The organism is Hellea balneolensis DSM 19091, from assembly GCF_000428525.1.
Classification (GTDB): domain Bacteria; phylum Pseudomonadota; class Alphaproteobacteria; order Caulobacterales; family Maricaulaceae; genus Hellea; species Hellea balneolensis.
In genome coordinates, this window is the sequence record NZ_AUAC01000003.1 from 569,757 (window position 1) to 627,427 (window position 57,671).

A 57,671-nucleotide genomic window follows, 5' to 3' on the forward strand; every position below is an offset into this window, starting at 1 on the left:
ATGTGCTGGGACTGGATCTTGCCAGATAAGTTCTTCACTTGGAACTTCATCACCAAGGTAACAGGCAATAGGGCCCATATCGCGGTGAGTGAGTTTAAACCATGCACGTGCATAGGCATCTGCAAATTCTTCAGGGTTATCCAAGAAGTTCTGGGACACCTTATTATAGGCAGGGTCCATCTTCATAGCCATATCGGCTGTGGTCATCATGAGCGGTTGCGTCTTGGAAGAATCGTGAGCCATAGGTGCTTCGGGGGCGTCTTGACCTGCTTTCGGGGCCCATTGGACGTGACCAGCCGGGCTTTTAACTTTTTCCCACTCATAGCCTAACAAAACTTGGAAATATTCCATGTTCCATTCATCCGGTGTAGGAGTCCAAGCACCTTCAAAGCCAGCCGTTGTCGTGTCATCGCCATGGCCTGTGCCGTGGCTATTGAGCCAACCAAAGCCTTGAGTTTCCATTTTGCCGCCTTCAGGTTCAACGCCCACATGATCTTCTAAGCCAGCACCGTGGCCTTTACCAAATGTGTGGCCGCCAGCCACGAGAGCGACTGTTTCATAGTCATCCATGGCCATGCGTTTAAATGTAACGCGAATATCATGGGCCGCTGCGAGAGGATCCGGAACCGCGTCTGGGCCTTCAGGGTTGACGTAAATCAAGCCCATCATTACCGCGCCAAGAGGTGTATCGAGCTTATTGGCATCTGCATCGCTACTCTTATAATCACGCTGACCTTTGTAACGGCTATTTGGATTGCCTGAGGTTGCGAGCCATTCTGTTTCAGGACCCCAATAGATATCTTCTTCAGGCTCATAAATATCGGCGCGACCACCGCCAAAACCAAATGTCTTAAAACCACAAGATTCCATTGCGACATTACCTGCAAGAATCATGAGGTCAGCCCAAGAGAGTTTATTGCCATATTTAGCTTTGATGGGCCAAAGAAGGCGGCGTGCTTTGTCGAGGTTGCCGTTGTCTGGCCAGCTATTAAGAGGAGCGAAACGCTGCGATCCCGATGTCGCGCCGCCACGGCCATCATATGTGCGGTATGTGCCCGCGCTGTGCCACGCCATGCGCACGAAGAGGCCTGCATATGTTCCGTAATCTGCTGGCCACCAGTCTTGGCTGTCTGTCATAAGATCAGTTAGGTCTGCTTTGACCGCTTTAAGGTCGAGGCTTTTAAAGGCCGTCGGATAGTCAAAATTAGCATCCATTGGATTCACATTGGAGGAATTCTGGTTGAGAGTTTTCAGGTTAAGCTGATTGGGCCACCATTTCAGATTTGCTGAGCTGCCTTTGCTTGCGCCGTGCATAACGGGGCACTTGCCGACAGGCGTCGCATTTTCTTCGTTAATGTCATAAGGTTGGTCACCCATAGGTCTCTCCATTTTTGTTAAGCTTGGTGTAGTTTGCTAAAACGTAGTCTTTTTAAAGCGCTATTGCTAATTGGAATTACCAAAAAGTTTAATAGGTCATGTCTATCACTTTGTTAAATGATTGCGTGATTGACTATGGGTGCGTATCACATGAATAATTAGTGTGGATATCAAAACTACCTGCGCTTTTGATATCCGCTACTTTTTGAAGGCTTGAAAGGTTTTTGTCTAGCGGGTTGGGCGTTACTTTTTTCGGGCTTCCCGTAATCACGGCGCAACCGTTGCCCCATGCGCGTCAGCATTTCATAATTGATCGTGCCTATTTCAGAGGCTTCATTTTCAAGCTGATCTCCGCGGAAGACCACCACGCCGCCAACCTCTTTATGCATATGCACATCGGTAATATCGACCATAGTGATATCCATAGAAACGCGCCCGACAACTGGGACAGCTTCGTCATGCAATGTGGCATAGCCTTTATTGGATGCCAGCACGGGGATGCCATCAGCATAGCCCGCACCCAGCACAGCAATCTGCATATCGCGCGGAGCGGTGTAGCTCGCATTATAACCAATGCTCTCACCCTTATTAATATTGCGAATTTGCAGGATAGGCGCGAGGAGGGTGACGACGGTGCGGATGTCTTCTTGTTCAGGCGTGTTGGTGGCGTAACCGCCATAAAGTCCGATGCCGGGGCGTACCATTTGGAAATGATAGGGCTTACCCAGATAAGTCCCCGCCGTATTGGCAAGGCTGAGCGGAGTCATAGGAAGCTGCGCGGCTGCGCGTTTAAATTTTGCGAGTTGCTGCGCGTTCAGCGGATGATCTTTATCTGGCGCGCAAGCGAGATGGCTCATGACCCATTCGGGATTCAGCGCACTCCAAAGTTTCTTATCGCGCGCAAATTCTTTAAACTCTTCTTCGTCAAAGCCAAGGCGGTTCATGCCAGTGTCGATGTGAATAGCAGTATAAGGCGGCTCATTCACACTATTGCTGACTTGCGCCCAAAATTGAGCTTGTTCTAGTGAGTTAATCACGGGCTTGAGCTTCGCGCCGAGCAACACACCTTTATCGCGCGGCGAGGGGCCGTTTAGAACATAAATCGCAGAATTAGGCCCAACGCTATCGCGTAGTATTTTACCTTCGCCAGCGGTAGCCACAAAGAAGATACGACATCCAGCCCCATAAAGCGCACGTCCAACTTGGGTCGCGCCAAGGCCATAAGCATCCGCCTTGACCGAGGCGCCAATCTTGGCATTGCCCACGCGCTTCTTGATCGTTTCGTAATTATAACGAAGATTATCGAGGTTCACGCGCATGGTGGGGCGTGTGGAGTAGGAGGGTTGCATTTAAAAACTTTCTTTCGTCATACCGTCGCAATGCGAAGCATTGCCCGGTACCCATGCCTGAGTCTGTCCACAAATGCTATCTCGGAATAATATGATAATCTTAAGGCATGGGTTCCGCCACGACTACGTCGTGAGACGGAATGACAGAATTTAAATTATTTAATGCCCACCCTCAAACCTATCATCTTGCGCCAAGTTACCAAATTTCGTGAGGTCAGGGTTAAAGGAGAGCTTGACAGTACCGATGGGGCCGTGGCGTTGCTTGCCGATAATGACTTCGGCTTTGCCGTGAAGCTGTTCCATATCCTCTTGCCATTTCAAATGCTCTTCTGTGCCTTCGCTAGGTTCTGACCGGGCGACATAATATTCTTCCCGGAAGACAAACATCACCACATCAGCGTCTTGTTCAATCGAGCCTGATTCGCGTAGGTCAGACAGTTGCGGGCGTTTATCATCGCGCTGTTCGACTTGCCGCGAGAGCTGGGCCAGGGCGAGGACAGGTATGTCGAGTTCCTTGGCGAGAGCTTTCAGGCCCTGCGTAATCATGGAGACTTCTTGCACACGATTGGTACTGGAATTCATACCTGCGCCGCCTGTGAGGAGCTGGAGATAGTCAACCACAATCATATCAAGCCCGACCATTCGCTTAAGGCGTCGCGCCCGCGCAGAGAGCGCGCCGATAGAAATGCCGCCCGTATCATCAATATGGAGCGGGATGCGGTTAATCTCATCGGCGCTGTCGCGAATATGCTCATATTGTTCCGCCGTGATATCGCCGCGGCGGATTTTGTGGGACGGGACTTGGGAATGTTCTGCGAGCAAACGCGTAGCAAGCTGTTCTGAGCTCATCTCAAGAGAGAAGAAGCCGACCACGCCGCCTTCGACGGTTTTCTCAATACCGTTATCATCTTTTTCGCGTTTGAATTTTTTGGCGATGTTAAAAGCGATATTGGTCGCGAGCGAGGTCTTACCCATGGACGGGCGGCCCGCGAGGATAATGAGGTCAGAGCGGTGCATCCCGCCGAGTTGCCTGTCGAGGTCAATCAGGCCCGTTGATGTGCCGGAGAGGTGTCCGTCTCGAGAAAATGCGGCAGACGCCATTTCGATCGATTTGATGAGGGCGTTTTCAAAACTGACAAAGCCTGATTGAGTCCCGCCAATTTCAGCTAAATTATAAAGCTGACTCTCTGCTGATGTGATTTGATTTTGAGCATCTTGTTCGCTGTCAGGATCCGTGGCTTCGCCTTTAATGCCGTCTGCAAGGCGGATAAGTTCTCGGCGCATCGCCATGTCTAAAATTAGTTTAGCATATTCAGGCGCGGTTGACCCAGGAGGTGCATTATCAAGTAACAGCGCGAGATATTCGACACCACCAATATCCACCAATGTTTCGTCTTGCGAGAAGCGGTTCTTAAGGACAATCGCATCGGCTAAGTTGCCGCGCTCAATAAGTATGGCGATTGAATCGAATATACGAACGTGGACGGGATTATAGAAGTGCTTGGCCTGCACGATACCTGAAATGCGGTGGTAAACCTCATTATCATAAAGCAATGCGCCAATAAGAGCTTGCTCTGCCTCTTGGCTTTGCGGGGTCGAGTCGAGTTCGGACGAAATACCCGCATCGTTATCTTGAATTAATGCCATAAATTAGCTCTAAGGCAAAGGCAGCGAAAGTGATAGCCGCGAATTCATATATTTCCCAAAATCTCTGAACTTACCCACGCTATTCACACAGTGTGGATAGGATAATTTGGCAGACGCGCGGGTGGGGGGAGCTCCGCGCGTCTGCCGGCCCAAGCCGAAACTAAGTTAGAGGAGAGTTCGACTTCGTATTACTAGGCTTAAACCTCGGATAGTGATTTTACGAGGTCACCAACATTATCAGCAAGTTCGCCAATATTGAACTCGACATTTTCTGCTGTGGCAGCGCCCAAGACTTCACCGGTAAAGGCATTGACAAGCAGAGCTTTGGCTTTCGCTTTCTGCCAGCTGTCACAGCCATCCTTAACCGAAAGTCCCGTCTCGCGCAGAGCCTTGCCGCCAAAGCTGGCCCATGTCGCATCGGGTCCAACGCCATAAATGAGAACATAAGGGTAGCCTTCGGAAGCCGCCGTGATGCGGACTTCGTCAATTTTGTTATCTGTGTCTTGTCCGGGATAGGCAATTTCAGGGATGTATTTGATGTAGTCGCCAGCATTCATCAGCTCGATATCCGCACTCATGCGCTTATCTAGCATCTCCCAGTCAACCTCTTCGCCGTAAGGCGTCGGGATAAGGCGGCCACCATCCAAGCGGGCGACGGCAATTTTAGCAGAGGCTTCAATGATGGGGCTGTTATAGGTTGTTTCAGAGAGCGTTGGTCCGTCAAATAATTCCACAGCCGCTCCGGGCGCAAGAAGAGGATTTGTGACCTCCAATGCTGAAGCGCTATTGGCGAAGCCAGTAATTAAGGTGGCTATCGCCGCTGTTTTGAAAAGTGTTTTTGTTTTAAGTTTGGTCATGGTCAGCCCTCCTTGAGCCTGTTTTAAGTGTTGATGACCTTTATTTGCCGCGCGATAAGGGCGAGGTTTTGCTAGCTCTGTGATAATTTCGGGGCAATGTTTTGGTAATGTGGCACAAAAAAGCCGAAAGCGACCAATTAAGGCAACTTCCGGTCATGATGCTGAACGCCGCATAAATAAGATTAGAAAGTCAGAATATCGCCGATACCTTGGACATGTGCCCCTAGGCCATCTTTGGGGCTCCAGCTTCGGTCCATGCCGAGGAAGGAATTGGGGTCCAATTCCATAAGACCAATCAGAACTTCAGCTACAATACGTGCGCCGACAGGGCCGAGACCCTCGCCGGGCTCGAAGTTTCCGGCTGTGGTTTCGCGTCCGATCTGTGCAGCCTCGCTTAGCATATAATACCAAAGCGGGGTTTTTCCGCCGAGCGCGCCGCCGGAGTCCGTATCAGCCGCTGTAGAAACAGTTTGAATGTCAGCAGGATCTATATCCATAAATTCGGCCATAACCTCACCGGACGGCATAAGGAAACTTTGACTACGCAGAAGGTTGCGCGTTGCAAGTGAGGCTTCATCGCCCGCTGCAACAAAAGGAAGGTCAAGCAAAATGGGGGCGAGTTGTGTATCTAGCCTTTCAGCCTTTTGGACGTTTCTATTTTGCGAGGTCTCAAATATTTCATGCATGTCCACGACGGCATCCATATCTGATAAGGCTGTAAAACCTCTGCCAAGCTTATTGCCAAATAAAGACAGAGACGATTTGTTTTTCTGAACCTGGATTTTCTGCGGGGCCATAGAATGACCAAAACGATATCCTGCAATAGAGAATTCAACAGGAATATAAGGTTGATTACTTCCGACGCAGTAAAACTTGCGTCCGCGGCTTAGAATATCCCAAACAACAGCGCCGCCGCACATTTTTTGAAGAAAGTCATGAATAATAGCCCAGTGATAGTGACGGATCACAAGTTTACGGGTTTCTTCAAACAGCTCTCCGCCATGATATTTTGGTGATAAAACGTCAGCAACCTTATTATGGAAGCGTATCATGCCGAGCTGGATTTGCGAGATAATGCGGTTCTCATCATTGCGAGGGTCGCCAATGACGGCGGTGCCACGCGGTGAGCGCACAAGGTCTTCCTGTTCAAGTGCTGTAGCGCCGCTAATGTCAGCTCCGGTCAACAGCTTAACACCGCCAAATGTGCCGCCTTGGTCATAAAGAAATGGAGAGGCTTCGGGACCGTCGCCATATATACAGTCCAAATCTAAATTGGGGGTGCGCAGATTGGGTGTCTCAAATGCGGAGTTTATGCGGCTGAAAGAAGATGACGTATCTAGAGTGATATCATGATCGATAAACTGCCCAAAGAAAACATGGCCTACGGGAACTGTTTGTGTGCGAGTCCCGCTTGTTCCAGCATTCATGGGGCCGTCTTTTGCGCCTAAGGCGCGAAGAATATCGGGATCCGTATAAAGCGGGGGGAGCGACGTAAATAATCGTCCGAAATTTCCTGCGATAAGGTTTTGATCTTCTGAAAAATTGCAGAAATGAGGGAGGCCATTAAAAGCCATCATACCGTGGTGTGACATATCTTGCTCCATAGTGGGGTTGAGGGAGCTTAAAGCTTACTGAATATTCTTGGCCGGACTCGTGATGCGGGTCACAGTGTCAGGAAATCATTTTTGTTGGATAAAATTATCCGCCTTATTCTAGCCTCGTTAAATGCTCAGAAAGTCAGGATGTTCAAGCATATATGTTCAATTTTAATTCTGTCGTCTTTTATATTCGGTTTAACCTCTGCAGGAGAGATAGACGAAACCCAACGCAGTCGCTATGCAGAAGCAAAATATGCGAAGCCGCTCGATAAAGCGCTTCGGAAAAAAGGACTTGCGCTAGGTAATGCTGTGTTTCTGCGCATTACGAAGACGCAATCAAAAAGAGATGAGGCCGGACAGCTCGAAGCCTTCGTTGAAAATAAGGACGGCGACTTTGTTTTCCTCAAGGCTTGGGATATTTGTGCTTATTCTGGAGAACTAGGTCCAAAGCTCAAGCAAGGGGACAAGCAATCCCCTGAAGGCTTTTACTTTGTGAAGCCGGGACAGATGAATCCCTATTCGAGTTATCATCTTAGTTTTAACCTTGGTTATCCAAATGCCTATGATCGCGGGCATGGGCGAACAGGAAATTACCTTATGGTGCATGGCGATTGCGTATCAATTGGCAGTTATGCCATGACGAATGATGGCATTGAAGAAATCTACACATTAATGGGCGCGGCTCTCAAAGGCGGGCAGCCTTTTGTGAGGGTTCACGTCTTTCCTTTCCCGATGACAGAAGGAAATTTGAAATTTTACAAAGACAATACGAATATCACCTTTTGGAAGAACCTAAAAACAGGCTGGGATTGGTTTGAAGAGAAGGGCCGTCCGCCAAATGTAAATGTCTCTGAAAAGCGCTATGTTTTCAGCGAGGCGCGGTAACACTTCATTAACGCAATAATCCTTGGCTTTATCTAAATGTTCGCCTACTGTTCTCATTATGGACTCTATTAGGATCATAGGGCTAGACCCTTCGCTTGTGGCTTGTGGCTGGGGCGTGGTCGAGGCGCAGGGGCTAAAAATTCGGCATGTCGCGCATGGCGTGATTAGGCCGAACCCAAAGGCTGAGCTGCATTTGCGTCTGCGCGAGCTCTTTGAAACGATTACGGATGTGATTCAGCTACATGACCCGTCAGAAGCGGCTGTTGAAGAGGCCTTTATGAAGAACAACGCGGCGAGTGCGATTAAGCTCGGACATGCAAGGGCGGCTTGCCTGCTCGCAGGTAGCATGGCGGGGCTCGGCGTCGGTGAATATTCCCCGCGCTCGGTCAAAAAATCCGTTGTCGGGACGGGCACGGCGGATAAAGCCCAGGTCGCCCATATGATGAATGTCCTTATGCCGGGCTGCAGCGTGAAAGCTGGCGATGCGGCGGATGCGCTTGCCATTGCCATATGCCATGCTCACCGCGTGAAGGCTGCCGGTGCATTGTTTCGGAGAGTTTCATGATTGGAATGCTAACAGGCACTTGCCTGATGGCGGGGACGGGCGAGGCGATTATTGACGTTGGCGGCGTTGGGTACCTCTTGCAATGCGGTTCTCGGACTTTGGGTAATCTCGGCGTGGGCGAGACGGTCTGTCTCCATGTTGAAACCCATGTGCGCGAACAAGCTATTACGCTTTATGGGTTTCATAGCGAGGAAGAGCGCGCTTGGTTTGTGCGTCTGCAATCCGTGCAGGGCGTGGGGCCGAAAGCGGCGCTGGCGATTTTAGATATTATGACGCCGGGGCAAATCCTGTCTGCGGCAAGCCTTGAAGATAAAACGGCTTTTGCGCGCGCCAAAGGTATTGGCCCAAAGTCTGCGGGACGTATTGCGATTGAGCTGTCGGGAAAACCTGCACCAGCTGGACGCGGCTTTCAGCCAGTCTTCACAAAACCCAGCGGCGGCACACCGTCCGAGGCAGAGCGTAATGAAGGCCTTTCCGATATGCGTCTGCGTAATGATGCGGTGTCTGCGCTTGAGAATTTGGGCATTGGTCAATCCGATGCCTTGCGAGCCGTGGCCTCGGCCTATAACACGTTCACGGATGATCCGCCGCTTGATGATTTGATTAAGGTGGCGCTTAAGGAATTGAGTCAGTAATTGGACGAGAGTGACCGCATAATCGGCGCAGACAGCCAAGTCGGGGATGGGCGTGACCGTGCGCTTCGTCCTTTGTCCTTTGACGATTTTGTTGGGCAAAAAGGCGCGATTAAGAATCTGAAAGTCTATGTCGAGGCGGCGCGGCGGCGCGAAGAGCCTTTGGATCATCTTTTGCTGTCCGGTCCGCCGGGATTGGGTAAGACAACACTGAGTCAGATTGTGGCGCGGGAGCTTGGCGTGAATTTTCGGTCCACCTCTGGCCCTGTGATTTCTAAGGCGGGGGATTTGGCGGCGCTCCTGACCAATTTGGAGCCGCGTGATGTGCTGTTCATTGATGAAATTCACCGTCTTAATCCTGTGGTCGAGGAAGTGCTTTACCCCGCCATGGAAGACTTTGAACTCGACCTGATTATCGGGGAGGGGCCAGCGGCCCGCTCTATCAAGATTGATCTCGCGCCTTTCACATTAATCGGCGCGACGACGCGGGCAGGGCTACTGGCCACGCCGCTGAGGGATCGTTTTGGTATTCCCGTACGGCTCGAATTTTATGATACCGAAGAGCTCACCAAGATTGTCCTGCGCGGGGCGGGTAAGCTCGATATGGATATGACGGCGGATGGGGGGCGCGAGATTGCGCGCCGCGCGCGCGGAACGCCGAGGGTAGCGGGACGTCTCCTCCGCCGCGTCCGTGACCTAGCCGAAGATAATGGTCATGCGACAGTTGATAAAATCGCCGCCGATGCGGCGCTAATACGCTTGGGCGTTGATGATATCGGGCTGGATAAGCAGGATATGCATTATCTCCATGCGCTGTGCGAAATGTTTGGCGGTGGCCCTGTTGGGGCGGATACACTCGCGGCGGCATTATCCGAAGCTCGCGACGCCCTCGAAGATGTCATCGAGCCCTACCTCATTCAGCAAGGCTTTCTACAGCGCACCCCAAGAGGCCGCGTCGCCACAGCGAGAGCCTTTGCGCATTTAGGGTTAGCTGCGCCAGTTAAGCCTATCGCGCCGCAACTCTTTGGGGATGGTACGGATGGATAGTCAAGAACCAACAATGGGCGAGTTTCAGGGGCGGGAGCATCACTATCCGTTGCGCGTGTTCTATGAAGATACGGATTTTACGGGTATCGTCTATTACGCAAACTACCTCCGTTTTTTTGAGCGCGCGCGGAGTAGTTTCTTTCGTCTCGTTGGCTTTAATCACGCCGACCTCTGGGACGCCGAAGACCCGCTCGCCTTCGCTATTCGTAAAATAGAACTCGACTATAAAAAACCCGCCCGCGTGGATGATCACCTCACTATGGTCACGACCTATGACAAAATGAAAGGCGCAAGGCTCTGGGTCTCTCAAGCCTGTTATCGCGGCGACGAGTTGTTAGTAACAGCGGTGAGTGAAGCTGCTTGTATCACGCCAGAGGGCAGGCCGAAGAGGGCACCTAAGTGGATGATTGAGAAGCTTGAGCCTTATTTGCTAGGTTTATAAACTTGCATTTAACTCAAATTGACATCCTAAATAGCTCATTTTAGGCTATGAAAATGATATTTAATTTTTTGAAACTTTTTCTTTTGATATCGTTGCTATTGATTGCGGCATGTTCTGAAAAAGTCGAAGCTCCACCAGAAGTCACAGCTTACATAACTAACGCTGAATATGTTTTAGACGCTATAAAAACCAATAAAACATCTGCTGTAGCCTTTCAGGTCAAGCCTATTCGTTCAACTGCTTGTGAGCACATGTATATCGAGTTTGGCCAAAAGAATGCTGAGGGGCAATGGGGTACAACTAATGTTGCTTTTCCAGGAAAAGATCGCCGTAATAATTTTGGTCAAGACAAACTGAGTGACCAGATTCATTTCGTAGAAGTTGATGGAGAGGGTGAGTTTGGGATAGTTGCTCTTGGCTGCAAACCTTATGGTAAAGATATGAAAACCTACAGAGGGCTCATGGCTGAGTTCAAAGTGGATTACGGCCGTTTGAATTATATTGGTGAAATTGCCTTACTCCCTGCCGGAACTGACTTTGCAACAGTTTATTTAGTCAATCGATCAGAGTTTGCGAAAGAACAAATCAGAGTTGAATTGGTGGAGCTTGAGCCATTTTTTCAAGAAAATATTTCGGAAACATATGTGCCTCAATTGTCAAAGGAACAACAAGCCGCTCTCGATGCCATGGATGCCAGAGAAAAGGCAATGAAGCCATTATTCGATTTGCGTAATCAGGCTGCTGATCAGGCCAATCTCGCGATTCGTGAGTGGAATAACCACTTAACTAAATATGGGGGCCGCGACAATAAAAATGAAACTGCTGAATCTAAACGAAGGTCTGTTGAAATTTTCAAGAGAAAGGAGGCTTTAGAGGAAAGAGTTAAATTGCATGATAAATTTATAGATGAGGGTAGAAGCTTAGATTATGTTCGGCGATATATAGCATTGTTAAATGACTATGAGGCAAAGAAGTTTGCGCGTGACAATAAGACGAATGGTGATGATTTTGAAGGTATGAGAGCTGCTGCCGATGCTCATGATGCACTTCTAAAGTTTAAAAGAAGCAATCCATAATCAATGACCCAAATCACTCACACACCCTTTGTTCCATGGACACAGCGTCCCACCGCTGACGTACGCCGCGCGTCCCAAGCGCAATATATGCACGGCATGACGGAAATTTTGGCCGCTGAAGGACCAATGCAGGCGCTGTCTTTATTCCAGATTTACGGCAAAGCGAGCGGCGTCATGAAACTGGCTGCGCCTGTGCGGAAACTCTGTGAGCGGGCTTTGCTGGCAGGAGAAAAGGCGGGCGAGCTTGTCATTGAGCGCGAGGACGACAGCGAAGTTGAAGGCCTGGAAGATAGCGTGTGCTGGATTGTGCGCTTGCCTGATACGCCGCGCGTCATTGTACGCGATCTTGGCAATCGCGGCTTCGCCGATATTCCGATGAGTGAGCTTGCCGCGCTAGTTCTTGAAATCCGCACGCAGGACGAATTTATGGGCCGCGAGGATATTTACCGCGCCGTGCTCGACCATTACGGCCTGCAAAAACTCACAGCACTGGTGCGCCGCCGCCTCGACAAAGTGCTTGAGATTTATTTCTAATGACACGCGACACACTTTTCCTTCTCGCTCCGGGCTTCTTTGATAATGAGCGGCGAGAATATTGTCCTGAATGTGCAGAAATTTCGGGTCTCTTGAGCTATTATCCCGCGATTAAGGATAGCCTAGATATTGTTTATCAGCCCATCGCCAAGCCGCGTGCAGACATTGTCGCTTTGTTAGGTGATAAAAATCAAAACTGTCCGACCTTGGTATTATCGCAGGGCAGTCCGTCTTTTGAGAATTGCGGTATCATGCAAAAAAACGGGCACTGTTTTATCAACAATGCCCGTGATATCGGCCGTTATTATTCACAGCGATTTGGTACGGCGGTTCCGCGCGGCACTGGGCCGATTTAACCTTCGGCGTCTTCAGATATCGTTTCTCCAATACCAGGGCCAGTTTCGCCAATTTCGATCGCGTCTTTATCGCAAATATCGAGGACTTCGCGGCCTTCTGTATCGACATAAATAATTTGTGCAGGTTTAACGACAATGGTGCGTTTCACCTTGTTTTCAATCGGTTCATAGGGCGGGTTATCGATCATTGTAATCGCATATTGGACCTTCGTTTCTGCGGGAATAGTAACTTTCGTAAGTACGGAAACAGGGGCGCAGGTTTGAATAGGTTCAGGCGGTATCACGACAACAGGCTCTGGAACGGGCTCTGGAACGGTCGTACAGGCTGCGAGGCTCGTCATAAGGGCAGCGCTTAATAGCAAAGTAATGCGTGTCATAATATCTCCAATTTCTGTAATCATATCACACAGTGCGACTGAATTGTGGCTGAACATGTGAATTCTTGTGACAATTATCCTAATTTTGCCTTGTTTAAGGGTATGGTTAAGACTTTGTTTCTATTCTTGAGAAGGTTACAGCCTCTTAATTAGCCCTTTTGCTACGAATGCCCTTAAATCCATGCATGATAAAGGTTACCTTCGCGTGAAAAGCGAATCAGCCAAATGGAAGTGAATATGTTTTTAATCGAATTAGTCCTGCAATCTGCAAATTTGGAGCCGATTGCAAATGGCGATTTCTCCTTTTGGTCACTTTTCAGCCGCGCTGATTGGGTCGTAAAGGGGGTTATGATTATCCTTGTTGTGGCGTCTTTTTGGTCTTGGGGCATCGCCGTGGATAAAGCGATTACAATGTTCTTGTTAAAGCGCCGCGCTACAGCATTTGAAGACACATTTTGGTCTGGAAAGACCTTGGATGAACTTTCTACAGGACTAGCGGGCGACACGCGTGATCCCATGGCCCGTGTGTTTGCGGCTGCCATGCGTGAATATGAAGAGAGCAAGACAATGCCGCGAACAGATGCGGTCAGCGTTTCCTCTCAACAGCGAATTGACAGCGTTATGAATCTTGTTGTGAATCGCGAAATGGCCAAGGCCGAACGGGGCATGTCTGTTTTGGCCACAGTCGGCTCTGCATCAGTCTTTATCGGCCTATTCGGAACTGTTTGGGGGATTATGAATGCCTTCCGCGCCATTGCAGCCTCACAGAACACAAGCCTGACTGTTGTGGCCCCGGGTATTGCTGAGGCTTTATTTGCGACGGCGCTGGGCTTGATCGCGGCTATTCCAGCCGTGATTTTCTATAATAAATATTCAACAGACCTTGATAAATATTCGGGTCGCCTTGAAGGCTATGCCGACGAACTCTCAGCCATCCTATCCCGTAAAATTAGTAAGGGCGGGTAGCTGCGATGGGAATGACAACAGGTATGGGCGGAGGCCGAAGAGGCGGACGCCGCCGCTCGCGCCGAAGAGGCGGCTTGAATACTGAAATAAACGTCGCGCCATTGGTTGACGTTATGTTGGTGCTTTTGATTGTATTTATGATTGCCGCGCCATTGCTCTCTGTTGGCGTGCCTGTGGAGCTTCCAAAGACGGATGCAAAAGCACTACCGTCGCAGCAAGAACCAATTACTATTACTGTCGATTTTGAGGGCGGCGTTTTTATTCAAGATGAAGAGATTTCTTTAGACGAACTCGCAACGCGCCTGATTGCCGTGTCCACGAATGGCTATGAAGAGCGTATCTATCTGCGCGGTGACCGCGACACGGATTACGGAGAAGTGATGAAAGTTATGGCGCGGATTAACACAGCGGGCTTTACCAACATCGGCCTCGTCACGGACCCGATATCGCAATAGATGAAACTCGGCCTTCCTATATCCTTTGTCTTGCATGGGGCGGCTATATTTGGCGGTATGTTTGTTTACAGCGGGGCTGTGAAGCCTTTGCCCGAAACGCGTATCATTCCCATTGAGATTGTGAGTGTTTCTGAGACCACGAATATTCGCGCCGCAATAAGAACACCAAAGCCCGAAAAAATAACGCCGCCTGATATGGAGCCTATGACCCTGGAAACTCCAATGGAAAATGCTCCCGAGGAAGCCGACGCAAAAGAGGCTCCGAAAGAGGCCGAGCAACCAACTGAAAGTGTTAAAGAGGCTGAAGTCAAAATTCCGGATGAAGATGCTATCCCGCGTCCGGATAAAGTCATTGAAGACGTCTCCGAAGAGCCGGAATTACCGGCATTTGATTTGGATAAGCTTTCTTCGATGATTGACCGCTCGCGCGAAACGGCGCCTGAGAAAAATCAGCAAAAAGTGCTGCAATCCGAATCGAATAATTATGTCTTCGCTGAAAACTCACGTGCAAGCTCTGGCGCGGGGACAGAAATGACAATCAATGAAATGGATGCTTTGCAATCGGCCATGTATAAGTGTTGGCGTATGCCGGCCGACGCCAAAAATCCTGAAAAACTTGTGGTGCGGTTGTCTGTAAAAATATTACCGGATGGTTTTGTACAAGACGTCAAAATTATCGACAGTGCGCGTCAACGCCGGAATGATCCCGGAAACCCCTTTTGGGATGTGGCTGAGCAACGTGCGGTCAGGGCTGTCTCTCAATGCGGGCCCTATGATTTTCTACCTGCTGAAAAATATAGCCAGTGGAAAGATATGACCCTAAACTTCAGGCCAAATGTTTAATTAGGCACATAAAGGAATTGAAATTTTGAAACGTTTTATACTCTTATTTTGCGTCGTATTTCTCACAGCCTTGTGTGTGGTTAGCAGTGCTCAGGCGCAGCTCGAAATTGATATAACGAAGGGAAATATTGATCCTACACCAATTGCGGTGCCTAGCTTTCTAGGCACAGATACAGAAATGCGCGAATTGGGACAGGATATCGCAAAGGTCATACGCGCGGATTTGGAGCGCTCAGGACTTTTTAAATCTCTGGACCCTGCCAGTTTTTTGGAAACGCAAACCAATATTGACTATCAGCCAACATTTGCGGATTGGCGCGTTATAAAGGCTGAGGCTTTGGCCTCAGGCCGCGTTGTCAGAGAGACAGATACAAAGATAAGGGTTGAATTTCGCCTTTGGGATATCTTTGCCGGCAACCAACTTGCAGGGCTTAGGTTTTCGGCGACGCAAGACAACTGGCGCCGAACAGCTCATAAGGCGGCGGATGCTATTTACAAAGCTCTGACGGGTGAAGAAGGCTATTTTGACAGCCGTATCGTTTTTATTGATGAAAAGGGCCCCAAAACAGACCGTAAAAAACGCCTCGCGATAATGGATCAAGATGGCCATGCCCCTCAATATTTGCTGGCTGGGTCTGATCTCGTTGTTACGCCGCGCTTCTCGCCATCGGCTCAAAAAATCACATTTATGAGTTATGAGAATGTTATTCCGCAAGTCTATCTGCTCGATATTGAAACCGGACGCCGTGAACTCTTGGGCAATTTCCCGGGTATGACATTTGCGCCGCGTTTCTCGCCTGATGGAAATACGCTGATTATGTCGATGATGAGCAAAAGTAACAGTGATCTCTATGCTATGGATTTGCGGACACGCTCAACATCCCGCCTGACGAATGATCCATCGATTGATGTCTCCGGCAGTTTCTCGCCTGACGGCCGTAAAATTGTTTTCAACTCGGATCGCGGCGGCTCCCCTCAGCTTTACACAATGAATGCGAATGGCACGAATAAGAAACGCATAAGCTTTGGCAAAGGGCGTTACTCTGCGCCTGTCTGGTCGCCGCGCGGTGACAAAATTGCTTATGTCAAAAGCCTGGACGGCAAATTTACAATTGGAGTCATGAATCCAGACGGCTCGGGCGAACGGCAGCTTACTGAGAGTTACATGGATGAGGGGCCGACATGGTCCCCTAATGGCCGCGTTATAATCTTCTCTCGCGAAACCAAAGGCAGGAATGGGTCGAACTCAATTTGGTCCGTCGATTTAACGGGTCAGAACTTGCGCAAAGTAAATACACCTGGAAAGTCGTCAGACCCAGCTTGGTCTCCCTTATTGCCTTAATCTAGGGCTTAAGAGTCTTTTAGGGTGTGTTTTTGCCCTACATTGCTAGAATTTAAAGCTATTGCCATTCAATTGCCTTGATTGAGATGAAATCACACGGTTTACTTGGGAAATAAAAGAGCCGAGTGAATTGAGGACAAAAACTATGACGATTAAACCCATTGCCATCTCCCTAGCTGTGTTAGCGCTGAGTGCTTGCGCGACAAAACCGAAGATAGAGCCTGTTCAAGAACGGCCAGTTGTCGAGGCGCCTCCGCAGATATTTGAGGACACTAAACCAACGCCTGCGCCTGTTGTTCAGCTTCCGCCTGTTGATCAAGGCCCAGTCTTTGACCCCAATGCACCTGTGCCGGGATCTATAGCAGATTTTGCCTATCAAGTCGGCGGTGAGCCGCGTATCTATTTTGGCTATGATCGCTATGATCTGACAAATGAAGCCCGCGAAGCCCTTCGCCGTCAAGCGCAATGGCTTCAGGCTTATGGGCAAGTTAATGCAATTATCGAGGGCAATGCGGATGAGCGCGGAACACGCGAATATAATCTGGCTTTAGGCGCTCGCCGCGCTGATACGGTCAAAGCCTTTTTGGTGAGCCAAGGCGTAAGTCCTTCGCGACTCACGACTGTATCCTACGGTAAAGAACGTCCAATTGACGGCGCTTCTAATGAGGCGGGTTGGGCCAGAAACCGAAATGGCCATACGAATATTACGACTGGAACAATTGGCTAAGCTCTATTCGGGCGTTAATGTTTCTGTAATAACTTTAACTGCCTTTTAATCACACTGGCCTTATTTGGGCTCTATAGTCGGGTCATAATATGATCCGACTTTTTGATTTCATGAGGATAATATGATGCGCACATTATTTGCAGCACTCTTACTTTCGACATCACTGCTAGCAACGCCTGTCATGGCGCAAAGCAAAAAAGAATTAGCAGCTGTCGATGCGCAGCTTGCACAGCGCCTTTCAACGCTTGAGTCTCGCATGTTGACCGGAGACCCAGCGGCTGAGCGCCTTATGCAAAAAATGGATGCCTTGGAAACATCGATGCGCACCCTACGCGGTGAAGTCGAACAGCTTCGCTTTGAACGGGACAGTTTATTGCAACAAGTAGAGGCCATGGCGGGTGATACAGCGATGACGCAGGATCTGATTAATCGCATGAAAATTCACCTCGATGCCGTTGATTTGGTCGCGAGTGAACACAGGGGATCTCCTGTGCAAAGCGGTTCTTTCGAACCCCGTACTTATGGAAGTGATAATATGGCTGGTTCCACACTTCCGCCTTTGATGGATACAGAAAGTTATTCTTCGCAACCCGTTTACCCGGGCGGAGAGACTCTGTCTCAAATTCCAAGCGCGCCCGTATTCAAAGAGCAAACAATTGGTGTTCAAGAGCGTTATAACGATGTTTCTGAGCTGTCCAAAGTCGGTCAAACCAAATTAGCCGAAGGTGATTTCTCAGGCGCGCAAACAGCCTTTAAGCAATATCTTGAATTTAATCCCAATGCGGCAGATGCGGGAGAGGTGAATTTTTGGCTCGGTGAAAGCTATTACGTCCGCGGAGGTTATGCTGATGCGGCGGATGCCTATATTACATCTATGCGCAAAGCTCCTAAAGGACCTAAAGCGCCGGACGCGATGGTTCGCTTGGCGGCGACCCTTGGTAAGCTCGGGAATAAAGCTGAAGCCTGCCAGACATTAGCGACATTTCCAGCGCAATTCCCAAATGCCTCTGCCAGCGCAAAAGAAAAGGCGAGAATCGAAGCTGCTCGAACAGGATGCTAGGATGTTTTTGAAACATAAGCTGGGTTAGGTGAGCCCGTAATCCAAGATGTCACTTACATCGCAATTATACCGAAAAATAGACGACCTTATCCCGAAGGGTGAGGCTTTTGCGATTGCTTCTTCGGGCGGTGGCGATAGCACGGCCCTTGTTCACGCTTTAAGAGAACACCCTCAAGCCAATTTTGTCTATATTGTCGATCATAACCTCCGAGCAGGGTCTTGCATAGAAGCTAAAGATGCTAAGGCTTTTGCGAAAGAGTGTGGATATAAGGCCAAGGTTTTGACATGGTCCCATGACAGGCCCCAGAGCGGTCTTCAAGAGAAAGCGCGATGTGCCCGCTATGCGCTTATGGGCGCTCAATGCCGGACAGATGGAATTAAATATTTGCTGACCGCGCACCATAAAGATGATCAGGCAGAAACACTTCTCATGCGCTATGAGCGCAAAACAGATTGGCGCGGCGCGGCGGGTATGGCTGAATTCACTTATGCGCCGATCTGGCCTGAACTTGCCATGGTCAATATAGTTAGGCCTTTGCTTGAAAGGAGTCGCGCAGATCTTCGGGGCTATAACCGTGAACATAAGCTGTCATGGGCAGAAGATCCATCAAATCAGAACCGAGATTTCGCGCGTATTCGGGCCAGAGATGAATTGACCGAAAACACTGAACTCAAGTGTGAGCTTTTGAATACAGCTGAAAACATGAAAAAGGCTCTCAATAAAGAGAGGGAGATTTTGCGGCAAGATGCTAATAAGCTAAAGGTCGATGAAATGGGGCTTATCCATCTAAGCTCAAAACCATTGCCCGAACTTATGTTTCAGTGCCTGAGGGCAGCCAGCGGCTTAGGACAGCATATTGATAGAGCTAAACTAAAAAGACTGCTCAAAATGATGGGAAACAGCTCTTTTAAATCAGCAACGCTTTGCGGGGCCATGATTGCAAAAGAAAAATCCAGGTTCATTATCTGTCGTGACCCAGTCGCTGTAACAGGACGCCGCGATGGAGGGCAGGGCGTAAGCGCGGGACCTATGCCGTTGTCAAAACATTACAGCATTTGGGATGGCCGTTGGGCCGTCAAATCAACTCTGCCAAATATTTCAATTGCCGCGCAATACAGTTTGGATAATCCACGCGATAGCCGCGGGCCCGCTCATAAAATCACGCAGCCAATCCTAAGGCGGAAGTCAGATACGCAGGACGAATTTGAGATATTCGAATCAATGAATCTCCAAGGTGTCGACACTACATGCCTCGTGCAAACACGCTTAGATGCCGCACTTTGTCTTAAAACGCCTTGAAACTGTCCTGCGTATGTAAAATACACCTAGTCGATGCCTTTATTTTGGCTCAAGACTACCTATGTGTTATGGACATAAAGACCGATAAATTCAGCAGGTGATATGCAATGAATATGAACATGAAAAATTTAGCTGTTTGGGCGCTCATTATCACGATGTTCTTGGTGATGGTCCAAGTATCTTCAACCTCAATGAATGCAGCCTCTGCGCCTAATGAATATACCTTTACCGAGTTAGAAGAGGTTGTGGCGAGCGGGCAAATTGCTGAAGCTGAAATCAATGAAGCCGAAGGATTGATAACGGGTACCACAACGGATGAGAAGCCGTTTAAAGCTAATACATCACGAATTGATGATCGTGCGGGCGCTCTGTTTGATGAATATAACGTGCCTTATGAATACTCCGAAGTAAAAGGGACGAGCACTTGGGCGACGGTTCTGATTAATATTCTCCCGCTCTTGCTCATTGTCGGTATTTCCATCTTGATCTTCCGCTCCATACAGGGCGGTGGCCGCGGCGGCGCAATGAGCTTTGGTAAGTCTCGCGCAAAAATGCTGACTGAGAACACGAAACGCGTTACATTTGCAGACGTTGCTGGCGTAGAGTCAGCCAAAGAAGATCTCAAAGAAGTTGTCGAGTTTCTAGAAGACCCAAGCCGTTTCACGCGTCTGGGCGCCAAAATTCCGACAGGGGCTCTATTGATTGGCCCTCCCGGTACAGGTAAAACGCTTTTGGCACGCGCTGTCGCCGGTGAAGCGGGTGTTCCGTTCTTTACAATTTCAGGCTCCGACTTCGTCGAAATGTTTGTTGGCGTGGGCGCATCTCGTGTGCGCGATATGTTCGCCGATGCGCGTAAGAATGCGCCGTGTATTATTTTCATTGACGAGATTGATGCGGTGGGTCGTCACCGCGGCGTCGGGACATCGGGAGGTCACGAAGAACGAGAGCAAACTCTCAACCAACTCCTCGTCGAGATGGACGGCTTTGAAGGTGATGAGGGCATTATCATTATCGCGGCGACGAACCGCCCTGATGTGCTTGATAAAGCATTGCTACGTCCAGGCCGTTTTGACCGTCAAATTGAAGTGCCTTATCCTGATATCCAAGGCCGCGAGAAAATTCTCGAAGTCCATATGAAGGGCAAGCCAATTGCCGCTGAACTGGACGTAAAATATATTGCGCGCGGCACCCCCGGTTTCTCTGGTGCAGATTTGATGAATCTTGTAAATGAGGCCGCTCTTCTCTCTGCCCGCCGTAACAAACTTAAAATCACAATGCGTGAATTTGAGGATGCGCGTGATAAAGTTATGATGGGTGCCGAGCGACGTAGCCTTGCTATGTCTGACGAAGAAAAAGAAATGACTGCCTATCACGAAGCGGGTCATGCTATCGTTGGATTGAACATGCCAGGATCATTGCCTATCCATAAAGCGACGATTATTCCGCGGGGCCGTGCTTTGGGTATGGTTCAATATATGCCAGAACGTGATCAAATTTCACAATCTCGTCAAGAAATGATCGCGCGTATGGCGATGGCGATGGGCGGGCGGGCTGCGGAAGAGCTTCACTTTGGTCATGATAAAGTGACTTCTGGCGCAAGCTCAGATATTGAGCAAGTTACGCGTATCGCGACGGCTATGGTGACGGAATGGGGTCTCTCTGATGCGATTGGGCCGATTGCCTATAAAGATACGGATCAGCAGAGTTTCCACCCCGGAATTGGGCGAGGCTCCGCAATTTCGCCCGAGACCGCGACTCTGATTGAATCAGAGATAAAACGCTTCATCACCGAAGCTCATGACACGGCCGTGAAAATATTGAAGAAAAAGAAAAAAGATTGGGTCGCATTGGCCGAAGCGCTTTTGGAATATGAAACGCTCTCTGGCGATGAGATTACGGTGCTGCTCTCTGACGGGATTAAACCCAAACGCCCTGATGGTGCGCGTGGTTCTAAGCCTGCAGTCGCGGCTGTGCCGACCACAAAGAAAAAGCCGCTCGGTGATGCTCAGCCTGAGGCTTAATCAACGACTGTGAGTTTTACCCGTCCAAAAATAATGGGCATACTAAACGTGACCCCCGACAGTTTTTCTGACGGGGGTCATTATGATTCCTATGACCTTGCCGTGAAACAGGCTCTCACCCTTCTGGATGAAGGCGCAGATATCATAGATATAGGCGGGGAGAGCACGCGGCCCGGCGCTGAAGAGGTTGATGTTATCGAGGAAGTGCGCCGCACGGTGCCTGTCATTATGGCTCTACGCGAAGCGACGCGGGACTATGATAGTGATCCCGTCATTTCCATTGATACGCGTAAGCCGGGAGTGGCCGAGGCCGCTATTTTGGCCGGAGCTGATATTTGGAACGATGTTTCAGGCCTGACCTTTGAGCCTAAGTCAGAGGCCGTCGCGGCAGAGCTCGCATGTCCCGTAATTCTGATGCATTCCCAAGGCTCACCTGAAAATATGCAGGATAACCCGTATTATGGTCATGCGGTAAAAGAGATAAAAGATTGGCTCGCAAAGCGGCTTGATGCCTGTGAATTTGCGGGGATAGAGCGCAGTAATATTACGCTCGACCCGGGCATTGGTTTTGGCAAACGCCAAGAGGACAACCTTGCTATTCTGGGTCAACTCGAAAGCTTTAAAGAGCTTGGCTGTCCTATTCTGATGGGCGCGTCCCGTAAGAGCTTCATAGGCCGCATAGATGGGTCTACGGCTGACGACCGCATCGGGGGCAGTATAGCGGCAGCCCTCTGGTCAGCGGCCAAAGGCGCTGATATATTACGCGTCCATGATGTGAGTGAAACGGTGCAGGCCCTTAGGGTCTGGGAGGCAATGGCGGATGAGTAGGCAAAACTATCGACCTTCGCTGTCATCACCCGATTTATTCGGGTGATCCAAGTGATGAATGACGACGCTTATGCCTATGTCTATATCCTAGCATCACATAAAAACGGGACACTCTATATAGGCGTTACCCGAGACCTAGGGACAAGGTTAGAACAACATAAATCCAAAGCCGACGCCAAGAGTTTTACGGCGCGATATAATGTTACCAGATTAGTCTGGTTCGAAGAATTTGACTTAATTGTTGAGGCGATTGCCTATGAAAAGCGCCTTAAAAAATATAAACGCCAATGGAAGATAAATTTAATTGAAGAACACAACCCTGATTGGCGCGAACTTGATTGCGGGTCAGGTGAGTTCTTATAAGCTAACACATGGATCACCCGAATAAATCGGGTGATGACAGAGAGGGAATAGGATTTTTAGATGCCTAAAAGGTCAAAGCCATGGCTGAATTACAAGAGCAATGAGCCTGTCAGGGAATATCCTAGAACACCTATAAAGAAACGACATCTCAAATGGGCCCTTTTTTGGCTGATTGTTGGAGGACATATTGGCGCGCATCGATTATATCTGTGGGATGGAACGAAAGCTGTCTTCATCATGGCTTTCTTTTTTATATCCTTTTTATGCTCATTGTTCTGCTTAGCATTGATTTACACTACTCTTGATATTTCTGAGTTTTCAGAAGACAGCGCTGTAGGCATTGCCGCCTTCTTCAGTGTAGCATTGATTTTTATTTTTGAATTGCCCCGATTAAAGCGTAGAGTTGATTTTAAAAATAAAAAGCACCTTTTAAATTAATACTTGTTCCCCGACTTGATCGGGGATCTCCATCGTTTAGTTCAGCACTCCAATTGAGGAAGACCCCCACCTTGAGTTTGCAGGCAAACTCTGGGGTGGGGGACTATAGAAACAAGAAAAACAAGAAAAACAAGAAAAACAAGAAAAACAAGAAAAACAAGAAAAACAAGAAAAACATTATGACTGAAACCATTGAGATTCAAAAACCAACCACACCCCGCGTTCTCATCATCGCAGGTTCCGACTCTTCAGGCGGAGCGGGTATTCAGGCTGACATCAAGGCCTGCGCGGCTTTTGGAGCTTATTCCGCCACCGCCATTACCGCCGTTACGGCGCAAAACACTGTTGGTGTTCAGCAAGTGCAACTCATGCCAGCAGAGCTTGTTCGAGCGCAAATTCGTTCTGTCCTTTCTGATATTGGCGCAGACGTCATCAAAATCGGGATGCTGGGCAGCGCTGACATTATCGAAGTTGTGGCTGAAGAAATTGAAGAGTCTGATGCTTTTATCATTCTTGACCCTGTCATGGTTGCGACGTCTGGCGATGCGTTGCTTGAAGAAAAGGCCGTTGAAGCTTTGAAAACAAAGCTTCTTCCCCTCGCAGATTTAGTCACCCCGAATGTCCCCGAAGCTGAACTCCTGACGGGTCTGAAAATAGACGATGTTGACGACCTGACCAAGGCGGGTGACGCGCTGCTGAAAATGAATGTCTATGCCGCATTGATGAAAGGTGGACATTTAGACGGTAAATCTGTTGTCGATGTTTTGGTGAGTGAAGAGGGCGCAAATATCATGTCGGGGCCGCGTATCCGCTCGCGTCATACCCACGGCACAGGCTGTACGTTGGCGAGTGCTGTCGCGGCCTGTATGGCGTTGGGCGCGCCGCTCGAAGAAGCGGTCATGACGGCGCGGGAGTTTGTCTTTCAAGCTATCAAAACAGCTCCGGGATTAGGTGAGGGAAATGGCCCGCTTAATCATGGATTGGCAAATCCAGAGACTGAAGCCGATGATGCATCTAGTGGCAATAACCCCTTTGCAGCGCTCAAGGACTTACAGTCTTAGGTTGCCCTATTCGCGCGATTAAAATACCGCAGAGTATAACAAAAAATGAGATAACCATGCGCCAAGAGAATGGCTCCCGCAAAAGCCATATGCCCAAAACAACAGAGGCCACAGGAACAAAATAATTTATCTTGGCCAAGACACTAGGGCCAGTTTGGTCAATCACGTAAAGATAAAGAATAGTCGCCAGAGCCGTTGAGCCGATACCTAAACCCATAGCTGACAAAAGGCCAGGCATAGCAGGAACCGTTTCCGGAATGCCTGTAAACAGCGCCCAGATAAGCCCCACTATGGCCGCGCAAATTAACATCATCGCAGCGCCAACGCTCGACGGTGTTTTGGGGGCACGCTTAGCGGCAACTGTCGTGACTGCATAACAGAAAGCCCCTAACACGATGAGGAGTTGGGATTGCCAATCACTGATAAGCTCTAGTGAGAAATTCTCGGGTAAAAACAAAATAACAATACCAATAAAGCCTATAAAGAAGCCAATAGATTTCATCAGGGTCAATCGTTCATCAGTAAAAAAATGTGCTAAGATGATTGTCATGATTGGCATGGCGCCGACAATGATCGCTGCTAGGCCGCTATCAACATCAACCTGCCCTGTAGATATGAAAAAGAACGGTAATGTCATGCCTGTCATGCCAAGGGTGAAATACCAGAGCCAGCGCTTATCGCTAAGTTTGGGAAATTTTCCGCCTGTAAACTGAACATAACCAATCAAAAATGTCGCGCCTATCAGAAGGCGCATTGCGACCAACCAAATTGGCGTCATGTATCGCACGCCCACACTATTAAGGGTAAACGCGCTGCCCCACGTAAGTATCAAAAACAAAGCGGCTGCAACGAATAGTGGTTTACTCAAACCCTCGGCAGTTTGTGTCGTCAAGAGCCTAAGCCTTGAAAGGGTCACGCATCAGGATGACATCTTCGCGTTCAGGGGAGGTTGAGACCATACTCACGGGACAGCCTATGAGTTCTTCTAGGCGGCGAACATATTTTACCGCTTCAGCCGGCAGATCCGCCCAAGAACGGGCCCCGCGCGTCGAGCCTTGCCAACCGGGCATTGATTCATAAATAGGTTCAACGGCAGCTTGGTTAGCGGCGCCAGCAGGGAGACGTTTAACAATTTTACCGTCTAGCTTATACCCAACACATATTTTTAGCTCAGCCATGCCATCAAGCACATCGAGTTTGGTGAGGGATATTCCAGTAATGCCGCCCGTAATGATTGCTTGTTTTACCATTACCGCATCAAACCAACCGCAACGTCTCTGGCGCCCTGTGACGGTTCCAAATTCATGCCCACGCTCGCCGAGTCGTTGCCCGATGGCGTCATTCAGCTCAGTTGGGAAAGGTCCTTCGCCAACGCGGGTCGTATAGGCTTTAGTAATGCCCAGAACAAAGTTTAGGGCTGAGGGTCCCATGCCTGATCCAGCTGCAGCTTGCCCCGCAATAGTGTTTGAACTTGTCACAAAAGGATAAGTGCCGTGATCAATATCGAGCATCGCGCCCTGTGCGCCTTCGAACAATATTTTCTTATCTGAGCGCACAGCTTCATTCAGAGAATGCCACACAGGCGCCATAAACGGCAAAATCTTGGGCGCTATTTCGAGGAGCTTTGCATACAGCTCATCCGCATTTGTTTCAGGATGCCCAAGTCCGCGCCGCAAAGCGTTGTGGTGATGTAACAGGTTTTCAAGGCGTGCGAGCAAGTGCTCTTCATCGGCCAAGTCGCAGACGCGAATAGCCCGGCGCGCGACTTTGTCTTCATAAGCGGGGCCAATACCGCGTTTAGTTGTCCCGATTTTAATGCCGTCTGCGCGGTTCTCACGAATGCCGTCTAGCTCTGAATGGATGGGGAGGATAAGAGCGGCTGACTCCGAAATAAGCAAGTTCTCAGGGTTGACCTTTACACCTTGTTCTTTGATGCGTTCGACCTCAGACAGAAAAGCCCAAGGGTCAAGCACAACACCGTTACCGATAACAGATAACTTTCCGCCGCGAACGACGCCCGAAGGCAGAAGTGAGAGTTTATAAGTAACACCATCAACGACTAGGGTATGACCCGCATTATGGCCGCCTTGAAAGCGGACGACAACATCAGCACGGCTACTCAGCCAGTCAACGATCTTGCCTTTTCCTTCATCGCCCCATTGCGAGCCTACAACAACAACATTAGCCACGATATATTACCTCATAATAAAGGCGCGACAGATACTGCCGCGCCTAGAGAATCTCTTAGACTTTTTCAGCTCTTAGCGGGATTCAAAACAGAATGCGAATCGTAATGCTGAGTTATCTACAAGCAAACAGGATCAACAATTTTAACCTGCTCAATATTGCGAATGTTCTCAAGTGTGGCATCATCAGCGCATCCATCAATTGCTACAAGACAGACAGCTTCGCCGCCTTCAGCCATTCGGCCCATAGAGAAGGTCGCAATATTGACCTTGGCATCACCCAAAAGCTGTCCGAGCTTACCTACAAAACCGGGCCGGTCATCATTGCGGATATAGAGCATATCTTTGGCAAAGGCCGCATCCATTGGCACGCCGAATAAGCGCACAATACGAGGTTCGCCGCGATAAATGGTGCCAACAATAGCGAATTTACGTTCTGCCGTTGTGACCGTGACGCGGATAAGACTCTCAGCCCGTTCCGCTTCATCGACATAAGACTCAGTCAATTCAATGCCGCGCTCTTTCGCCAACACAGGGGCCGAAACCATATTGGCTTCGGGCATGGCATTTTTTAATAGTCCTGCCAGTGCTGCTGCCGTCATGGGCTTGTTGTTAAGCTCAGTTATGCCGCCTTTATAGGTCATCTCAACGGCCTTGATGGGTGAGTGTAAGAGCTGCCCCATCATCGTTCCGATTTTGTCCGCAAGATCTACCCAGGGCTTTAGGCGCGGGGCTTCTTCGGCAGAGATAGACGGCGTATTCAAGGCGTTGGATACAGCGCCTGTGAGAAGATAATCCGCCATTTGTTCTGCAACTTGTACTGCAACATTTTCTTGAGCTTCCAACGTTGAAGCGCCGAGGTGGGGCGTTGCAATAAAGTTAGGTGTTCCGAATAGTGGATGTTGCTTCGCGGGTTCCACTGCAAAAACATCAAGTGCCGCAGCGCGGACATGACCGGCTTCGAGCGCGTCTTTCAGCGCGTCTTCATCAACCAGACCACCGCGCGCACAATTGACGATAATCACGCCCTTTTTCGTCATGCCGAGGCGTTCACGATTGACGATGTTCTTGGTGCTTTCCACTAGCGGTGTGTGCAGTGTAATTGCGTCTGCGCGTTGGAAGAGCGTGTCCAGTTCCACTTTTTCTACGCCTAGCTTCACCGCGCGTTCTTCAGTTAGGTAAGGGTCAAAGGCGATGACTTTCATTTTTAGGCCCAAAGCACGTTCCGCAACGAGCGTGCCAATATTACCGCAGCCAATCAGGCCCAGCGTTTTGTTAAAGAGCTCTACGCCTTTAAAGTCAGACTTCGGCCATTCGCCGTCTTGTGTTCGAGCGGACGCAGAGGGAATTTGACGGGCGGCTGAGAACAGCATTGCGATAGCATGTTCGGCTGTGGTAATAGCATTCCCAAAAGGGGTGTTCATGACGACAACGCCGCGATCTGTGGACGCTTTAATATCAATATTGTCTACACCAATGCCTGCGCGGCCAATGACTTTTAGGTTTTTTGCGGCGGCAATAATTTCAGCATCAGGCCGGGTCGAAGAGCGCACAGCTAACCCGTCATAATCGCCAATGATTTTGATAAGTTCGTCTTTTTCAAGACCTGTGATAACGTCAACATCGACGCCGCGATTTTTAAAAACTTCCGTTGCGGAAGGGGACATTTTGTCAGCGATAAGAACGCGTGGTTTTTCATTAGGCATTTGTTAGCTCCGCAATTTTGGTTTCAAAGGCCCAATCTAGCCATGGTGTTAAGGCTTCTAGATCGGACTTTTCAATGAGCCCTGAGGCCCACACTCGGAAGCCAGCCGGAGCTGTTTTATAGGAGCCAAAGTCAAGCGCGACATTTTCATCACCGAGGAGTTTGACAATAGATTTGGCAAATGCCGCTTGCTCATCTTTCGGCAATGCCGTGATACGCTCATCTACGATTTTCATGCATACGCCCGTATTTGAACGCTCTTCTGTTTTAGACGCTAAGTTGGCTATCCAGTCCGTTCGCTCAATCCAATCATAAAGGACTTGAGCATTCGCATCGGCCCGATCATGCATGAATTTTAATCCACCATTTGCTTTGACCCACTTCAGAGCATCGAGATGGTCTTCAGCGCAAAGCAAAGAGGGCGTGTTAATTGTAGAGCCTTCAAATAGGGCTTCATTCAACTTTCCTTTGGAGGTCATGCGGAAAATCTTAGGCAGAGGCCAGGGGGGTGTATAGCTCTCAAGGCGCTCAACTGCGCGGGGGCTTAGGATAAGCATACCATGTGCTGCTTCGCCGCCCATATTTTTTTGCCAACTATAGGTGAGCACATCGACTTTGTCCCACTCAATATCTTGTGCGTAAACTGCGGACGTGGCGTCACAGATTGTAAGACCTTCGCGATCAGCAGGGATGAAGTCTGCGTTAGGGACGCGTACGCCAGCAGTGGTTCCATTCCAAGTAAAGACCAAGTCCCGGTCACCAGTGTACTCATGAAGGGGGGGTAAATGACCGTAATCGGCTTTTAGAATGCGCAAATCATTAAGAGGCAAAAGCTCAGCATCTGTTATCCATGCATTTCCGAAATTTTCCCAAGCAGCGACATCGACGCCGCGCGGCCCGAGCAGTGACCACATGGCCATTTCCACAGCCCCTGTATCTGAGGCAGGAACAATCGCGATGCGATAATCAGCAGGGACTTCCAGAACTTCGCGTGTAAGGTCTATAACTTCTTTTAATTTGGCTTTCCCGAGCGCAGAACGGTGCGAGCGACCCAACGCGGCATCGCTTAAGGTATCTAAAGTCCAACCTGGACGTTTCTTGGTGGGACCCGCACTAAAGCGGGGATCAACGGGCTTGACCGTCGGTTTAGAGGCTATTGCCATGATATATCTCCAGCATCGGCGTTTTTGTACCGATATCAAAGTGCGCCTCAGTGGGGAGACGTGGCCCAAAGCGCCTATAGCTAAGCAGGGTTGGACTCGTCAAGAGATAGAACTGAATACCGTGTTCACAAAACTCTGACTGGCTGTGATGAAAATTAATGTTATGAATATCAAAAAACAGAAAGAGGATATCATGGCTCAAGAATTATCAGAATATGTTCCCCCCAAAGTTTGGGAGTGGGACCAGGGCGATGACGGGAATAAATTCGCGAGCATCAATGCGCCAACATCCGGAGCACGAGAAGAGAAAGAGCTTCCAGTGGGAGACCACCCTTTGCAGCTTTACTCTCTTGGAACGCCCAATGGCGTTAAGGTCACAATCATGCTCGAAGAGCTTTTGGCCGCAGGTCATAGCGGCGCGGAATACGATGCTTGGCTCATAAACATTATGGATGGTGACCAATTTGGCAGCGGATTTGTCGCGGCGAATCCTAATTCCAAAATTCCGGCGCTTATGGATCATTCTGTCGATGGTAACCCGCAACGCGTATTTGAGAGTGGCTCAATTCTATTTTATTTGGCTGAAAAGTTTGAGGCCTTCTTGCCCAAAACCGGCGCTGCCCGGGCTGAGACGATGTCTTGGCTGATGTGGCAAATGGGAAGCGCGCCATATCTGGGCGGCGGTTTTGGTCATTTTTATGCTTATGCCCCGTTCAAGATTGAGTATGCAATCAATCGTTTCGCGATGGAAGTTAAGCGCGAGTTAGACGTTCTGGATAAGCAGCTTGAGAAGACTGAATTTATAATTGGCGATGAGATGACCATAGCTGATTTTGCCATTTACCCGTGGTATGGTGGGATGGCCCGCGGACTTCTTTATGAGGCGAAAGAGTTCCTTTATGTAGAGAGTTATAAGCATTTAGGCCGTTGGGCAAAGCAACTTTCAGAACGTCCAACCTTTCAGCGCGGACAACTCGTGAATCGTCCTTGGGACAAAGAAAAAGGCTTAATTGAACGCCACAGCGCGGCTGATTTTGAAGGAAAAATTTAGGTCCTAATCTTAATTACCCTATAAGGCTTGTAATCACGCGGCGTTTTCCAGTATAGGGGCGACGCCCGTGCATTACGCGGTAATTATCAATCAAAGCTACATCTCCTGCTTGCCAATTAAGGTCATAGGACAAGGAATCTGCCAAAGTTATTGCTGTATTTAAAGCTTCTAAATCTATTGGAGAATCGTCGCCATATGTTATGGATTTTGATGGATCGTTTCGGGCATCTTTCCAGCCACGAAATGCAGCAATGAGCTGATTAAAGAAGCTTGTTTCGCCTTTGCCAATGTCTCGAATAGCCTCCAATCGAGGTGTCGTTACCTTAAGAGCCCCGCTTGGAAGCCAATCCCAACTATAACCCAGTTCTGAGAGCCGCGTTTCCACTTCATTGCGGCTAGTTGCGCTGAAAGTGCTTTTCCAGCTGCGGCCTTGTCCAGAGGCTATATCATCTTCTTCAGGCATAATATTAGTATATTTCACGCCTTTTCCTTCAAAGGCCGCGACTAATTCCGGTTCAGTATCTCTGAGTTTTTGGAGCAAAATATCTGAACGACACAGCGGAGTTGCACCTCCTGTCTCAGGGGCTACCATACAAGAAAAGAAAAGCTTGGAGGGGTAGAGCGGCGTTTGCGCCATTTCATGGTGTAAGAAAATTTCTACATCTTGCGGCGCTTCATTCGCTGTAAAGACACGGGGTGTTAAATTCACGCGGACTGCATTTGAGAGCGATTTTTCATAAGTAAATCCATCTTCTCCATAAGCTTCAATCACATTATCAAGCTCTTGCGCTGACCCGATGTTGAAACCCCTGAATAGCACCGTGCCTGTACTGGCGAGACGCTCATCAATGTCGGCTTTATTCTCCATTATATATTGAGGAAGCGGGCTAGCGATCGAAGCTATAATGGCGGGGAAGGGGATATCATTCCAGATTTGTGTCATTTTATGTCTCGAAATTCAGCTTTATAGCTCTTCCTGTTTCAATAGAGAGGTGTGCGGCAGCCCCCATTTCAACTGAACGTAAGCCATCAAGCGCGGTAACGGTTGGTTTGGCACCTGTTATAACCGCATGTTGGAAGTCTTTAAGCTGAAAATAAGTGGCTCCGTGGTGATCACCTGCCGCTAAAGCATGAGGAGGCGTCTCAATATGTTCTGTCCAACCACTTTTCAGGCTCCGCGGTGTCCAGGTTAGGTCTGCTCCCGGAATTTTGACATCCAAGCGCCCTTTATCGCCAAGGGTATAGATGTCTTCCTGTTGCTCTTTATCATTGGCAAACATGCATAAATCTAGCACGCCGCGTGCCCCGCTCTTAAAATCTACGATAACATATGCGTTGTCCAAGATGTCCGGTATTCGGCCATCATAGCGCTCATCAAGATGGTTCACATCTTGAGCGCCTGATGCAAAAATTTGCACAGGTTCTTCTTGCATAATAACGCGCATAAGGTCGAAAAAGTGGCAACATTTCTCAACCAAAGTACCGCCAGTATTTTCAGAAAAACGGTTCCAATCTCCTACTTTTTTTAAAAAAGGAAAGCGGTGCTCTCGAATGGAAATCATGCGCGGTTTACCCGTTAGGCCCGAATGAACATGCCGAATAAATTCAGTAATTGGGGGCATATAGCGATATTCTAGCCCGGTCCACATGATCGCGGGATGTGTTTTTGAAAGGTTGGCCAGAGCTTTAGCGTCAGCCACGGTGGTGCAGAGAGGTTTTTCAATTAAGAGCGCTGTCCCAAATTCTGCTATATCCGACACGATTTTATAGTGGGTGAAATTTGGCGAAGCGATAATGACGGCATCTAAATTTTCTGACGCCATCATTTCCATGTAATCTTCGTATTGATTGACTTTCTGTCCCGCAAGTTTGCCGGATGAGGTGAGAGAGCCCGCATCAGGATCCGCAATTGCGACAAGCTCTGGGCCGTCAACAATTTTTATGTTTTGGATATGTTCGCGCCCCATCATTCCGGCACCGATGAGGCCGTAACGCCGTGTGTTTTTATCAACCATAATGCTTACGGCATTGCCTCACCGCGATACGCTTCTACGATATCATAAAAATCACGTGCAGTGAGAGGAATGTCTCCGGCTTTGGCTGAGTCGATTATACGCTCTGTTTTTTGTGTACCGATGATGGGGATGACATCTGCGCCATGGTGCGTTGTAAAAGCCAATGCAATATGCGTTCGTGTAGCGTTATGTTTCTCAGCCAGCCGGTCCAATGTTTCTGTTATTGGGTTGTTTTCAGAGAATAAGCGGCCTCCTGCCAGGGGTGACCAAGCCAAGGCTGTTGCTGTCATCTCCTGGCACCAATCCAAAGTGCCATCAATCAAGGGGGCTTGCTGGAGAGCAGAGAATTCCGGCTGCGTTGTGATGATTTTTGTGTCTAAGTGAGCTTGCAAAGCGCGTGTTTGAGATACTGTGAAATTTGAGACGCCAATATATCTGGCTTTACCTGCCAAAACGATGTCATTCAAAGCGCGTGCTGTTTCGGCCATATGGGTTGTTATGTCCGGGCGATGAATTTGGTAAAGGTCAACGGCGCTCGTTTTTAAGCGCGCCAGAGAGTTATCTATGGCTGTCATGAGATAATCATAGGTGGTGTCATAGGGGCGAACAGCATCAATTCCGCCTTTAGTTGCCAAGATCATTCTGCCGCGTAAATCCGGAGAGGCTTGTAACACATTGCCCAGAACCTCTTCGGCACCGCCAAAGCCCCGTGCTTCGCCAAGCCCGTATATATCAGCTGTATCGATCAGCGTCATACCTGAATCTAGAGCTGTTCTGATTTTTCTATCAGCCTCTTGGAGGGAGCTTTCAGCAAATCTCCAACAGCCATATCCGATGGCACCGACGTTTATTTTAGAGGAACCGAGTAGTGTTTGTTTCATTGATGGGGACTTTAGGACGTAAATTTATTAGGACTAACTGTTTTTGAGAGCATCCTCTAACATTTTGTCGAGTCTTTTAGTATCAGCTCCCGCGATAAAGTCGTCATTGATAACAAAAAACGGCGTTCCTGTCAGAGACGGGATACGGTTAGCTAAGAGAAGTCCGTCTTCAAGCTGACGATCCATCTCAGGGTCTTCCATATCTTTCTTGAGCTTTTCCATACTCAAACCTGCTTTCTCTGCAATAGCTAGAACTCGGTCTTTGGTAAGGCTTCGCTCATTCATCATGGAAAAATGCATTGTTGTATATTTGCCTTGGCGTGCAGCGGCGAGGGCGGCTTTCGCCGCGTTACGCGATGTTTTCGTGCGTCCGTCTAAAATCGGTAATTCTTTGAATACAACGCGCACATCGTCCGGATATTTATCCATCACGCCTTTCAGCCAATCAGAAGAGTTCTTACAAAATCCGCAATTATAATCGAAGAATTCAACAATTGTGACTTTGGCGTCTTTAGGGCCGATTGAAACGTCACGAGGATCCTTGAAAAGTGCGTCTGAAACAGCGGCCAACGCAGCACGGTCTTCCTTTTTATCAAGTTCAATTAGCGCTTCCCTTAAAATTTCAGGGTTTTCCATCAAATATTCTTGGATGATTTTCTCAACATCGGCGCGCTTCATATCTCGGCCTTTTGACTCTGCTTCTGCGCAGCCCGAAATGGCAATTAGGGAAAGGGCCAGGGCGCTGGCGGCAAAATTTTTCATGAGTCATCTCCAATGTTCGGTGCGTATCTAGGCCATATAGCTTTAGCTTGGCTAGCTATAAGTGGTAAAGGTTTCGTGACTAACGCGATGCAGGGCAGGTGAAACCTGCATTCCAAATTTGCTAATTTGCAGTCACGTTGAAAGTGAGAGGCTTAGGGCCCCGTCTGCGGCTACGCTTTTTTGCAAGCTGAGCATCAGAGACGACGATGATATCAGATGCTCTGCGCCATTGCGGATCACCTCGGACTAAATCATCCTGGGCGCGTTGCGCAAACGAGCGCGCACGCTGTAAATCGCCAACCGCATAAGCTTGTTCGGCCACAGCGTATTTTGCGAGGGCGTCTTGACCCAATTCGCCGTAAGCGCGTGACAAGGTGTACCAAGCATAACTGTTATCTTGCTCGACGGTCAAAGCTGACTTTAAGAGGTCAATGGCTTCATTGACACTATTACGGTCAGAGGTTTCCAAAAAGGATTGTGCCAGAGCAATTTCCAAAAGAGGAGCATCAGGTTTAAGCTCAAGGGCTTTTCGCGCAGGTTCAATAGCTTTTTCGCGCTGACCACTTTCATATAAGATTTGGGCTTTCAACTCGTGGAAATACGGATTTTCAGGCTCTTCTGCAATTAAGCTGTCAATCTCGCGAATTGCGTTTCTTAAGTCTGCAGCTCTGAAATGTGCAACAGACCGGGCATATCTCGCAGGCTGTGATTGGTCGTCCGGCGGATATTTCGAAAAGACAACTTGCGGACCTTCCAGAAAGCCGCGCAATTTCGCTTTCGCCATTTCGAGGCGGTGCTGTTCGTCATTCGTATCTTTGACATGCGTAAACTTACTTTCCTCTACGCGTTCGCGAAGAGCATCTATACGGTCAGAGGATAAAGGGTGACCCCGGAAATAAGGATAACGCCGTGCATTAGATAAGACCTCTTGCGCGCGGAAACGGTCAAAAAAGTCAATGAGGCCTTGGCCGGATTGACCTGTAGCTTCCATATATTGCGCCGCATATTGGTCAGCAGCAGACTCGTTGACACGTGAATAAGCGAGGGCTTCGATGGCTCCGAATTGCTGGGAGCCGCCCAGAATAAGCGCACCTGCACTGCCTTCACCTGCCAGAATAGCGGCAAGACCGACACCAGCAGCAATCAGCATTGCGCCGTAAGCAGAGCGGTTGCCGTAATCACTGCGCACAATATGCCCTCCGGCAATATGCCCAGCCTCATGAGCTATAACACCTTTAAGCTGGTTGGGCGTATCCGACTGCAAAATAATCCCGCTATGCAGGAAGATATTTTGCCCGCGCGTCACAAAGGCATTAAGGCTCGGGTCATTTACAAGATAGATATCTACAGCAGAAGGGCTCAGGCCGGCTGCCCGCAGAATTGGTGTTGTGTAATCCTGCATTGTTTCTTCAATTTCAGTATCGCGCAATAAGGATTGTGCAAAAGCCGGCGCGGCATGCATGATCGAAACAATCATCGCCAAAACTATGGCAAAGAGGGACTTTAGTGAACGGTTTAACACGCAGTAAGATTCCTTTAAAGTTTGCTCATCATACCCTGAAACACGCAGGTCACGTCAAGTTACCCACACGTAACATTACAGTGAAATATCAGTTTGTTTAGCTTTCGATTGAGAGGCTCATAAGCCTTAAAATAATAGGTAAAGCAATGTAGAAAGCCGCAAGTAATCCTAATATGATTTTTACCCAAAGTTTTGGAAATCTTTTCCACAAAATAAATATAGAGGTAAGAGCAATGAAAATTTCTATAAGGCTGACCCATCCTGCGTGATGCTCGCGCTCATAATAAGAAAAAGGCGAGATGAAGCGCCAGTCCGATAGCGGCCAAAAGTGACGATAGGCATCATGGTTATGAACGGGAAGGTCGGTCGCCATATGCGTTAGAGCTGCAAGTGCAAAAAAAAGGATGACCTTACCCCATGTCTTGGTACGCATGATAAACCCTAACAGCGCTAAAGACAGATAAATCGGAATTGAATTAAAATAGGCGATGAGATTTTGCATAGGTTCTGCAAAATAAAGCTCTCGCCATAATGTTTCGCCGGAAACGCCATTTACTAAGCTTTGATAAGGCGCCCAGATATAAATAACAGCATCTGGGATTATCGATCCGGCAAACACGGCCCAATTACGTTTTCGATCTCCAGTTTTAGAAAGGAGGGCCAGTGCCAGTAGCGTGTGTGTGGGTGAATTCATGCGATCTTCACATCGGAACTAAATTGCCGTTCCGGATGGACGCCGACCCAATTTTCATCCACATATTTTTTGATTGCCGCGTTATCCACCTTCATATCTCCCGTGAGGGGGAATAGACGATCGAGCACGACTTCTTTCTTAGGGCCGTCAAAAGCGCATATAAAGACAGGCACATTTGCCGCATAGGCCGCGCGAAGATAACCGGTCTTATATTTGGGTACGAGACTGCGCGTGCCTTCAGGCGGAAAGCCGACACAAACTTTATCCTCGGATTCGAATAACTCAAGAAGTTGCTCTACGACATTGCTGCCTTTGCCGCGATCAACGGGATAGCCGCCTAATGCGCGAAATAGCGGCCCCATAGGCCAGAAGAACCACTCTTTTTTGATAAGGAATGTGTATTTAAAGCCCGAAGCGAGCATTGCCAGTGAAGCTGAGATCGCGTCCCAGTTTGAGGTGTGCGGCACGCCTATAATTACAAATTTCGGAACATCCGGCATTTTGCCAACGAGTTTCCAACCGGTTAATTTAAGACCAAAAGAGCCCAAAGCCCGCGTAAAAGCATTTCCCATGCGTGGGGAAAACTCACTCATATGTGGGTTGTTATATTTCATGAGACTTATGTAATATTCTGCCTGACGCCTATAAAGTTATCTTGGACATAAGCCTTTACTCTCGCGTTATCAATATCGACATCGCCGGTTCGAACAAAGGAATTATCAATCCGGATTTCACGGCTAGGCTTGTGCAATCCTGTCATTGTAATTTGAACGTCAACCGCATTTGCAATGCGCAGATAACCCTTCTTGAAATGTGCCACATTTTTACGTGTGCCTTCTGGGGCAATGGTCAGCCAAGCTTTGTCATGCTGTCCATACCAATCAACCATTTGCTTGGTAATATCAGATTTTTTTGAGCGGTTTACGGGCACGCCATTCATAAAGCGGAGCAGGCCGCCAAAGGGGAAGAAGAAGGCTTCTTTTTTCATGAGCCAGTTGAACCGGATGCCAACGGCCAACATAAAGCCCATCGCCAGAAAAAAATCCCAGTTGGATGTATGGGGCACACCGATAATCATGCCTTTAGGTGTGTTGGGTAGCTGACCAACAATTTTCCACCCCATCAAGAGTAATACCGTTCTGCCGATCCAACGGGTTACCGCGTTGCCCATTGTTGGAATTTCGGGTGACATATGAGGGCTGAGATATGACAGGGTGTTAGCTCTTCTCCGGTCTTATGCCCACATAGGTCTGGTCGTAATAGGCTTTGATGTCTGCATTGTCCCGTTCGATGTCGCCTGTCAATGGCCAAACGCGGTCTAACGAAATCGCCTTGTTTTTACCGTCCACAGCGATAAGAAAAACGGGAACTTTGGCCGCATAGGCAATACGTAAATAGCCTTTTTTGAGGGTTTCAACTTTGGAACGCGTGCCTTCAGGAGTCAGCCCCAGATAGGCTTTTTCATTGGCGTTGAACCAATCGGCCATTTGGACGGTGACGTCATTGCGCGCCTTGCGATCAATGGGCACGCCGCCCATTTTTTTGAACAATCCGCCTAAAGGCCAGAAGAAGGCTTCCTTTTTCATCATCCAGGAGCACCGCAGCCCGGCAGCTTGCATGGCCGCTAAAGCCAATATCAAATCCCAATTCGATGTATGAGGCATTCCAATGAAGACGACTTTGGGTTCTTCCGGAAAGGAGCCTGTTATTTTCCAGCCCATAAGGTTTAAAACGCCGGCTCCCAGCCAGCGCGTCAGGCGATTGCCAGATCGCGGCTGATATTCATTGGTAACGAAATCGTATTGTGCCATGAACGTCCTTTGTTTGGGCGGGGATAGCTAAATTTACCCGCAACCGCAATCCATGACTTGCGGGATTTCCACCCCCCTGCTAACTCGCGCATTAAGTATTTAATGGAGACTCGCGTGAGTGACCCTGTTGGCGCCGTAAGCGCCGAAGATGTAAAGAAAATCGCCCGTCTGTCGCGGCTGCATGTGGAGGCGGATCGTCTGCAACCGCTCGCCGATGATTTGAACGGTATTCTGGGCTGGATTGAACAGCTTAACGAAGTCGATGTTGAGGGCGTTGAGCCGATGACATCCGCCGTGGATATGTCCGCGCCCATGCGCAAAGACGAGATTTCCGATGGCGGCAAGCGTGATGAAATCTTGAAAAACGCGCCTAAAAAGGATGACGGCTTCTTCGTTGTCCCAAGGTCGGTGGAGTAGGGCGATGACAGATCTTACGAACCTCACATTGGAAGCCGCGCTAGGCGGTATGGCTAAAGGCGAGTTCAGCTCAGTTGAGCTTACGCAAGCTCATATTGACGCATGCCAAGCAGGAGCTAAGCTTAATGCTTTCATTACTGACACGCATGAATTAGCTTTAGAGCAGGCGAAGGCCTCTGATGCCCGACGCGCGAAAGGTGAGGCAGGATTGTTAGAAGGCGCGCCGCTGGGCGTTAAAGATTTGTTTTGCACTGAGGGCGTTAAAACTTGCGCCGCCTCTAAAATCCTCGGTGATTTCACACCAACTTACGAGAGCTCTGTCACAGCCAATATGAAAGCTGACGGCATGGTCATGCTGGGTAAGCTCAATCTTGATGAATTTGCGATGGGCAGTTCGAATGAAACCTCCGCCTATGGTCCTGTGATTAATCCATGGCGTAAAGATGAAGATCTCGTGCCGGGCGGCTCTTCTGGCGGCTCTGCAGCGGCTGTTGCGGCGGATATGTGCCTCGGCGCAACAGCAACAGATACAGGCGGCTCTATCCGTCAACCCGCCTCTTTCACAGGGACGGTCGGGATTAAGCCGACATATGGCCGCTGCTCTCGCTGGGGCACAGTGGCATTTGCCAGCTCGCTCGACCAAGCTGGGCCCATTGCTAAGACTGTCAAAGACGCCGCGATATTGCTTGAGTCTATGGCGGGCTATGATGCCAAGGACAGCACTTCGCTCAACATAGACGTGCCGAAATGGTCAGAGAGTTGCGGCAAGTCTGTCAAAGGTTTGCGCATTGGTATCCCCAAAGAATATTCTATCGACGGCATGCCTGCGGAAATCCAATCGCTGTGGGATAAGGGCATTGCATGGATGAAAGATGCAGGCGCGGAAATCGTGCCGATTACGCTGCCCCACACAAAATATGCGCTCCCCGCCTATTATGTTGTGGCCCCCGCCGAAGCCTCCTCAAACCTCGCGCGTTATGATGGTATGCGTTATGGCCTCCGCGTAGACGGCGTAGACCTGAACGACACATATGACCGTACCCGCACGGAAGGCTTCGGCAAAGAAGTCCGCCGCCGCATCATGATTGGCACATATGTGCTCAGCGCGGGCTATTACGACGCCTATTATCTGCGCGCACAAAAAGTCCGCACGCGCATCGTCGAGGATTTTGAAAATGCGTGGCAGACATGCGATGCCATCCTAACGCCAACCGCACCAAGCGCGCCATTTGCTGTAGGCCGCAAAGTCAATGACCCCGTGCAAATGTATCTCAATGATATTTTCACAGTGACAACGAACCTCGCGGGATTGCCGGGGATTTCTGTGCCTGCGGGCCTTAATGAAGATGGCTTGCCATTAGGTCTCCAAATCATCGGAAAAGCGCTGGATGAAGACACAGTCTTTGCAGCCGCTAGCGCGCTTGAAAAAGCAGCTGGGTTTTCGGCGAAGCCGGAGAAGTGGTGGGTGTAGTGTTAGGCGATTACGATAATTTTGTTTTTGGTGCGGTATTTGGACTAGCCTGTGGTTTTTTTGCGAGTCTATTCGTTTTGAATTTTTTTCATCAGCAAAGCAGAGCACAAAATTACTCCCACTATAGCCTTTTATTGGCCAGACTAAACGAACTTACTAATCGTAACCCTCTCAGTGAGTGGGATGAATTGGATGAGGAAGAATAATGTTTACAGCAGAACGGGTCGGAGACCCACGCGATTATATAAAAGGCGAAAGCGGTGATTGGGAAATCATTATTGGCCTTGAAGTCCATGCGCAGGTCGCATCGAATTCCAAGCTCTTTTCGGGCTCGTCTACGGAATATGGCTCTGAGCCTAATAGCCAAGTCTCGCTAGTTGATGCAGGTATGCCGGGCATGCTCCCTGTCGTGAATGAGTTTTGCGTGGAGCAAGCTGTGAAAACGGGGCTTGGCCTTAACGCTCAGATAAATCTCTTCTCGCGCTTTGACCGCAAAAACTATTTCTATGTCGATCTGCCGCAAGGCTATCAAATCTCGCAATTTGAGCATCCGATTGTGGGAGAGGGCGAGATTGAAGTCCTCCCCATTGATGCCGATGGCAATACACTAGAACCTGTAACAGTCGGGATTGAGCGTCTTCACCTTGAGCAAGACGCCGGAAAATCCGTCCATGATCTCTCGCCTGATGAAACCTATGTCGATTTAAACCGCTGCGGTGTGGCGCTGATGGAGATTGTCTCCAAGCCTGATATGCGCTCACCCGAAGAAGCTTCCGCCTATGTTGATAAGCTCCGCGGCATTGTTCGCGCGCTCGGTACTTGTGACGGCGATATGGAGAAAGGCAATCTTCGCGCCGATGTAAACGTGTCTGTGCGTAAACCGGGCGGCGAGCTCGGCACGCGCTGCGAGATTAAGAACGTCAACTCTATGCGCTTTATCCGCCAAGCCATCAATTACGAAGCCCGCCGTCATATCGAGATTATCGAAGCGGGCGGGACGATTGATCAGGAAACACGGCTTTTCGATAGCGTGAAGGGAGAGACCCGCACCATGCGCTCCAAAGAAGACGCCCATGATTACCGCTATTTCCCTGACCCGGATTTGCTCCCGCTTAAGCTAGAGCAATCATTCGTCGATAAGGTCAAAGCTGACTTGCCCGAATTGCCCGACGCAATAAAGGCCCGATTCATGGCGGATTATAACCTGTCGGAATATGACGCGCGTATCCTCACGGCGGATAAGACCAAGAGTGACTTTTATGAAGCCGTCGCTAAAGGCCGCGATGCCAAAATCGCTGCCAACTGGATGATGGGCGATCTATTCGGCGCGCTAAATAAAGCGAGCACAGACCTAGAAGATAGTCCCGTCACGGCAGACATGCTCGGCGGACTCCTCGACCGTATCGCAGATAAAACCATCTCAGGCAAAATCGCCAAGACTGTGTTCGAGAAAATGTTCGAAGGCGGCGGCACCGCAGATGACATCATTGAAAAAGAGGGCCTCAAACAGGTCACCGATACAGGCGCGATTGAAGCCATGGTCGATAAAGCCATCGCTGATAATGCAGGTCAGGCGGCGGCGGCGAAAGAAAACCCGAAACTGCTCGGCTTCTTTGTCGGTCAGGTGATGAAAGCGTCCCAGGGCAAAGCCAACCCGCAAGCTGTGAATGAGATATTACGTAAGAAGTTGGGGCTCTAGTCTTAACCTTGGTTGCGATGAAACCGCAGGTCATGACAGAGCTGAGGACGTAGAATGAAACTTCAAGAAGGTCCCGCATTTGGCGCACTGATTATTGGTATGGGCATTACCTTTTTTATCAATCAGAAAACGAGTAATCTCACGCTCGCATTGGGAGCAGGTATCATTATAGCGTTAGCAGATTACTTTGCCCTAATTTGGATTCGCCGTTTTACAAGGAAATAAGTTATGCCTCTAAACACCAACAAATCCCCTTCCGTCACAGAGGCGCTGGATACCCGCATCACTTGTCGGGACTTTCTTGATACGCCTGTGCCTGATGATGTCTTGATGCGGATATTGAACATGGCGATGCGTAGTCCCTCTGGCGGGAACTTACAGCCTTGGAAACTCCATGTCATGACGGGTGACACTTTAGCTGAGTTTAAGAAACGTGCAGCTGAGCGGACATTGGGCGGAAAGCTTGAAGAGCCGACTTATCGCGCCTATCCATCTCCGCTCTGGGAACCGCAACGCAGTTGGCGCTATAAGCTTGGCGAAGATATGTATAGCCTGATTGGCATTCCAAAGGACAATAAGATGGGGCGTTTGGTCTGGCTTGCGCAAAATGCCAAGTTCTTTGAAGCGCCTGTCGGGATTATTGTGACGGGCCATAAAAATCTCGAAATGCCGCAATATATGGATATTGGCATTCTGCTCCAATCCATCATGCTGCTCGCTCGCGAAGAGGGGCTGCACACCGCGTCGCAGGGTTGGTGGCGTAATTGGACATCAGTCTGTCATGAAATGCTCGACATTCCCGAAGAGGAAGAAGTCATGGTCGGCATGTCTATTGGATATGGAAATCCAGATGCGCCTGTAAATGATCTTTATGCAGATAGGGCAGGGCTTGATGACGTCGCGAAGTTTTATGATTAAAGCCTAGAATGAGCTTATCTAATATATAATAGGTCTATACGCGGCGTATCATACCTTGAAATTTTCTTGAACTCTCGAGTGAGTCCAAGAAAATTTCATCTGCCATGTCTTTACCATAGGATAATATTGCGCCAAATGAGGCTCGGAAACGTAAATTTATTGCCTTTTGACTGTCCTAAAACGAGAATATAACCCTCAAATACTATTTTTATTTCAAAAAGCGTATTTTTTTATACGCCATCTATATTGTGGTTATATTTATAGAAATATTATTTTATACTTACTGTTATGTAGTATTTGTTTTAGTATAACCTTATATTAATCGCGTATAAATCTATAATTAACTTATATTTACTTCGTTTTAATCAAATAAAACTTGATTAACCTTTATTCTAATTAACCTAATATTTATCCCAACTGGCACAGTATCAATTTAAGCGATGAGAGCGGAAAGGAATTTCGCCAAGGAAGCTTCTTCGATGAACGAGTGTTCCCGAAGGTATTAGATGAAAAGTGAAGATAGGAGGCTAATATGGCCTTTACAGATGTTGAAGTAAAAGAAGCACAAGCCGCAATTATAGCTGGTGCAAAATCAGAGGATTTATTCCGCTTGGGGTTGATATATTCAACTGACCTAGAAGATCGCGGCCCTGATTTTGTTGAAGCGCATAAATGGTTCAGTCTGGCCGCTATGATGGGTTCAATGCCTGCAAAAAGCTACCGCGAAGAGATCAAGCTCGAAATGAGCAGTGATGATCTGACATTAGCACAACGTGCAGCGCGTGGATGGCTAGCTGAAAACCGCGGACTACTTGTAGCTTAAATCGAAATAAAAAGCGGCAGAGCACAAAGCGAGCCGCTCTTTTAAATTATGTTTTCCGTTTTACGGCGAAACGACAGTTGTTCCGCCATTATTCTGGCCAAACTGATAACTTAGATTGAAATCAACGGGTAGGGCAGCTCGGAAGTTTTGCATCCATGTTCCGATTTCAGCGATGTTTGACTGCGGCACATAAATGATATCTCCACGGCGTAGCTGCATATTATCATCATATTCTCTGATATTGAGAAGACCATTTCGGATATTCACAGTTCGCATCATCATGCCGCCATTGGGGGAGCGGCGTAGAACTGCGACCCTTTTGGCTCTAGCTGTTGGGCGCATGCCTCCTGCCATCATTAGGGCCTCTAACGCTCCGACACGGCCCGGTAATGTATATGTACCTGGCTGCCCCACTTGGCCGCCAACGTAAATCTGTTCAGGTGAGTAAGCACGCGGCGTGACTGCCAGTGTAGGATCACGAAGTTGTTTTCCAAGTTCTGCGGATAACTGCGCTTGTAATTGCTGGAATGTACGCCCTGCGGCCATTATGGGCTTGCTCATGGGCATCACGACTCGACCATCTGGGCCCACAGTGAGGGTTCTGGAAAGCTCAGGAGCGCTGGAAACAACGATATCAAGCTGATCACCGGGGTGTAGTTTGTATTCAGGCTCATAATTCACCCATTGCTGGAACATACCCAGGCCCGGGTGAGGCGCTGGCACTTGGTAAGAGATATGTTTTTGACCGCGCAAACGTGCCATGAGTCCGCTATATTTTTTTTGCTTTTTTTTCTGAACATTGTGCGGATACCGACCTGGAATAGGACCTCTATTAATAACAGGATTAACCATTGGGGGCATGTGAACACGATTATGGTTAATCGTGGGCGCGTGATTCGGCATCGGCGCGCCATAGCGATTCTGCGCAAAAGCCGTCGAATCAGTCAGCAGTGTGAGGCTTGAAACCCCCATAAATAGGGCAATTATCGGGGATTTTATGTATTTGCTCATGAAAATGGCCTCAGCACATGTGTTTTTCGACTTTTTTCAAGTGTTAACAAGAATGGATAAGGAATTGTTAAATTTTGGCCTGTCTTATGGTTAACAGAATCATTTGAAGGGTTGTCCATGGCATTTTTACGCCGAAATAAAAGCAGTTCAATGAGAGGTCATAACGGTGGCTCTCAATCTGCGGGAAGTCACACCCATACCGAAGCGCCTCGCGCGGCTGATCTTACAGTTGGGGATTATGCGAATGGCATGCCCAATATCCGTTTGGGTGAGATGCTCAAATCCTTTGGGCGGCAACTTATCTGGGTTGTGCCGCTCTTTTTGATTGGCTCACTTTTGGCTTGGCATTTGACGCGTGATTTTAAACGAACCTTCACAGGTGATGCGCGCATCCTTGTCCAGATTGGCGACGAATATGTCTATCAACCGATTACAGGTCAGCCAGGACAAGCCGGCATGACGATTACTGCAGACACGATTGCGCTGAATGAAGTCGGCATTATCAAAAATGATGAGATTATTGAGCAAGTCTTTGGTGAGATGACATCTGAAACAAGTCCATATGCTAAACGATTTGATCCCGCTGGAATGAAAAAATTGCGCGAGGCTGGAAACAATCAGCGTCTGCGCCGAGAAGCTAGATCTGAAATGTTCCGGAAAATGGACAGAGCTTTCATGGTAGCGCCGCGTCCAAAATCTTCCATCATTGACCTGTCCTATAAGCATGAAGACGGTGAGGTTGCTGTCGCAACTTTGAATGCCCTCATATTAGCTTATCAATCCTATCGCCGTAAAATTTTCGTGGAAGGGGCTGCGGGCATCATCGGAGAAAGCCGTAAAGAAACAGAGCTACAGCTTGATCAAAATGAGCGGGCAATTGCGAGATTTCTTAAGAGAAACAACATCTCTGACTTTAATTCGGAGCAAGGGGGAGTACGCAAGCGTACTGAAGAGCTTCGGGCTGCGTTGAACCTGCTAAGAGCGCAAATGTCTGAAACAGAAACAGCTCTTGCCACGGTAGAGGGGCAATTGCGCCAGACGCCTAAAGAAATTAACTTATATATAGATGACCGTGCTTCGGCACGGGTTTCACAAGCAGAACTGGAGCTTAAACAGCTTTTGGCAAAATATCTGCCGAGCAGTGATCCTGTGCGTCAAAAGCAAACTGAATTAGCCGAGCTAAAATCACTACTAAGTGCAAATGGCGGCAGAGCAACAGGCGGCCGCCGCGTTGGCCCTAATACAGTGTATCAAGCTTTGCTCACACGTCGAAATACACTCCAAGCGACGGCAGATAGCTACCGTGAGAAAGAATTTACGTTGCAGCGCCAGCTCAATAGCGCGGATGCTAAGGTGCGTAAATTAACGGCTCTTAGCCCTGATTACGCCAGCCTTTTGAGGGAGCGCGAGTCATTGGACTCCCGCCTGAAAAACTATAATGCTAAGGAGCAAGAAGCTTTGGTAAAGCAAAAGCAAGCTGAAGCGACGAATGAAAATGTCAAAGTTATTTCATGGCCTAAATACCCCAATAAAGGATCGAATACACGTCTTCTGGCAGCTGCAGGGGCTATATTTGCCTGGGGTCTGACGCTCTTTATGTTAGCTTTGTTACGTGTCTTTCTCGACCCTCGACTATATGTCGCGCCGACCAGCCGTATTAACTCAGCAACTGCGCCGAGTTACATTCCAGAACCTGTCTCTCCTTATGTCCCTGAGCAAACACCGTATGAGCCTGCTGTCGCAAGTCATGAACCGGCGGCCTATTATCCTGAAAGCTATGATGCTGGGCAAGTTCAACAGGGTTATGACCAAGGCAATTATGCCGCTACTGGGCAATCCTATGGCCAACAAGATTATAGTCAGCCGCAATATGCGGATAGCAATACGGCACAATACGTGGCTGGGCAGGATAGTTATATGCAAGGTGCTGTTATGCAAGACGGCACAGGACCTCAACCATATGATCCGTATACTTATTCATCCTCACCCTTTGACCCCACGCCCTATACGGACGGGTCTGCGGCCTTGGATATGAATAGTAATCCTTATTTGTCAGGGCAAAGTGCTGGGGCCCTTGATCAAAACGGACAGTATACTCAAGGTCAACAAGACACCCAAACGCCTAAAATATAGATTTCGGGCTAGTGGTCACTCAAACCTATACCCATGATAATTTAAGACAGCGCAACTATGCGCTGGGTTCGCTTATTCATGGAATAGAAAACGCACTATTTTTCTTTGTCATTTTCTATTTCTCTGGCGCTATAGGCGGCTTGCTTTTTACAGATCTCAATGATTTGGAGCGGGATTTTCCGATGGCGCGCCTTATGTGGTATCCGATTTACGGTATCGTATTGCTTTTAGGGTTTCGTTGTCTTCCGCAGCTTACGCGCGTAGCCATTTTCGGCCCATTATTGATTTTCTGTGTGCTTGTCTGCGGCGCCTCAATGCTTTGGTCTATTGATCCGGGCATCACAATGCGGCGCTCTGTGGCTTTGCTTATGACCACTTTATTTGGTTTGGTTTTAGCCGCCAGATATGACTGGAATGGTCTGGTTCAGCGCTTGGCTCTTGTTTTTGGTCTATTGGCTGTGTTTTCTCTTTTTCATGGAATAATTGACCCCTCACGCGCTGTTCATACTGATATACATCCCGGAGCTTGGAGGGGACCTTGGGTTGAAAAAAATTACCTTGGCTCCCAAATGACACGCGGTCTGGTAGTGCTGATGTGTGCCTTCGCCATGAAACCATCGCGCGGATGGGCATGGATCCCATTGGGGCTTCTTTGTTTCGGCCTCGTTTTACTCTCTACATCAAAGACCGCCCTTTTAGCATGCTTGGCCGCCATAGGGTTATTCATTGTCTTAAGAATATTTCGAAGATTTCCTGTGCTCCGTATTCCCGTAGCCTATCTGTTCTTGGCAGGAACGACTATTTTCGTGGGGTTGGTCTTGGCTGCGCCGGACATGATGTTAGAATTAATCGGTAAAGACAGAACGCTCACAGGCCGTACAGATATCTGGGATGCGCTCTTACGCTCAATTAAAGAAAAGCCTTATCTGGGCTATGGCTATGGCGTTTACTGGATGGATCAGTTGGGACCATCCTATTACGTCAGATTGCAGCTGCAATGGGGTATTCCTACGGCTCATAATGGTTGGATCGAAACGTGGTTATCCGTTGGAGTTTTGGGTGTAGCCTTATTTGCTCTTCATTATATTTGGACATTCATTCTGGCATTTCAACGAATTTGGCGTGGAGGATCTGAAACCTATTTTGCCATTCTTGTTGTTATTGTGTTCTTGGTTTTCTCCATTTCAGAAAGTTCTATCCTACAACAAAATGACCTTAGCTGGGTGATTTTTGTTGCGGTCTCTGCAAAATTATTTGCTTTTGAGAAACCTTATTGGCGAAATAAACCTAGGGAAAATTACTTTACCCAAGACGTGCGCAGAACCATCAAACGTGATTAGGTTCACTCTGCAGGAGAAAGTTGTGGTCGAGGCGAGTTTGACTTAGCGGTTTGGTCATCAGAATCTGCTTTGACGATATGAGCTCCGAACCTTTTCCTAAGGACCATGAAGGGTTTTTCAACGATGTAAAAAGAAAACGCGGCAAGCGCAAAGCTTATACATGTGGTGATGAGTAAGCTTAAAACTGAGCGGTCACTGAAACGGTGAACCAAATCATAGACCGGAACGTGCCAAAGATAGAGTGCATAAGAAAGCTTCCCAATCCAAGCGAGCCATTTCCATTCTGCTATATTGACTGCGATGTTCAATGCTCTGAGATAATAGAAATTTAGAATGAGAACAAAAAGAGCCGCGCCTTGCAACGTAAAGCGCAGTGTGAATCGGAAGGCCTCATCACGAATGAGAAATGATGCGATAATAGCACATCCCGCTAGCAATGTGGGTATGACACCTAAAAGAGGTCTAAACGCTTTCAAATTACCTTTTAAGTGTAACAACACACTCAGAAGGCAGCCCCATGCTAAGCTGTCCAGACGAGCATCTGTCATCATATAGTTATAATCTGCATAGGGTAAATTTGTGCCATACATTATAAAAGTACGCCAAAGCGGTATCACTGCAATCAGCGCAATCAGTATAATCCCTGCGCGTTTCCAATTATTGCGGCACAACAGCATGAAGGCAGGAAAAACCAAGTAAAAATGTTCCTCGACAGCTAAAGACCAAAGATGGGTCCATGGCATAAAGGGCAGGGTATCAGTCGTCGCACGAATGAGCATTTGATAGAAATTTGTGAAATAGAAAATACTAGCCGCAAGTTCTGCCGACGTCGCGCCGCCAATTCCCAACAACCCATATATGACAAGTGTACCGAACAGCATAAATAAGAGAGCCGGGTAGAGGCGTACAAAGCGGCGTGCGTAAAAGTCTTTTAACCCGATACCTTTGTTCTCAGACTCAGCCAGTAAAAGGCGCGTGATTAAGAAGCCGGAGATAAAGAAAAATACGGTGACACCAAAACCTCCAGGCACAATATGCTCAAAGCCAAGATGGGCCACCATAACGATCATTACGGCTATAGCCCTAAGACCGTCTAAGCCCGGGATATAACCATATCTAGCCGTTTCGCTTAGATGGTTATTATGTGTGGCTGTTAGCCAAGTGAACATTATGCATTAACGCCAATTGTTGCATTATTGCCGTAGAGCTTTTGCTTAAAGCTATTCCACCAAAAGAATTTACCCAAAGCTTGCGCCGTGCGATTTTGGTAATGAATGTATTTAGGTTTATTCATAAGTTTAAGCCCTGCAAAAACCGGGCCATACACGCAGAATTGTAAGATACCTACGCACATCCATTTAACTATTCCCGGTAAGCCTGCTAGCCCTTTATCCGCTTCAGATTGAGTGGGGCCTTGCCCAAATGCAAAGTTACGCTTCCACATATATCGGGGTGTCGCCCGAGAGGCCGGTACGATTTCGTAGCTTTCCGCCTTTATTGCCCAAGCTACTTTAGCACCGTGGTCTTGCAGGTGATGAAATAATGCATCGTCTTCGCCGCCTGTTTCATTATGAATAGGATCAAAGGCTGGGCTCGGCATTTCACAAAGGGATAGATCCAAAAGACATCCGCCCGTACCCAAACACTTGGTAATATAGCCTTCAGGGGCATCTGCAATGCGTGAAAAGAAAGGTGCCATGTAAGGGTTAAGTGGATCGTCCTTATTCGGCATCACAGCTCTGGCGGGGCCAAATGTTATGGCCGCTTTATATTTGAGAGACGCTTTTACAAGCTCTTCAAGCCATCCAGGTAAGGCATCCATATCATCATCAAGAAAGGCAATAAAACGCCCTCTGGCGACATCTAGTGCGCCATTCCTTGCATTTGAAACACCCGGTTCGGGCACATGTTTATAAATGATTTCAATATCAGAGTTTTTCGCAAACTGAGTCACAAAAGGTTTCGCACTGGCTAGAGGGTCATTATCAGCAATGATAATTTCAATGGGGCGGTGACCTGCGCTCTGCCCTATGAGGCTATTAAGGGCAATACGAATACCGTCAGGACGTTTATAGGTTGGAACAACGACAGAAACGCCTTCTGACCAGTCGAGTTTACTAACCGGCTTCATGAGTCAGCTCCATTTTTTTTATAGCTTCGACCATCGTCAAAACTTCAGCACCTGATGATTTAATCGCGTCAATAACATGTAACATTTGCTGTGGCGTGCATCCAAAAGGGCTAGGGTTATCACGTATGTCATGGGTGAAAATAGGTAACCATCCTGGCTTGTCGCTTATGCGTTTTATTTGTTCCATGAGCGTATCAAAGTCCTGACCGGCGTAAAGACGGTTGGACCTTATCTGGTTAAGATCAACGTCATCTGTGCTTTCCCGGCTGCGTATTCCGCGAGACCCCAAAAACTTGCTGGCTAGCTTAAGTTTTAATTCTGTCGTCACCTGTCCATAAGGATAGGCAAATGTTTCACTGGGCGGAAGCCCAATTGCATTCAGGGCAGACTGGTTTTTATCAATGTCGCCCATGAATATGGATGCGCTATTTTGCGCGGCGTCAATATGATCGAAGGTGTGATCGCCAATCTCATGTCCACCGGCGTATAGGGCTGTCACGTCGTCAGCATCCATATGAAGACCTAGGTGATTTTCAATACCACATAACCCCATGGCAATATAGATTGTTGCGCGCCAGTTCTCTCGCTCAAGCGGTTTAATGGCATTTTCGATGACAGATTTAGGGCAATCATCAAAGCTAAAGCTGACAATGGGGCGCTCCAGCTGTGGCTTTATCACACGCCTTGCCATAAACGGCGTAATGCGCCGTTTAATTTTGGCTTTAAGGGACATGTCAGGTTGATAAACAGTCATTACGCAAAGGCCTCTGCATAATGGCTTGCGCGCCAAAGCTTAAGCGCCAAGAGCCGCAATTTCATAGGTAATACCCGTAACTTAACGGCGAGCTTTAGAGCAGGGCGCATTAGCTTTTGCCCAGGCGTTTTACGCAATCTTTGCGATATTCTAAAAAGACTAAGAGTCTTAGCTATATCAGGATGCTTTTGCGTGAACCTGACATAATTATGACCGCTTGTTTTAAAGCGTCTTAGTAATGTCTCTGTTGTTTCCAACCCAAGATGCAGGGCAGGGATGTCCGCATGAAGCAATGTGAATTTTTTCGCAATGCGAGCCGCCCATTCACTGTCCTCCCAGCCCCAACCGCTAAATCCATCATCGAAGCCTTCAGCATTCAGAACTTCTTTCTTTACGGCAAGGTTTGAAGAGGCAACAAATTGAGGTCCTGCGGCTTGGCGCGCGGCTAAAGAAAGACAATCTGATACTTCAGAGAGGGCCCTGTGCAGCTCTTGATCCAATGTATCTGCTTTATCAGGAACAGTAAAACCGCCAAAGATAACGTCTGCGATTTTAGCGCTTATAAGAGTTGTGTAATCTGATAAAAATGCCTCAGACACTGGGCGCATATCGGCATCTAAGAATAAAACCCAATCCGCCCGAGCTTGTTCTTGCAGAGCATTTCGTGCAGCAGACCGCCCTTTATTTGTATGAGCAATCATCAGGTGTACAGCGCTGTGAGCCGACTTTACCGCTGCCGCGACTTTTGCATTGAGTTGTACATCGCCTGTGCCGTCATCATAGATAAGGATTTCCACATCTTTCCGTGTCTTCGTCTGAGAGAGCAGTGCATCTAGTAATGCAGTAGGGTCATCCCTGTAATAAGGGATGAGTACTGATAGTTTAGGTTTTGCCGGAGCTTGTTTTAAACTTTTGATATGTGTGATTTCTGTGCTCATGCGGATACAGCCTTTAAACGGCGCTTTTCTAGCAGACCCAAGACGAAACTGCGTGAGTTAGCGGCGTTAATAGCCATTGACACAACGCCATATGCCATTGCGCCAATTGACGCTTTAATCATCAAGACTACAAAGTCAGGTATATGGCTCATATCAGGCAAGGCTAGCACAGCGGCGGCCATACAGATGCAGCCAAACCCAATTTCAAAAGCGGCTCTTACTGGCAGGGGTAAGGGGTAGAATTTGCGGCCTACAGCAATAGCTAGAACAAAGCCAAGAGCATAGGAAATGACCGTCGCATATACGGCTCCCATCAGCCCATAAAGAGGAATAAGCCATAGGTTGAGCCCGATATTCAGAATAACCGGGGGTACCATAGCCCACATGAACATGGATGTTCTGCCCGATAGCATAAAAGCTCGTTGTGCGTAGTAACTAATCAAGCCATTTAATACACCAGCAAGGGCGATAAGGGGCATTACTGTTATGGCTTCCGCTCGAACGCTTTCGCCCAAGATAAACCCAAACTCTTTTGACACTAAAGCGATGCCTGTCGCAGCAGGCATAGCAATCCAAAGTAGGGACGCGCCGTAATCCTTCATAATCTCACGAGAACGCTCAACGCCTTCTTTTTCCATAAGCGTAACAGCAATCGGTGTGGCTGCCATAGATATCCAAACAAAGAGAATTTCAAGTGACCGATTAGCCAAGTTATATCCCGCATTATACTGTCCTGCAGAAGCTTCGCCCATCATGTAGGCAATCAAATACATATCAGCAGAATTAAGGGCGTAAGCCAGTAATAATGATATGCAAATTGGCACTCCATAATTGAAATAAGTCTTGGCTTTGGTGATTTGAGATTGACCGCCTTTCATTTTTTTCAACATGAAGGGAAGGTCAATCGCCAACATAACAAGTAAGGCGACTATGATACCAATGAAAGGTGCGACTTCGCGTAGTGGTGTCGTAAGAATTAATAAAATACCAATTGTAAAACTCATCAACATTTGGGTCGAATAAGTAAAACTATAACGCTTGACGCGGTGCGCCGCTTTATGAGCTTCCATACCCAGATTAAAGAAAATTTGAATCGTTGTTGAAGCTAATGTCGCGACTAAAACGGTCTTCATGAGCTGCGATATTGGAAGCGCCCAAAGAACAACCATCATGAACGCAAAGCCAGCAGCGCCGCAGGCAAGCGCATAAGTATAAAGCGTTTTTAGATGTGAGCTAACATCCCCCTCGCGTTCAGCTCTCGCTTGGAAGCGTGCCATTGCGGCTTCTAGCCACGTGAACAAGCCCATATGAGCAAATTGCATCGTAATCATGGCGAGTGCGTAGCGGCCAAACTCTTCACTGTTTAGCAAGCGCGTAAGAACCACAATCGTGCCAAAGCTGACGATAATATTCGCCAGATTAACAGGAATATAGGCTAGCATTGAACGGCCCATCATGAGCTTAATTCCCAAGGATATAAATGAATGAGTGGCATTAACGGATGTTCTCACTATCGCCGAGAAGGACAGGAAGTGTCTTTAGCATGATGTATAAATCAAACACCGCATTGCTGCGTTCAATATACTCTACATCCAGTTCGACACGGCGGGCAACGTCATCACCATCATGCAGAGGACCCCGTGATCCATTGATTTGCGCCCATCCTGTCATGCCAGGTTTTACTTTGTGGCGGTGCGCATATTCTGCCACGAGCTCCATGGAGTCTTTACCTTGGGTACGCATGCCCACTGCATGAGGACGTGGGCCGACAAGTGACATATCGCCTTTGATGACGTTCAGAAGTTGCGGGAGCTCATCAATTGAGGTTTTACGAATAAAACGCCCTATTTTTGTAACGCGCGCGTCACCTGCGACTGTCTGTTGAGCTGCTTTTAAGTCCGCTTGATCATTGCGCATAGAGCGGAATTTATAAACATTGAATACACGGTTATTAAACCCATGCCGCGGCTGTTTAAACAAAACAGGGCCAGGACTGTCTTTCTTGATCATAAGAGCGACGATAGCAAGAACAGGCGATAAACCGATAAGTGCCAAGGTTCCAATACTGATGTCCATAAGGCGTTTAATCGCTGTATGAGCACCGCCTTTAGGGTTGCCAGTGACTTCGCGCATGCCAACCTCAGCAATTTGTGTGAGGCGCTGTTGTACGTGGTCTAAGTTTTCAAACTCATCGACGACAAAGGCAATGCGGTTAGGCAAAAGTTTAACCTGCTCTAAAAAGGCTTGCTTACGGCTTTTAGCCATGCCGGGCAGTGTTACCACGATACGATTAATGTATGGGAGTTGATCCCAATTTAGCAAATCTTCGATTTTTCCAACTACGGGCACGCCGTGAATATTATGCGGGGCGCGTGCTAGACGTTCATCAAAAATGGCTAGAATGTTAAGCTCACGCGTCTTTGCGTTTTCTTCAATAAGACGGCGGGCAGACTCTGTCGCGCCCAACATTACAATTGTTGGAGCCAGAGCGCCCCTATTATGCAGCCGCTTAACCTGCATGTGATAGAGACTATGTAGTATAAACAAAATCGCGGTCGCGCCTAACCCGGCGAATGCCAATGTATCCGGCAGAAATGTGTCGGGTTTGGTAATAAGGGCTATAGTAAGCCAGAGTCCTAAAGCGCCAAAGGCAGCCATCATCACGGTCTTTAAATGTTGCCCAAGAGTCTCTGCAGCAGGAAATTTATGGGCTCGATTAACAAATAACATTGAGATGAAGATGACGCTGCCTAATATAGCCGCTGAAACGGGAGCCAGAACACCTCTATTGTTGATCCCAACATATCCGTTCCACACGCTTAGCACTATTATAGCTGTAACCCAGAAAATATCAGAGGTCCGGAGTGCGAAACGCAGAGCACTCATGCTTGTTTGTTTTTGTGGAACAGATACTTCTGCAGTCGTTTTTCTTTTTCGGCGGCGGTCCACAGTAACGCGTTTCTGGCTTGGTCGTATTTTTTCAGCAAAGCTGTCAAGCGGTGCTGAACGGCGTTGAGCAGAGCCACGTTTTTCATCAGAGCCTCGAACAGGTTTTGCGTTCAGGGTCTCGATCTCGAGCGCATGCTCGGACGTTGTTTTCATTGGTTTTGGCATTATCCCACCTTGTTATTAGCCATAGCTTTACTTTAAATCCGCAAAGATCTGGTAAACATCAGATGTAAATATACGTGCCTAAACTGTGCCAATTCGGATCAGTTTGGGTCAATGCGGTGCAATCGCATAAAGCTATGGTTAATAGAGGGTAAAATACGTAGAATTTAAAAAACTACGTACAAAGAAATAAACTATTTTCGAGATTGGTTCACTAAGAGTCGCGGCAAGTTTTGCGTAATGTCTCTTTCTAAAACATCTGCGAAATGGCTAGTGTTCTAAATCTGTACAATTTTGGAATATACTAGGGTGGCTATAGCGCGTCTGAGGATGGCCTTAATTAGAAGTCCTTTTTATATTTCAGAGAAAATGCCTGATCATTATCGGCTTGTAGCCTTGATCTTAGGGAGAGGTTCTTACGAATTTCCCATTCAATTACAGCGCCTGTTTGATCTTGTCCTGCACCTGAGAAAACTTGCAGATATACGTTTTTAGCCAGATACCTTCCGCCTGATATTTGCGCTGTGCCGTCTTCCGCAAAGCCGATGCTAAGCTGTCCTATTCCAAATGCATCACGAAGTCCTCCTAGCAGGTCAAACCCTGCGCCCGATCCAGAGAACTGGGCTAGGGCTCCGGCGAGTTGCGCTGCCTCTATTGAGGATAGCTCTGTAGCAGACCGTCCGAATAGTAGGACTGACAAGATTTCATCTTGTGGCCGTTCAGGGCTGCTGGTGAGCTCAATTGTAGGTTTTTCGACCGTACCAGTAATCTGAATTTGGGCGGTAATATCAGTCGTATCCGTTTCGGCTAGCAAAGATAATTTGGCATCGGGCAAGGCACCGTTAAACTCTATCGCGCCATCTGTGAATTCAAGTGTCTTTCCAGCTAGTTTATATCCTCCGCGAACCACTTCGGCCTTGCCATTAAATAGAGGGTCATCGATGGCACCTGTTATATCCATGTCAACGGAGAGTTCGACATCAAGTCCGCGGCTACGAACATAAATTTCTCGCGGGGCTCTGACCTTGATATTCACATTTACGGGTAGCGGGGTGTCCTGAAGATTCATGGTTTGAACCGTTTCAGGGGGGTTGATTTCATCCACCTCAATTTCAATGACACTTTTCCCGCCGGTGATAAATTGTTTTATCTCTGCCTCATTTAGCCCGATTTCACCGACTAACTCAGCATCGTCTTGGCGGCTTAGATAGGCCAATTTACCGCTCACGACACCTTGGACATCACGTCGATCTAAGGCTCGAAATTTCTTAGCGTTGATCTCAAGCGACCCAAGCGGCCTCCCTAATTCACCTAAGGTAAATTCACCTTTCCCGCTTAGAGTGCCTTTGTCAGCATCCTGAACATAAAGATCAGTGACGGATAATCGATCATTTTGGAAAGCTGTCGTGAACCGACCCTTTCGAATACGTGTGCCCAGCTCAGGCGCTTCGAACCGAATGTCTGTTCCTGCTGCGCGGCCATCAATAAGCGGTGCATTAGCTGTTCCCGATAACCGTAAACTTGCCGTAAGATCTCCGCCAAGCTCTGCATCACTAGGCGTGACTAGGCCCAAAACAGAAGATGCAGCGCCCGACATGTTCAATTCCCCTGACACTGGCGCAGCGTTATCAAGGCGCAGAGCCATTAAGGTGTTTGCATTGCTAAGCCCGAACTTGCTGTTGCCGCTTACGGTGAACCCGCTGACGGATTGCCCTTTCAGTTTTATATCTCCACGGTTTCCATTTAAGCTAATTGACGTAAGAGCGTTAATCCCGTTTTCTCGTTTAACATCAAAGCCGCGCCAGTCCGTTAGCTCTAAATCTCCGCCGCCTGTAACGCCGGCCCCGTTTGATTCTAATTTAAAATTAATAGCGGCCTGGCCTAGCGTATCGGCCAAATTACCAGGCATTGGAACTAAATTAATCGGTAGGTTGGCTGTGTCCACAGTTAAAGTCTCGGAAAGGCCTTGTTTGCTATAATTGAGAGAGACCGCTTGGCCTGATATCGTCAGTGGCGCATTAAGGGCAATCGTGTGGTTTCCATATTTAAACGCAACGGGGCCGGATGAACCCAGGCCAATATCTCCATATTTTCCTCTGGGAGACATTTGCAGATGTATAAAATTATCTGCATTTCGGCTGACGTCGAAAGGGGTATCCAATTCAAAGCCGCGGCTGAGGAGGGATATGTTGCGCCGTCCCTTGGTTTTTACCGTGCCTGAAAGATTTGCCAGAGTGCCATCTGCAGTGGCCTTGATATGATCAAATTCATATTGCTGTAAGGCGATACTTTTCGCGTCAATAGACAGGCTGAGACCTTGCTCTATGCCAACAGGGGCAAACGCTAATGTGGCGCGTGCAAAACGATCTCCCTCTTGAGGTAAATCTAATTCGAATTGTCCTGTCGCAAGATTTGACTCTGCAACGCTAAGGTCGCCATTGGCTGTTAAATCGCCAAGTTTAAACGTCATGTCCTCAGCAGCATAAATCCCTGGCCTTGATGCGAATTGGGATGTCAGGACTAAGTCGCCATATTCCGTTTTTGCTTCAATCTGCAGAGGACCTTTGGGCGCATTGAATAAGTCTTGCACTTCTATGCGCATACGCGGGGTGGTAAGAGTCTGTCCGCTAATAATGACTTTTGATGAGGCGGCGTCCAGCCGTAAATCAGGGTCGGTTCGCGGCCCTGATAATTCGAAACTGACATCGCTGTTCTCACCAAGCGTTATGGAGGGCAAGGGCAGTGACGAGGTGAGCATCGCTTCTCCGCTTAGGGCATAGCTATCTGTAATACGGCCTTCTATGGCGGCGCGAATATTATCCCCGCTAATTTGCGCTTCTGAAATTTGGATCCCTCCATCTACAGGCGACATGCGGGTTTTGAAAGTGAGGTTCTCGCCGATCACTGCACCGGCAGGCCCATCTAACTGATCACTCGGTTTAAACACACCATCGGCGTTCAGGGCCGCCGCTGATGTTTCTGTCTGCTT

The 57,671-nt window shown here is 48.4% G+C and carries 56 protein-coding genes (2 of these 56 cut by a window edge); 29 read left to right on the forward strand and 27 right to left on the reverse strand.

Translation table 11 applies throughout. The annotated features are described in order from the left end of the window. From katG to F569_RS0108920, 5 genes are all read right to left on the reverse strand, one after another. On the reverse strand, nt 1-1,377 hold the 5' portion of the coding sequence (gene katG, locus F569_RS0108900; RefSeq protein WP_026941912.1) for a catalase/peroxidase HPI. 864 nt of this gene lie to the left of the window's left edge; 1,377 of the gene's 2,241 nt are visible here — the first part of the coding sequence; the start codon lies at nt 1,375-1,377; the stop codon falls past the left edge of the window. A 176-nt stretch (nt 1,378-1,553) separates the two neighbouring features. Then, nucleotides 1,554-2,726, reverse strand: coding sequence for an alanine racemase (gene alr, locus F569_RS17310; RefSeq protein WP_051279635.1), 1,173 nt, complete (start codon nt 2,724-2,726; stop codon nt 1,554-1,556). A 159-nt stretch (nt 2,727-2,885) separates the two neighbouring features. After that, on the reverse strand, nt 2,886-4,373 hold the full coding sequence (locus tag F569_RS0108910) for a replicative DNA helicase (protein ID WP_051279637.1): 1,488 nt from the start codon (nt 4,371-4,373) through the stop codon (nt 2,886-2,888). 197 nt (nt 4,374-4,570) lie between these two features. Then, nucleotides 4,571-5,230: a hypothetical protein gene (locus F569_RS0108915; protein WP_026941914.1), complete on the reverse strand. Its 660-nt coding sequence runs from the start codon at nt 5,228-5,230 to the stop codon at nt 4,571-4,573. A 182-nt stretch (nt 5,231-5,412) separates the two neighbouring features. Beyond that, nucleotides 5,413-6,822 (reverse strand): peroxidase family protein, encoded by a 1,410-nt coding sequence (locus tag F569_RS0108920; RefSeq protein ID WP_051279774.1) that lies wholly within the window; start codon nt 6,820-6,822, stop codon nt 5,413-5,415. A gap of 93 nt (nt 6,823-6,915) precedes the next feature. On the opposite strand from F569_RS0108920, the gene F569_RS0108925 reads away from it, so the two are divergent. Genes F569_RS0108925 through F569_RS0108960 form a run of 8 tightly spaced genes read left to right on the forward strand, consistent with a single transcriptional unit; the run spans nt 6,916 to nt 12,365 of the window. Next, nucleotides 6,916-7,713 carry a L,D-transpeptidase family protein gene (locus F569_RS0108925; RefSeq protein ID WP_154813695.1) on the forward strand — a complete coding sequence of 266 codons (798 nt, stop codon included), beginning with the start codon at nt 6,916-6,918 and terminating at the stop codon, nt 7,711-7,713. Between the two features lie 58 nt (nt 7,714-7,771). Then, nucleotides 7,772-8,278, forward strand: coding sequence for a crossover junction endodeoxyribonuclease RuvC (gene ruvC, locus F569_RS0108930; protein ID WP_154813696.1), 507 nt, complete (start codon nt 7,772-7,774; stop codon nt 8,276-8,278). Next, on the forward strand, nt 8,275-8,913 hold the full coding sequence (ruvA, locus tag F569_RS0108935) for a Holliday junction branch migration protein RuvA (protein WP_026941918.1): 639 nt from the start codon (nt 8,275-8,277) through the stop codon (nt 8,911-8,913). Before ruvC ends, ruvA begins: the two co-directional genes overlap by 4 nt. Beyond that, nucleotides 8,914-9,957, forward strand: a complete 1,044-nt coding sequence (gene ruvB / locus F569_RS0108940; protein WP_026941919.1) for a Holliday junction branch migration DNA helicase RuvB — start codon at nt 8,914-8,916, stop codon at nt 9,955-9,957. It abuts the gene before it with no gap. Then, nucleotides 9,950-10,399 carry a YbgC/FadM family acyl-CoA thioesterase gene (locus tag F569_RS0108945; protein ID WP_034388091.1) on the forward strand — a complete coding sequence of 150 codons (450 nt, stop codon included), beginning with the start codon at nt 9,950-9,952 and terminating at the stop codon, nt 10,397-10,399. The genes ruvB and F569_RS0108945 overlap by 8 nt, the downstream gene beginning before the upstream one ends. Nucleotides 10,400-10,452: 53 nt before the next feature. Continuing rightward, nucleotides 10,453-11,475 carry a hypothetical protein gene (locus F569_RS0108950; protein WP_026941921.1) on the forward strand — a complete coding sequence of 341 codons (1,023 nt, stop codon included), beginning with the start codon at nt 10,453-10,455 and terminating at the stop codon, nt 11,473-11,475. A gap of 3 nt (nt 11,476-11,478) precedes the next feature. Next, nucleotides 11,479-12,009 carry a hypothetical protein gene (locus F569_RS0108955; RefSeq protein WP_026941922.1) on the forward strand — a complete coding sequence of 177 codons (531 nt, stop codon included), beginning with the start codon at nt 11,479-11,481 and terminating at the stop codon, nt 12,007-12,009. Further along, nucleotides 12,009-12,365, forward strand: coding sequence for a DUF3088 family protein (locus tag F569_RS0108960; protein WP_026941923.1), 357 nt, complete (start codon nt 12,009-12,011; stop codon nt 12,363-12,365). The genes F569_RS0108955 and F569_RS0108960 overlap by 1 nt, the downstream gene beginning before the upstream one ends. On the opposite strand, the gene F569_RS0108965 is transcribed toward F569_RS0108960, so the two are convergent. Next, nucleotides 12,362-12,742 (reverse strand): hypothetical protein, encoded by a 381-nt coding sequence (locus F569_RS0108965; protein WP_154813698.1) that lies wholly within the window; start codon nt 12,740-12,742, stop codon nt 12,362-12,364. The genes F569_RS0108960 and F569_RS0108965 overlap by 4 nt on opposite strands. Nucleotides 12,743-12,979: 237 nt before the next feature. Here F569_RS0108965 and tolQ point away from each other — a divergent pair, with 237 nt between their 5' ends. From tolQ to thiD, 12 genes are all read left to right on the forward strand, one after another. Beyond that, nucleotides 12,980-13,708, forward strand: coding sequence for a protein TolQ (tolQ, locus tag F569_RS0108970; protein ID WP_034388404.1), 729 nt, complete (start codon nt 12,980-12,982; stop codon nt 13,706-13,708). A gap of 5 nt (nt 13,709-13,713) precedes the next feature. Further along, the gene (locus tag F569_RS0108975) at nt 13,714-14,163 is read left to right on the forward strand and encodes an ExbD/TolR family protein (protein ID WP_026941926.1); all 450 of its coding nucleotides are present in this window, start codon (nt 13,714-13,716) and stop codon (nt 14,161-14,163) included. Then, on the forward strand, nt 14,164-15,006 hold the full coding sequence (locus tag F569_RS0108980; protein ID WP_026941927.1) for a cell envelope integrity protein TolA: 843 nt from the start codon (nt 14,164-14,166) through the stop codon (nt 15,004-15,006). Nucleotides 15,007-15,031: 25 nt separating this feature from the next. After that, nucleotides 15,032-16,348 carry a Tol-Pal system beta propeller repeat protein TolB gene (gene tolB, locus F569_RS0108985; protein WP_233353628.1) on the forward strand — a complete coding sequence of 439 codons (1,317 nt, stop codon included), beginning with the start codon at nt 15,032-15,034 and terminating at the stop codon, nt 16,346-16,348. A 145-nt stretch (nt 16,349-16,493) separates the two neighbouring features. Beyond that, nucleotides 16,494-17,075 carry a peptidoglycan-associated lipoprotein Pal gene (gene pal / locus F569_RS0108990; protein WP_026941929.1) on the forward strand — a complete coding sequence of 194 codons (582 nt, stop codon included), beginning with the start codon at nt 16,494-16,496 and terminating at the stop codon, nt 17,073-17,075. 121 nt (nt 17,076-17,196) lie between these two features. Next, nucleotides 17,197-18,135 carry a tol-pal system protein YbgF gene (gene ybgF, locus F569_RS0108995; protein ID WP_084168923.1) on the forward strand — a complete coding sequence of 313 codons (939 nt, stop codon included), beginning with the start codon at nt 17,197-17,199 and terminating at the stop codon, nt 18,133-18,135. A 46-nt stretch (nt 18,136-18,181) separates the two neighbouring features. Continuing rightward, a complete protein-coding gene (gene tilS, locus F569_RS18960) occupies nt 18,182-19,435 on the forward strand; it encodes a tRNA lysidine(34) synthetase TilS (protein ID WP_051279639.1) in 1,254 nt (417 codons plus the stop codon). Nucleotides 19,436-19,542: 107 nt separating this feature from the next. Next, the gene (gene ftsH, locus F569_RS0109005; RefSeq protein WP_026941931.1) at nt 19,543-21,456 is read left to right on the forward strand and encodes an ATP-dependent zinc metalloprotease FtsH; all 1,914 of its coding nucleotides are present in this window, start codon (nt 19,543-19,545) and stop codon (nt 21,454-21,456) included. Between the two features lie 33 nt (nt 21,457-21,489). After that, complete coding sequence (gene folP, locus F569_RS0109010) at nt 21,490-22,284, forward strand: dihydropteroate synthase (RefSeq protein WP_026941932.1); 795 nt, start codon at nt 21,490-21,492, stop codon at nt 22,282-22,284. Between the two features lie 54 nt (nt 22,285-22,338). Beyond that, a complete protein-coding gene (locus F569_RS0109015) occupies nt 22,339-22,647 on the forward strand; it encodes a GIY-YIG nuclease family protein (protein WP_026941933.1) in 309 nt (102 codons plus the stop codon). A gap of 60 nt (nt 22,648-22,707) precedes the next feature. Next, nucleotides 22,708-23,085: a hypothetical protein gene (locus F569_RS0109020; protein WP_026941934.1), complete on the forward strand. Its 378-nt coding sequence runs from the start codon at nt 22,708-22,710 to the stop codon at nt 23,083-23,085. 179 nt (nt 23,086-23,264) lie between these two features. Further along, nucleotides 23,265-24,146 carry a bifunctional hydroxymethylpyrimidine kinase/phosphomethylpyrimidine kinase gene (gene thiD / locus F569_RS17320; protein ID WP_084168967.1) on the forward strand — a complete coding sequence of 294 codons (882 nt, stop codon included), beginning with the start codon at nt 23,265-23,267 and terminating at the stop codon, nt 24,144-24,146. On the opposite strand, the gene F569_RS0109030 is transcribed toward thiD, so the two are convergent. From F569_RS0109030 to F569_RS0109045, 4 genes are all read right to left on the reverse strand, one after another. After that, complete coding sequence (locus F569_RS0109030; RefSeq protein WP_084168925.1) at nt 24,127-25,062, reverse strand: DMT family transporter; 936 nt, start codon at nt 25,060-25,062, stop codon at nt 24,127-24,129. The two genes, thiD and F569_RS0109030, sit on opposite strands and share 20 nt — an antisense overlap. Beyond that, entirely contained in the window at nt 25,043-26,335 is a 1,293-nt protein-coding gene (locus tag F569_RS0109035) for an adenylosuccinate synthase (protein ID WP_026941936.1), read from the reverse strand. Before F569_RS0109035 ends, F569_RS0109030 begins: the two co-directional genes overlap by 20 nt. A gap of 116 nt (nt 26,336-26,451) precedes the next feature. After that, a complete protein-coding gene (serA, locus tag F569_RS0109040) occupies nt 26,452-28,038 on the reverse strand; it encodes a phosphoglycerate dehydrogenase (RefSeq protein WP_026941937.1) in 1,587 nt (528 codons plus the stop codon). Further along, on the reverse strand, nt 28,031-29,200 hold the full coding sequence (locus tag F569_RS0109045; protein ID WP_026941938.1) for a phosphoserine transaminase: 1,170 nt from the start codon (nt 29,198-29,200) through the stop codon (nt 28,031-28,033). Before F569_RS0109045 ends, serA begins: the two co-directional genes overlap by 8 nt. A 193-nt stretch (nt 29,201-29,393) precedes the next feature. Here F569_RS0109045 and yghU point away from each other — a divergent pair, with 193 nt between their 5' ends. Then, on the forward strand, nt 29,394-30,251 hold the full coding sequence (yghU, locus tag F569_RS0109055) for a glutathione-dependent disulfide-bond oxidoreductase (protein WP_026941939.1): 858 nt from the start codon (nt 29,394-29,396) through the stop codon (nt 30,249-30,251). Nucleotides 30,252-30,264: 13 nt separating this feature from the next. On the opposite strand, the gene F569_RS0109060 is transcribed toward yghU, so the two are convergent. From F569_RS0109060 to F569_RS0109100, 9 genes are all read right to left on the reverse strand, one after another. Then, the gene (locus F569_RS0109060; RefSeq protein WP_026941940.1) at nt 30,265-31,194 is read right to left on the reverse strand and encodes a TauD/TfdA family dioxygenase; all 930 of its coding nucleotides are present in this window, start codon (nt 31,192-31,194) and stop codon (nt 30,265-30,267) included. A 1-nt stretch (nt 31,195) separates the two neighbouring features. Continuing rightward, nucleotides 31,196-32,266 (reverse strand): Gfo/Idh/MocA family protein, encoded by a 1,071-nt coding sequence (locus tag F569_RS0109065; RefSeq protein ID WP_026941941.1) that lies wholly within the window; start codon nt 32,264-32,266, stop codon nt 31,196-31,198. Between the two features lie 5 nt (nt 32,267-32,271). Next, entirely contained in the window at nt 32,272-33,147 is an 876-nt protein-coding gene (locus F569_RS0109070) for an aldo/keto reductase (RefSeq protein ID WP_026941942.1), read from the reverse strand. Between the two features lie 33 nt (nt 33,148-33,180). Continuing rightward, nucleotides 33,181-33,909, reverse strand: a complete 729-nt coding sequence (locus tag F569_RS0109075; protein WP_026941943.1) for a DsbA family protein — start codon at nt 33,907-33,909, stop codon at nt 33,181-33,183. A 121-nt stretch (nt 33,910-34,030) separates the two neighbouring features. Beyond that, nucleotides 34,031-35,431 (reverse strand): M48 family metalloprotease, encoded by a 1,401-nt coding sequence (locus F569_RS17325; protein WP_233353630.1) that lies wholly within the window; start codon nt 35,429-35,431, stop codon nt 34,031-34,033. 97 nt (nt 35,432-35,528) lie between these two features. Further along, nucleotides 35,529-36,125 carry a zinc dependent phospholipase C family protein gene (locus tag F569_RS0109085; protein WP_026941944.1) on the reverse strand — a complete coding sequence of 199 codons (597 nt, stop codon included), beginning with the start codon at nt 36,123-36,125 and terminating at the stop codon, nt 35,529-35,531. Continuing rightward, a complete protein-coding gene (locus F569_RS0109090; protein WP_026941945.1) occupies nt 36,122-36,718 on the reverse strand; it encodes a 1-acyl-sn-glycerol-3-phosphate acyltransferase in 597 nt (198 codons plus the stop codon). Before F569_RS0109090 ends, F569_RS0109085 begins: the two co-directional genes overlap by 4 nt. 26 nt (nt 36,719-36,744) lie before the next feature. Beyond that, nucleotides 36,745-37,317 carry a 1-acyl-sn-glycerol-3-phosphate acyltransferase gene (locus tag F569_RS0109095; protein ID WP_026941946.1) on the reverse strand — a complete coding sequence of 191 codons (573 nt, stop codon included), beginning with the start codon at nt 37,315-37,317 and terminating at the stop codon, nt 36,745-36,747. Between the two features lie 25 nt (nt 37,318-37,342). Continuing rightward, complete coding sequence (locus F569_RS0109100; protein WP_026941947.1) at nt 37,343-37,936, reverse strand: 1-acyl-sn-glycerol-3-phosphate acyltransferase; 594 nt, start codon at nt 37,934-37,936, stop codon at nt 37,343-37,345. A 114-nt stretch (nt 37,937-38,050) separates the two neighbouring features. Between F569_RS0109100 and gatC the strand changes: the two genes are divergently transcribed. From gatC to F569_RS0109135, 6 genes are all read left to right on the forward strand, one after another. Then, nucleotides 38,051-38,353 carry an Asp-tRNA(Asn)/Glu-tRNA(Gln) amidotransferase subunit GatC gene (gene gatC, locus F569_RS0109105; RefSeq protein WP_233353631.1) on the forward strand — a complete coding sequence of 101 codons (303 nt, stop codon included), beginning with the start codon at nt 38,051-38,053 and terminating at the stop codon, nt 38,351-38,353. Nucleotides 38,354-38,357: 4 nt separating this feature from the next. Further along, the gene (gene gatA, locus F569_RS0109110) at nt 38,358-39,824 is read left to right on the forward strand and encodes an Asp-tRNA(Asn)/Glu-tRNA(Gln) amidotransferase subunit GatA (protein WP_026941949.1); all 1,467 of its coding nucleotides are present in this window, start codon (nt 38,358-38,360) and stop codon (nt 39,822-39,824) included. A gap of 205 nt (nt 39,825-40,029) precedes the next feature. Then, the gene (gene gatB / locus F569_RS0109120; RefSeq protein ID WP_026941951.1) at nt 40,030-41,523 is read left to right on the forward strand and encodes an Asp-tRNA(Asn)/Glu-tRNA(Gln) amidotransferase subunit GatB; all 1,494 of its coding nucleotides are present in this window, start codon (nt 40,030-40,032) and stop codon (nt 41,521-41,523) included. 54 nt (nt 41,524-41,577) lie between these two features. Further along, the gene (locus F569_RS19560; RefSeq protein ID WP_154813699.1) at nt 41,578-41,748 is read left to right on the forward strand and encodes a hypothetical protein; all 171 of its coding nucleotides are present in this window, start codon (nt 41,578-41,580) and stop codon (nt 41,746-41,748) included. Between the two features lie 3 nt (nt 41,749-41,751). Beyond that, nucleotides 41,752-42,441, forward strand: a complete 690-nt coding sequence (locus tag F569_RS0109130) for a nitroreductase (RefSeq protein ID WP_026941952.1) — start codon at nt 41,752-41,754, stop codon at nt 42,439-42,441. A gap of 532 nt (nt 42,442-42,973) precedes the next feature. Then, entirely contained in the window at nt 42,974-43,264 is a 291-nt protein-coding gene (locus F569_RS0109135; protein WP_026941953.1) for a hypothetical protein, read from the forward strand. Nucleotides 43,265-43,324: 60 nt separating this feature from the next. On the opposite strand, the gene F569_RS18965 is transcribed toward F569_RS0109135, so the two are convergent. Next, entirely contained in the window at nt 43,325-44,026 is a 702-nt protein-coding gene (locus F569_RS18965) for a polysaccharide biosynthesis/export family protein (RefSeq protein WP_162143762.1), read from the reverse strand. 366 nt (nt 44,027-44,392) lie between these two features. On the opposite strand from F569_RS18965, the gene F569_RS0109150 reads away from it, so the two are divergent. Beyond that, nucleotides 44,393-46,408, forward strand: a complete 2,016-nt coding sequence (locus F569_RS0109150) for a GumC family protein (protein ID WP_026941954.1) — start codon at nt 44,393-44,395, stop codon at nt 46,406-46,408. An 11-nt stretch (nt 46,409-46,419) separates the two neighbouring features. After that, nucleotides 46,420-47,748, forward strand: a complete 1,329-nt coding sequence (locus F569_RS17335; protein ID WP_051279651.1) for an O-antigen ligase family protein — start codon at nt 46,420-46,422, stop codon at nt 47,746-47,748. A gap of 2 nt (nt 47,749-47,750) precedes the next feature. On the opposite strand, the gene F569_RS17340 is transcribed toward F569_RS17335, so the two are convergent. The 7 genes from F569_RS17340 to F569_RS0109190 form a co-directional block, all read right to left on the reverse strand. Beyond that, nucleotides 47,751-48,917 carry an acyltransferase family protein gene (locus F569_RS17340; protein ID WP_051279652.1) on the reverse strand — a complete coding sequence of 389 codons (1,167 nt, stop codon included), beginning with the start codon at nt 48,915-48,917 and terminating at the stop codon, nt 47,751-47,753. Then, nucleotides 48,917-49,879: a glycosyltransferase family 2 protein gene (locus F569_RS17345; RefSeq protein WP_051279654.1), complete on the reverse strand. Its 963-nt coding sequence runs from the start codon at nt 49,877-49,879 to the stop codon at nt 48,917-48,919. The genes F569_RS17340 and F569_RS17345 overlap by 1 nt, the downstream gene beginning before the upstream one ends. Then, on the reverse strand, nt 49,866-50,633 hold the full coding sequence (locus F569_RS18970) for a polysaccharide deacetylase family protein (protein WP_051279656.1): 768 nt from the start codon (nt 50,631-50,633) through the stop codon (nt 49,866-49,868). Before F569_RS18970 ends, F569_RS17345 begins: the two co-directional genes overlap by 14 nt. After that, nucleotides 50,633-51,571, reverse strand: a complete 939-nt coding sequence (locus F569_RS0109175) for a glycosyltransferase family 2 protein (protein ID WP_034388104.1) — start codon at nt 51,569-51,571, stop codon at nt 50,633-50,635. The genes F569_RS18970 and F569_RS0109175 overlap by 1 nt, the downstream gene beginning before the upstream one ends. After that, entirely contained in the window at nt 51,568-53,028 is a 1,461-nt protein-coding gene (locus F569_RS0109180) for a lipopolysaccharide biosynthesis protein (RefSeq protein ID WP_026941956.1), read from the reverse strand. The genes F569_RS0109175 and F569_RS0109180 overlap by 4 nt, the downstream gene beginning before the upstream one ends. Before the next feature lie 37 nt (nt 53,029-53,065). Then, on the reverse strand, nt 53,066-54,685 hold the full coding sequence (locus tag F569_RS17355; RefSeq protein WP_084168927.1) for an exopolysaccharide biosynthesis polyprenyl glycosylphosphotransferase: 1,620 nt from the start codon (nt 54,683-54,685) through the stop codon (nt 53,066-53,068). 337 nt (nt 54,686-55,022) lie between these two features. Continuing rightward, nucleotides 55,023-57,671: the 3' portion of a translocation/assembly module TamB domain-containing protein gene (locus F569_RS0109190; protein ID WP_026941957.1), read on the reverse strand. It continues 1,509 nt past the right edge of the window; 2,649 of the gene's 4,158 nt are visible here — the last part of the coding sequence; the start codon falls outside the window, past its right edge — the gene reads right to left on this strand; the stop codon is at nt 55,023-55,025.

Bases quoted from the DNA above. Each gene is read 5' to 3' on its own strand.
- alr (WP_051279635.1), bottom strand. From the start codon at position 2,726: ATGCAACCCTCCTACTCCACACGCCCCACCATGCGCGTGAACCTCGAT.
- F569_RS0108910 (WP_051279637.1), bottom strand. From the start codon at position 4,373: ATGGCATTAATTCAAGATAACGATGCGGGTATTTCGTCCGAACTCGAC.
- F569_RS0108915 (WP_026941914.1), bottom strand. From the start codon at position 5,230: ATGACCAAACTTAAAACAAAAACACTTTTCAAAACAGCGGCGATAGCC.
- F569_RS0108920 (WP_051279774.1), bottom strand. From the start codon at position 6,822: ATGTCACACCACGGTATGATGGCTTTTAATGGCCTCCCTCATTTCTGC.
- ruvC (WP_154813696.1), top strand. From the start codon at position 7,772: ATGGACTCTATTAGGATCATAGGGCTAGACCCTTCGCTTGTGGCTTGT.
- ruvA (WP_026941918.1), top strand. From the start codon at position 8,275: ATGATTGGAATGCTAACAGGCACTTGCCTGATGGCGGGGACGGGCGAG.
- F569_RS0108945 (WP_034388091.1), top strand. From the start codon at position 9,950: ATGGATAGTCAAGAACCAACAATGGGCGAGTTTCAGGGGCGGGAGCAT.
- F569_RS0108950 (WP_026941921.1), top strand. From the start codon at position 10,453: ATGATATTTAATTTTTTGAAACTTTTTCTTTTGATATCGTTGCTATTG.
- F569_RS0108955 (WP_026941922.1), top strand. From the start codon at position 11,479: ATGACCCAAATCACTCACACACCCTTTGTTCCATGGACACAGCGTCCC.
- F569_RS0108960 (WP_026941923.1), top strand. From the start codon at position 12,009: ATGACACGCGACACACTTTTCCTTCTCGCTCCGGGCTTCTTTGATAAT.
- F569_RS0108965 (WP_154813698.1), bottom strand. From the start codon at position 12,742: ATGACACGCATTACTTTGCTATTAAGCGCTGCCCTTATGACGAGCCTC.
- tolQ (WP_034388404.1), top strand. From the start codon at position 12,980: ATGTTTTTAATCGAATTAGTCCTGCAATCTGCAAATTTGGAGCCGATT.
- F569_RS0108975 (WP_026941926.1), top strand. From the start codon at position 13,714: ATGGGAATGACAACAGGTATGGGCGGAGGCCGAAGAGGCGGACGCCGC.
- F569_RS0108980 (WP_026941927.1), top strand. From the start codon at position 14,164: ATGAAACTCGGCCTTCCTATATCCTTTGTCTTGCATGGGGCGGCTATA.
- pal (WP_026941929.1), top strand. From the start codon at position 16,494: ATGACGATTAAACCCATTGCCATCTCCCTAGCTGTGTTAGCGCTGAGT.
- ybgF (WP_084168923.1), top strand. From the start codon at position 17,197: ATGATGCGCACATTATTTGCAGCACTCTTACTTTCGACATCACTGCTA.
- tilS (WP_051279639.1), top strand. From the start codon at position 18,182: ATGTCACTTACATCGCAATTATACCGAAAAATAGACGACCTTATCCCG.
- ftsH (WP_026941931.1), top strand. From the start codon at position 19,543: ATGAATATGAACATGAAAAATTTAGCTGTTTGGGCGCTCATTATCACG.
- folP (WP_026941932.1), top strand. From the start codon at position 21,490: ATGGGCATACTAAACGTGACCCCCGACAGTTTTTCTGACGGGGGTCAT.
- F569_RS0109015 (WP_026941933.1), top strand. From the start codon at position 22,339: ATGAATGACGACGCTTATGCCTATGTCTATATCCTAGCATCACATAAA.
- F569_RS0109020 (WP_026941934.1), top strand. From the start codon at position 22,708: ATGCCTAAAAGGTCAAAGCCATGGCTGAATTACAAGAGCAATGAGCCT.
- thiD (WP_084168967.1), top strand. From the start codon at position 23,265: ATGACTGAAACCATTGAGATTCAAAAACCAACCACACCCCGCGTTCTC.
- serA (WP_026941937.1), bottom strand. From the start codon at position 28,038: ATGCCTAATGAAAAACCACGCGTTCTTATCGCTGACAAAATGTCCCCT.
- F569_RS0109045 (WP_026941938.1), bottom strand. From the start codon at position 29,200: ATGGCAATAGCCTCTAAACCGACGGTCAAGCCCGTTGATCCCCGCTTT.
- yghU (WP_026941939.1), top strand. From the start codon at position 29,394: ATGGCTCAAGAATTATCAGAATATGTTCCCCCCAAAGTTTGGGAGTGG.
- F569_RS0109060 (WP_026941940.1), bottom strand. From the start codon at position 31,194: ATGACACAAATCTGGAATGATATCCCCTTCCCCGCCATTATAGCTTCG.
- F569_RS0109065 (WP_026941941.1), bottom strand. From the start codon at position 32,266: ATGGTTGATAAAAACACACGGCGTTACGGCCTCATCGGTGCCGGAATG.
- F569_RS0109070 (WP_026941942.1), bottom strand. From the start codon at position 33,147: ATGAAACAAACACTACTCGGTTCCTCTAAAATAAACGTCGGTGCCATC.
- F569_RS0109075 (WP_026941943.1), bottom strand. From the start codon at position 33,909: ATGAAAAATTTTGCCGCCAGCGCCCTGGCCCTTTCCCTAATTGCCATT.
- F569_RS0109085 (WP_026941944.1), bottom strand. From the start codon at position 36,125: ATGAATTCACCCACACACACGCTACTGGCACTGGCCCTCCTTTCTAAA.
- F569_RS0109090 (WP_026941945.1), bottom strand. From the start codon at position 36,718: ATGAGTGAGTTTTCCCCACGCATGGGAAATGCTTTTACGCGGGCTTTG.
- F569_RS0109095 (WP_026941946.1), bottom strand. From the start codon at position 37,317: ATGTCACCCGAAATTCCAACAATGGGCAACGCGGTAACCCGTTGGATC.
- F569_RS0109100 (WP_026941947.1), bottom strand. From the start codon at position 37,936: ATGGCACAATACGATTTCGTTACCAATGAATATCAGCCGCGATCTGGC.
- gatA (WP_026941949.1), top strand. From the start codon at position 38,358: ATGACAGATCTTACGAACCTCACATTGGAAGCCGCGCTAGGCGGTATG.
- gatB (WP_026941951.1), top strand. From the start codon at position 40,030: ATGTTTACAGCAGAACGGGTCGGAGACCCACGCGATTATATAAAAGGC.
- F569_RS19560 (WP_154813699.1), top strand. From the start codon at position 41,578: ATGAAACTTCAAGAAGGTCCCGCATTTGGCGCACTGATTATTGGTATG.
- F569_RS0109130 (WP_026941952.1), top strand. From the start codon at position 41,752: ATGCCTCTAAACACCAACAAATCCCCTTCCGTCACAGAGGCGCTGGAT.
- F569_RS0109135 (WP_026941953.1), top strand. From the start codon at position 42,974: ATGGCCTTTACAGATGTTGAAGTAAAAGAAGCACAAGCCGCAATTATA.
- F569_RS18965 (WP_162143762.1), bottom strand. From the start codon at position 44,026: ATGGCACGTTTGCGCGGTCAAAAACATATCTCTTACCAAGTGCCAGCG.
- F569_RS0109150 (WP_026941954.1), top strand. From the start codon at position 44,393: ATGGCATTTTTACGCCGAAATAAAAGCAGTTCAATGAGAGGTCATAAC.
- F569_RS17340 (WP_051279652.1), bottom strand. From the start codon at position 48,917: ATGTTCACTTGGCTAACAGCCACACATAATAACCATCTAAGCGAAACG.
- F569_RS17345 (WP_051279654.1), bottom strand. From the start codon at position 49,879: ATGAAGCCGGTTAGTAAACTCGACTGGTCAGAAGGCGTTTCTGTCGTT.
- F569_RS18970 (WP_051279656.1), bottom strand. From the start codon at position 50,633: ATGACTGTTTATCAACCTGACATGTCCCTTAAAGCCAAAATTAAACGG.
- F569_RS0109175 (WP_034388104.1), bottom strand. From the start codon at position 51,571: ATGAGCACAGAAATCACACATATCAAAAGTTTAAAACAAGCTCCGGCA.
- F569_RS0109180 (WP_026941956.1), bottom strand. From the start codon at position 53,028: ATGATGGGCCGTTCAATGCTAGCCTATATTCCTGTTAATCTGGCGAAT.
- F569_RS17355 (WP_084168927.1), bottom strand. From the start codon at position 54,685: ATGCCAAAACCAATGAAAACAACGTCCGAGCATGCGCTCGAGATCGAG.